The organism is Hymenobacter daeguensis, from assembly GCF_054780555.1.
On the sequence record NZ_BAAGWC010000006.1, the window covers coordinates 57672 to 115342 of the forward strand.

At 62.9% G+C, this 57671-nt stretch carries 38 protein-coding genes (1 of these 38 only partly in view); 20 read left to right on the forward strand and 18 right to left on the reverse strand.

What is annotated here, in order from left to right; genetic code table 11:
* Positions 1–258 precede the first annotated feature (258 nt).
* The 6 genes from clpB to ACYVHT_RS09305 form a co-directional block, all read right to left on the reverse strand.
* Positions 259–2868 (reverse strand): ATP-dependent Clp protease ATP-binding subunit, encoded by a 2610-nt coding sequence (clpB, locus tag ACYVHT_RS09280; protein ID WP_460550321.1) that lies wholly within the window; start codon positions 2866–2868, stop codon positions 259–261.
* A gap of 186 nt (positions 2869–3054) precedes the next feature.
* Positions 3055–3699, reverse strand: coding sequence for a hypothetical protein (locus tag ACYVHT_RS09285; RefSeq protein ID WP_460550323.1), 645 nt, complete (start codon positions 3697–3699; stop codon positions 3055–3057).
* A gap of 52 nt (positions 3700–3751) precedes the next feature.
* Positions 3752–4069, reverse strand: coding sequence for a hypothetical protein (locus ACYVHT_RS09290; RefSeq protein WP_460550325.1), 318 nt, complete (start codon positions 4067–4069; stop codon positions 3752–3754).
* A gap of 187 nt (positions 4070–4256) precedes the next feature.
* The gene (locus ACYVHT_RS09295) at positions 4257–4520 is read right to left on the reverse strand and encodes a type II toxin-antitoxin system YoeB family toxin (protein ID WP_460550327.1); all 264 of its coding nucleotides are present in this window, start codon (positions 4518–4520) and stop codon (positions 4257–4259) included.
* Positions 4517–4738 carry a type II toxin-antitoxin system Phd/YefM family antitoxin gene (locus ACYVHT_RS09300; RefSeq protein ID WP_460550329.1) on the reverse strand — a complete coding sequence of 74 codons (222 nt, stop codon included), beginning with the start codon at positions 4736–4738 and terminating at the stop codon, positions 4517–4519. Before ACYVHT_RS09300 ends, ACYVHT_RS09295 begins: the two co-directional genes overlap by 4 nt.
* Before the next feature lie 175 nt (positions 4739–4913).
* Entirely contained in the window at positions 4914–5489 is a 576-nt protein-coding gene (locus ACYVHT_RS09305; protein ID WP_460550331.1) for a hypothetical protein, read from the reverse strand.
* 235 nt (positions 5490–5724) lie between these two features.
* On the opposite strand from ACYVHT_RS09305, the gene ACYVHT_RS09310 reads away from it, so the two are divergent.
* From ACYVHT_RS09310 to ACYVHT_RS09325, 4 genes are all read left to right on the forward strand, one after another.
* Positions 5725–7716 (forward strand): gliding motility-associated C-terminal domain-containing protein, encoded by a 1992-nt coding sequence (locus ACYVHT_RS09310; protein ID WP_460550333.1) that lies wholly within the window; start codon positions 5725–5727, stop codon positions 7714–7716.
* A gap of 285 nt (positions 7717–8001) precedes the next feature.
* A complete protein-coding gene (locus tag ACYVHT_RS09315; RefSeq protein WP_460550335.1) occupies positions 8002–9951 on the forward strand; it encodes a T9SS type B sorting domain-containing protein in 1950 nt (649 codons plus the stop codon).
* 205 nt (positions 9952–10156) lie between these two features.
* Positions 10157–12118 carry a gliding motility-associated C-terminal domain-containing protein gene (locus tag ACYVHT_RS09320; protein WP_460550337.1) on the forward strand — a complete coding sequence of 654 codons (1962 nt, stop codon included), beginning with the start codon at positions 10157–10159 and terminating at the stop codon, positions 12116–12118.
* A 46-nt stretch (positions 12119–12164) separates the two neighbouring features.
* The gene (locus ACYVHT_RS09325) at positions 12165–13085 is read left to right on the forward strand and encodes a pirin family protein (protein WP_460550339.1); all 921 of its coding nucleotides are present in this window, start codon (positions 12165–12167) and stop codon (positions 13083–13085) included.
* Positions 13086–13158: 73 nt separating this feature from the next.
* Here ACYVHT_RS09325 and ACYVHT_RS09330 read toward each other — a convergent pair whose 3' ends face one another.
* Entirely contained in the window at positions 13159–14532 is a 1374-nt protein-coding gene (locus ACYVHT_RS09330) for a PQQ-dependent sugar dehydrogenase (RefSeq protein WP_460550341.1), read from the reverse strand.
* 445 nt (positions 14533–14977) lie between these two features.
* Here ACYVHT_RS09330 and ACYVHT_RS09335 point away from each other — a divergent pair, with 445 nt between their 5' ends.
* From ACYVHT_RS09335 to ACYVHT_RS09355, 5 genes are all read left to right on the forward strand, one after another.
* Positions 14978–20128: a M36 family metallopeptidase gene (locus ACYVHT_RS09335; RefSeq protein ID WP_460550343.1), complete on the forward strand. Its 5151-nt coding sequence runs from the start codon at positions 14978–14980 to the stop codon at positions 20126–20128.
* 213 nt (positions 20129–20341) lie between these two features.
* The gene (locus tag ACYVHT_RS09340) at positions 20342–21001 is read left to right on the forward strand and encodes a porin family protein (protein ID WP_460550345.1); all 660 of its coding nucleotides are present in this window, start codon (positions 20342–20344) and stop codon (positions 20999–21001) included.
* A 51-nt stretch (positions 21002–21052) separates the two neighbouring features.
* Positions 21053–21415 carry a winged helix-turn-helix domain-containing protein gene (locus ACYVHT_RS09345; protein ID WP_460550347.1) on the forward strand — a complete coding sequence of 121 codons (363 nt, stop codon included), beginning with the start codon at positions 21053–21055 and terminating at the stop codon, positions 21413–21415.
* Between the two features lie 58 nt (positions 21416–21473).
* Positions 21474–22013 carry a molybdopterin-binding protein gene (locus ACYVHT_RS09350; RefSeq protein ID WP_460550543.1) on the forward strand — a complete coding sequence of 180 codons (540 nt, stop codon included), beginning with the start codon at positions 21474–21476 and terminating at the stop codon, positions 22011–22013.
* Positions 22014–22108: 95 nt separating this feature from the next.
* Entirely contained in the window at positions 22109–24772 is a 2664-nt protein-coding gene (locus tag ACYVHT_RS09355; RefSeq protein ID WP_460550349.1) for a TonB-dependent receptor, read from the forward strand.
* A 110-nt stretch (positions 24773–24882) separates the two neighbouring features.
* Here the strand turns inward: ACYVHT_RS09355 and ACYVHT_RS09360 are convergent, their stop codons facing one another.
* The 3 genes from ACYVHT_RS09360 to nuoK all read right to left on the reverse strand — a co-directional run bounded on the left by ACYVHT_RS09360 (position 24883) and on the right by nuoK (position 29296).
* Positions 24883–26355 carry an OmpA family protein gene (locus ACYVHT_RS09360; RefSeq protein WP_460550351.1) on the reverse strand — a complete coding sequence of 491 codons (1473 nt, stop codon included), beginning with the start codon at positions 26353–26355 and terminating at the stop codon, positions 24883–24885.
* Positions 26356–26869: 514 nt separating this feature from the next.
* Positions 26870–28822 (reverse strand): NADH-quinone oxidoreductase subunit L, encoded by a 1953-nt coding sequence (nuoL, locus tag ACYVHT_RS09365; protein ID WP_460550353.1) that lies wholly within the window; start codon positions 28820–28822, stop codon positions 26870–26872.
* A 129-nt stretch (positions 28823–28951) separates the two neighbouring features.
* A complete protein-coding gene (gene nuoK / locus ACYVHT_RS09370) occupies positions 28952–29296 on the reverse strand; it encodes an NADH-quinone oxidoreductase subunit NuoK (protein ID WP_210521494.1) in 345 nt (114 codons plus the stop codon).
* A gap of 357 nt (positions 29297–29653) precedes the next feature.
* On the opposite strand from nuoK, the gene ACYVHT_RS09375 reads away from it, so the two are divergent.
* The 6 genes from ACYVHT_RS09375 to ACYVHT_RS09400 all read left to right on the forward strand — a co-directional run bounded on the left by ACYVHT_RS09375 (position 29654) and on the right by ACYVHT_RS09400 (position 40425).
* Positions 29654–37492, forward strand: a complete 7839-nt coding sequence (locus ACYVHT_RS09375; RefSeq protein WP_460550356.1) for a T9SS type A sorting domain-containing protein — start codon at positions 29654–29656, stop codon at positions 37490–37492.
* 230 nt (positions 37493–37722) lie between these two features.
* On the forward strand, positions 37723–38292 hold the full coding sequence (locus ACYVHT_RS09380) for an RNA polymerase sigma factor (protein WP_460550358.1): 570 nt from the start codon (positions 37723–37725) through the stop codon (positions 38290–38292).
* Positions 38293–38322: 30 nt separating this feature from the next.
* Positions 38323–38703, forward strand: a complete 381-nt coding sequence (locus ACYVHT_RS09385; protein ID WP_460550360.1) for a hypothetical protein — start codon at positions 38323–38325, stop codon at positions 38701–38703.
* A 119-nt stretch (positions 38704–38822) separates the two neighbouring features.
* Positions 38823–39077 (forward strand): autorepressor SdpR family transcription factor, encoded by a 255-nt coding sequence (locus tag ACYVHT_RS09390; RefSeq protein WP_460550362.1) that lies wholly within the window; start codon positions 38823–38825, stop codon positions 39075–39077.
* A 33-nt stretch (positions 39078–39110) separates the two neighbouring features.
* Entirely contained in the window at positions 39111–39776 is a 666-nt protein-coding gene (locus ACYVHT_RS09395) for an SdpI family protein (protein WP_460550364.1), read from the forward strand.
* A 223-nt stretch (positions 39777–39999) separates the two neighbouring features.
* The gene (locus tag ACYVHT_RS09400; protein WP_460550366.1) at positions 40000–40425 is read left to right on the forward strand and encodes a carboxypeptidase-like regulatory domain-containing protein; all 426 of its coding nucleotides are present in this window, start codon (positions 40000–40002) and stop codon (positions 40423–40425) included.
* Between the two features lie 255 nt (positions 40426–40680).
* Here ACYVHT_RS09400 and ACYVHT_RS09405 read toward each other — a convergent pair whose 3' ends face one another.
* From ACYVHT_RS09405 to ACYVHT_RS09425, 5 genes are all read right to left on the reverse strand, one after another.
* On the reverse strand, positions 40681–44352 hold the full coding sequence (locus tag ACYVHT_RS09405) for an ABC transporter permease/M1 family aminopeptidase (RefSeq protein WP_460550368.1): 3672 nt from the start codon (positions 44350–44352) through the stop codon (positions 40681–40683).
* A gap of 47 nt (positions 44353–44399) precedes the next feature.
* Complete coding sequence (locus tag ACYVHT_RS09410; protein WP_460550370.1) at positions 44400–44753, reverse strand: four helix bundle protein; 354 nt, start codon at positions 44751–44753, stop codon at positions 44400–44402.
* Positions 44754–44855: 102 nt separating this feature from the next.
* Positions 44856–45722, reverse strand: coding sequence for an ABC transporter ATP-binding protein (locus ACYVHT_RS09415; protein ID WP_460550371.1), 867 nt, complete (start codon positions 45720–45722; stop codon positions 44856–44858).
* 317 nt (positions 45723–46039) lie between these two features.
* Complete coding sequence (locus ACYVHT_RS09420; protein WP_460550373.1) at positions 46040–48523, reverse strand: TonB-dependent receptor domain-containing protein; 2484 nt, start codon at positions 48521–48523, stop codon at positions 46040–46042.
* A gap of 317 nt (positions 48524–48840) precedes the next feature.
* A complete protein-coding gene (locus ACYVHT_RS09425) occupies positions 48841–50121 on the reverse strand; it encodes a helix-turn-helix domain-containing protein (RefSeq protein WP_460550375.1) in 1281 nt (426 codons plus the stop codon).
* A gap of 166 nt (positions 50122–50287) precedes the next feature.
* On the opposite strand from ACYVHT_RS09425, the gene ACYVHT_RS09430 reads away from it, so the two are divergent.
* The 3 genes from ACYVHT_RS09430 (at position 50288) to ACYVHT_RS09440 (ending at position 53469) form a co-directional block, all read left to right on the forward strand.
* Positions 50288–51085 (forward strand): 3'-5' exonuclease, encoded by a 798-nt coding sequence (locus ACYVHT_RS09430; RefSeq protein ID WP_460550377.1) that lies wholly within the window; start codon positions 50288–50290, stop codon positions 51083–51085.
* A gap of 213 nt (positions 51086–51298) precedes the next feature.
* Positions 51299–51805 (forward strand): hypothetical protein, encoded by a 507-nt coding sequence (locus tag ACYVHT_RS09435; RefSeq protein WP_460550379.1) that lies wholly within the window; start codon positions 51299–51301, stop codon positions 51803–51805.
* Positions 51806–51930: 125 nt separating this feature from the next.
* Entirely contained in the window at positions 51931–53469 is a 1539-nt protein-coding gene (locus tag ACYVHT_RS09440; protein ID WP_460550381.1) for a serine hydrolase, read from the forward strand.
* A gap of 105 nt (positions 53470–53574) precedes the next feature.
* Here the strand turns inward: ACYVHT_RS09440 and ACYVHT_RS09445 are convergent, their stop codons facing one another.
* The 3 genes from ACYVHT_RS09445 to ACYVHT_RS09455 form a co-directional block, all read right to left on the reverse strand.
* Positions 53575–54627, reverse strand: a complete 1053-nt coding sequence (locus ACYVHT_RS09445) for an NAD(P)-dependent alcohol dehydrogenase (protein ID WP_460550383.1) — start codon at positions 54625–54627, stop codon at positions 53575–53577.
* A gap of 167 nt (positions 54628–54794) precedes the next feature.
* The gene (locus ACYVHT_RS09450; protein ID WP_460550385.1) at positions 54795–55478 is read right to left on the reverse strand and encodes a DUF1990 domain-containing protein; all 684 of its coding nucleotides are present in this window, start codon (positions 55476–55478) and stop codon (positions 54795–54797) included.
* Positions 55471–56061 (reverse strand): DUF1990 domain-containing protein, encoded by a 591-nt coding sequence (locus ACYVHT_RS09455; protein WP_460550387.1) that lies wholly within the window; start codon positions 56059–56061, stop codon positions 55471–55473. Before ACYVHT_RS09455 ends, ACYVHT_RS09450 begins: the two co-directional genes overlap by 8 nt.
* 134 nt (positions 56062–56195) lie before the next feature.
* Between ACYVHT_RS09455 and nfi the strand changes: the two genes are divergently transcribed.
* Entirely contained in the window at positions 56196–56882 is a 687-nt protein-coding gene (gene nfi / locus ACYVHT_RS09460) for an endonuclease V (protein ID WP_460550388.1), read from the forward strand.
* Positions 56883–57066: 184 nt separating this feature from the next.
* Positions 57067–57671 carry the 5' portion of a T9SS type A sorting domain-containing protein gene (locus ACYVHT_RS09465; RefSeq protein WP_460550390.1) on the forward strand. 451 nt of this gene lie beyond the right edge of the window, so only the first 605 of its 1056 coding nucleotides appear in the window; the start codon lies at positions 57067–57069; its stop codon lies off the right edge, out of view.

A 57671-nucleotide genomic window follows, 5' to 3' on the forward strand; every position in this document is an offset into this window, starting at 1 on the left:
CCTGGCGGAGTCGTAATGTCTAGCTCGGGAAGTTTAGAAACATGTGATAAACGACACCGGGGCAGAGAGGTAAAACCCTCTGCTCCGCCTCAATAACAAAAGCCCCCGCTTTAACCAGCGGGGGCTTTTGTCTTTATTAGCATTAACGGATGCTTATTTCAGTTCTTCTAAAGCCTAAGTGTGTCCATCTTCTAAACACAAGAAAGCCCCGCCAGCACAACGCCAGCGGGGCTTTCCCATTCAAATCCGACGCAATAACTACACCGCTGGCATTTCCACGTTCTCAAACTTCACCGCGCCGTCTTCCAGCACGGCTTCTACCACGGCATCTTTCGAAACGCGGCCCGAGAGAATGTCTTTCGACAGCTCATTCAGAATCACGCGCTGCAACACGCGCTTCAAAGGGCGGGCGCCGAACTGCGGGTCGAAGCCGGATTCGCCCAGGTAGTCGAGCACTTCGTTCGTGGCCTCCAGTTGGATGCCGGCTTCGGCCAGGCGCTGCTGGATTTGCTTGAACTGGATGTCGACGATGCGGCGGATTTCCTTGCGCTTGAGGGGCTGGAACATCACGATTTCGTCGATGCGGTTTAGGAACTCGGGGCGCATGTGCTGCTTGAGGCGCTCCACCACTTCGTCGCGGGTGCGGTCGACGACCTCCTCGTGGTTGAACTCGTTGAGGTCCTTGAAGTTCTTCTGGATGATGTCGGCCCCGGTGTTCGAGGTCATGATGATGATGGTGTTCTTGAAGTTCGCCACCCGGCCTTTGTTGTCGGTGAGGCGGCCGTCGTCCAGCACTTGCAGCAGGATGTTGAACACGTCGGGGTGCGCTTTCTCGATTTCATCGAGCAGCACCACCGAGTAGGGCTTGCGGCGCACGGCCTCCGTGAGCTGGCCGCCTTCGTCGTAGCCCACGTAGCCGGGAGGCGCGCCGATGAGGCGCGAGGTGGCGTGGCGCTCCTGGTACTCGCTCATGTCGATGCGGACCATGGCGTTTTCGTCGTTGAACAGGTACTCGGCTAAGGCCTTGGCCAGCTCGGTTTTGCCCACGCCGGTGGTGCCCAGGAAAATGAACGAGCCGATGGGCCGCTTGGGGTCTTGCAGGCCGGCGCGGGAGCGGCGCACGGCATCGGAAATGGCCGCGATGGCTTCGGCTTGGCCGGCCACGCGCTTGCCCAGCTCGGCTTCGAGGTTGAGCAGCTTCTCGCGGTCCGATTGCAGCATTTTGCTCACCGGGATGCCCGTCCACTTGGCCACCACTTCGGCGATGGACTCGCTGGTCACTACTTCCTGGAGCATGGCGCCGCCGTCTTTGTTGGCGTTGGCTTCGTCCTGCAGGGCTTTCAGCTTGGCTTCGGCTTCCTGAATCTTGCCGTAGCGCAGCTCGGCCACGCGGGCGTAGTCGCCCTGGCGTTCGGCCTGCTCGGCTTCCAGCTTGAACTGCTCGATGGCTTCCTTCTGGGTTTGAATGCCGGTGAGGACGCCTTTTTCGCTTTCCCAGCGGGCTTTCAGGGTGTCGCGGCGGTCGTTCAGCTCGGCCAGTTCTTTGCTGAGGATGGCTTCGCGGTCGCGGTTGTCTTCGCGGCGGATGGCTTCGCGCTCGATTTCGAACTGCATGATGCGGCGCTGAATCTCATCCAGCTCCACGGGCATGGAATTCAGCTCGATGCGGAGCTTGGCGGCGGCCTCGTCCATGAGGTCGATGGCCTTGTCGGGCAGGAACCGGTCGGTGATGTAGCGGGCACTCAGCTCCACGGCCGCAATCACGGCGTCGTCGGTGATGCGCACGCCGTGGTGCAACTCGTACTTTTCCTTGATGCCACGCATGATGCTGATGGCGTCCTCAATGGTCGGCTCGTCCACCATCACGGCCTGGAAACGGCGTTCGAGGGCCTTGTCCTTCTCGATGTATTTCTGGTATTCCTTGAGCGTGGTGGCGCCGATGGCGTGCAGCTCGCCGCGCGCCAGGGCGGGCTTGAGCAGGTTGGCGGCGTCCATGGCGCCCTCGCCCCCGCCGCCGGCCCCGATGAGAGTGTGCATCTCGTCAATGAAGAGCACAATCTGGCCGTCGGAATCGGTCACTTCCTTGATGACGGCCTTGAGGCGCTCCTCAAACTCGCCCTTGTACTTGGCCCCGGCCACGAGCAGGCCCATGTCGAGGCTCATGATGACTTTGTCGCGCAGGTTTTCGGGCACGTCGCCGGCCACGATGCGCTGGGCCAGCCCCTCCACGATGGCGGTTTTGCCCACGCCGGGCTCGCCGAGCAGCACGGGGTTGTTTTTGGTGCGGCGCGAGAGGATTTGCAGCACGCGGCGGATTTCCTCGTCGCGGCCAATCACGGGGTCCATCTTGCCGGCGCGCACCTGCTCGTTGAGGTTGCGGGCGTAGCGGTTCAGGCTCTGGTACTGGTCTTCGGCGCTCTGGCTGGTGACTTTGCGCCCGCCGCGCAGCTCCTTAATGGCGGCCTTCAAGTCCTTGTCGTTGAAGCCGGTGTCTTTGAGCAGCGTGGCCACGGCGTCCTTGCCGCCGAGGATGCCCAGCAGCAGGTGCTCGACGGACACGAACTCGTCGCCCATGTCCTTCATGGCCGTGTTGGCGCGCTGCACGGCGGCGGCCGCGTCGTTGGCGAAGTAGGGCGAGCCGCCGCTCACCTTGGGGTAGGCGGCCACCAGGGCATCGAGGCGCGGCGTGAGGATGTTGAGGTTGGCGCCCAGCTTGTTGGCCAGAAACGAGAAGACGCTTTCGTCGCTCTGGAAGAGGCCCTTCAGCAAATGGCCCGTTTCGACGGCCTGCTGCTGGTTGCCCCCGGCTATTTCGGTGGCCTTCTGCACGGCCTCCTGTGCCTTGATGGTGAAGTTTTTAAAGTCCATGTTGGTTAGTTTCTGGGTAGGAACTTCGGGTTAGGAAGTTTGTACGAAGGGACTAGCAAACGGGGTGCGAGAGTGGTTTTTCGGACTTTTTGGCGGGGATTCTATTTTCTAAACCCTAGAAACAAGACAACATTACAGTCACTTCTGTCTTATCTAACCTCCTTTCTCATTCAACACTTGTTGAAGTCAATTGAAAGATATGTTGACTTTATATTTTGAACTTAGGTATTTGAAAAAAGCATTACTTATCCTCTTACCTAACTCAGCAAATTCATTGGTATCCATATTAAATGGAGCAGAAGAAAACGTTGTTCCAACTATTTTACCCCATCTCTCATAAAATGGAAGCATCGTACTATCATACACATTTTTTGTGTAATGATAGTATGTCATTGACAGAAAGTATGTTTCAACTAGCAAGTAATTATTTATGCCATCCTCCAACTTCAAAGGCTCAAATTGTCCTTCCTTAAACATTTGAACCAGAGTTCGTTTCACCTCGCGCCCACCTCTCTGCATCATAGCCAGAACTACTGCCCTAAGATGTTCACAGTCATCTCCTCTACCACCTCTTAAGCCTTCCGCCGCAATCGCAAGCCTAATTCCAAATTCTGTAAGCAATTGCATATCGACATAATTACTGAGTTCGATTTGCATTATATTCATTGTATTAGACAATAAATATGCCTCTCTACTTGTAAAAGCAGGCGTTGAATTATTTGCGTTAGAAATAAACGCATCGTAGATACTCTTGAACTCATCTAATGCTTCGGTTCTAAAACCAGAGTCAAGATTATCCAGAGCATTATTGATTGATACATTTAAGTTCATGAGAAAATTAATTAAGTTTGAGAAGCAAATCAAAAAAAACAGCAAGAAATAATTAATTATTTCTTGCTTTGATATTATCTAAAATCTTTTCAACCTGCTTCTGCAATGACCAGTAGTACTCCTGTGTATCGTCATTAGTAACATCGTCTTTCCATGAACCGTTGATGCCTTCTTCTATAAATTTCAAATCTTTCCGAAAGTCTTGCAACGCCGCCGTCTCATTATTAAATGTATCTAACCTGAATCCTTTAGCCAAAATAGCTTCGTCATTTTCTTTTTTCATATTCAACACCGCATCTAACAAATTGTCAATGCCCTTTTGCGATTGCAAATGTTTGATAAATTCCTTGGTTAGAATTCTCAGTTCCATGTCTTTTTCAAAAATTCAGTAAGCTGGTGCTCACTGGTGGGAGGTTATTTTCTCTGGTTCAGTTCAGCAAGCTACACAGAAGCTCCCGTTTCTTTAGCGGCGGGGGCGGCGGGCGGGGGGTGGTTGGGGCGGCCGTGGGGTAGAAGCTGGGGTATCGTGCCAGCGGCGGGGACAGTGGGCGGGGGCGTTATTTATCCCCGTAGTGGAAGCGGCAGGCAGCAATGCACAATCCGTCCTCGGAGGCTTTGTAAACCAAACGGTGCTCATGATTTATACGCCGCGACCAGTAGCCGCGCAGGTCGCCATTCAGCGCTTCGGGTTTGCCCGTGCCCGCAAAAGGGGTGCGCTGGCATTCCTTTGGTAGCGTGTTGATTTTGCGGAGAATGGCGCGGTCAGTTTCCTGCCAATACAGGTATTGCTCCCAAGCGGCCTCATCCCAAATCAGCTTCATGCGTCGATGAGGTCGTGTTGCACGCCTTTACCACTCTCCAAGCGCTCAATGGCATCCCGCAAGGCTTTCGCGTTGGCGGGGTTGCTCAACAGGTACTCCGTTTCGTCCTGCGGCTTGGCTTTCGTGCGGGCCGGGGTGGCTTTCACAAACGGCAGGCTTTGCAGCAACTCCATCATGAAGGCCGCTTTGCTATCAGGAATTTCCAGCGTGATTTTCATACTATTCAAAACTACAAAGATTCCGCTTAGTTCCTGATGCCTGCTTGCCGCTACATAGAAGCTGCCGTTTCTTCAGCGGCGGGCGGCGGATAGCAACGACAAGGGCAGCGGTACACGCGAAGCAGCAGCAGCTCCTCGGCGCGAGCCGCAGCCTTGCCTCAGGCGCGGCTGCTTTCTACGCCCGCCGATGGCCCGTAGCTGCGCTGGTGGCGCTGGCACGGCGGAACAGCAGCCCCGCAACGGCCCATAGCGCGGCAAAAAAACCATTGGCGACCAGCACATTCAGCATAGGTACCTGGGGTTCGGCGGCAGGGCCCGTGGGCTTCCACACAAACAGCGCCACCGCCGTGACCAGCACGTAGGTAAGCGCCGCCGCGAACATGGCGTTGGACATGCCCAGCGGCCGGAAGCGCGCCACGAACGCCCCCAGCAGAGCAACGGCCGGTACCCCGCCGTACAGCAGGTTGGCGGGGTTGTGCTCGCTGCCGATGAGCCCAACGGCCAGATTGCCCCAGATGAGCAGGAGCCCGGCCGCCACTGCCACACCGGCCGCCACGCGACAGGTACCATTGCCCCCCATGCGCGCTACCAACGTGTAGATAAGCCCCGAGCCAAATAGCAGAATGCCCGCAGCAATAAAGTCGTTTAAATTCCAGATTACTTCTTTGGTAAACTGCATCGCGACCAGAGGTATCAACAGGAGAAGCGCCGTGGCCAGGGCAATGCGGGCAATGCTTTGAGGGAGCGTCATGAGGATGGGGGGCTAGGATGCGTAGGATGAGTAGTAACGACACAAATAAAACAAAAGAACTTTGCATCTCAAAGCATAGTGTGACAAAACTCATTCATCCCGCTTCTGTGCGCGCCCGCTGTCAGGCGGCCCCGGGCCAACCAACGGCAGGCTTGCACCGAGTCGTATCTACAACGAAGGCATTACCGGCCAAATCGTTATCTTGGAACCCTTCACCCCAACCCCCTTCCCACCCATGCCAACACGCTTACTTTGGGCCTGTGCCGTGCTGCTGCTCTGGCTGCTGGGCGGGCGGCGGCCCGCTGCCGCCACGCACCTGGTGGGCGGCGAGCTCACCTACCAATACCTCGATGCCAACGGCGGCCCGGCCACGCCGTTTCGCTACCGCATTACGGCCCGGGTGTACTTCAATAAAGAGTCTGATTCGCGGTTCCCGGATGGGGTGACGGAGATTACCATCGGGGTATTTAGCCAGGCGGTGGGTGGCGGCCGGCTGCTGCAGCAAACGGTGCCGCGCGCATCATTTACGGAGATTACACCGGCGGCCGTGCCGGGCTGCCCGGTGCTGGTGCCCCGCGTGACGCTGGCCATCTACACAACGACCGTGAGCCTGCCGGCCGTAGCCGAAGGCTACCGAACCGAGTTTAGCCTGGGCAACCGCAATTTTGGCATTGCCAATCTGGTGAATTCCGGCAGTGAGTCCATGACGCTGGCGGTGAGCATGCCGCCGGGCACGCTGGCCAACACGTCGCCGGTTTTTTCGGATGATGCCGTGGCCGTTATCTGCCTCGGCGACACCATCTCGGTGCTCAACAACGCTTATGATGCCGATGGCGACCGGCTCAGCTACCGCTTCGGCACCCCCAATGGCTCGTCCGTAAGCACTGCGGTGAACTATGTGAACGGCTACAGCGCGCAGCGGCCCTTCGGCCCCACCGGCTACGCGGCCATTGATGCCCGCACGGGCCTGGCCCGCTACCTGAGCCGCAGCCAGGGCACGTTTTTGCTGGCCATCGACGTGGATGAGTTTCGCACCGTCAATGGCCGGGAAACCTTGCTGGGCACCACGCGGCGCGACATTCAACTAGTGGTGCGGGCGTGTTCCGGCGGGCCCAACAACCCACCGGCTTTCACGGCTGCCACGCTGGCCCGCCGCGATTTCCAACTGGAAGAAGGACAAACCCTGGCCTTCAACATCACCGCCACCGACCCCGATGCGCAGCTGCTGACCATGACCGTAGGCAGCGCCCTGCTCGACGGGCCCGGCCCGATAGATGCGACCGTGAACGGGCAGCAGGGCTCTGCCGGCACGGCCTCGGTGGGCAATGTGCAAACGACGGGCACAGGCTCGGTGACCGGGGCCTTCCGCCTGCTGGCCGGCTGCGGCCTGGCGCGCCCTTCGCCCTACGACGTGGTGGTGACCGTGACCGACCAGGCCTGCAATCAAAAGAGCATTGCCGGCGTGTTTCGCATCACCGTGACCAAACCGGCTGCGCCGGTGAGCATTCGGGGCGACTCGGTGCTCTGCCTTCAGCGCACCGCCACGTACACCACGCCCCCCAACCCGCTTTATACCGGCTACCGCTGGACGGTGCGCGGCGGCCAGCTGCTGGGCGCTGCCACCGGCCCATCGGTGCAGGTGCTGTGGACCAGCGCCGGAGCCCGCACGGTGGCCGTGCGGGGCCTGTTTGCTACCGGCTGCCCCACCGATTCGGTGGTGCGGGCCGTGCAGGTGCAGCCGGGCCCCGTGGTGAGTGGCCCGCTGGCCTACTGCCGCAAAGCCAGCACCGGCCTGCGCTACACCGTAGCCGGCCCCGCCGCCCCTTACCAGTGGACCGTGACCGATGGCACGCTGGTGGAGGGCCAGGGCACCAACGCAGCCGTGATTAACATTCCGGAGGGCAGCACGGCCACGCTGCTCGTCACCAACCCGGCCCTGCCCTGCCCTACCACACTGCGCGTGGGGCCCGATAACCGCTGCCTGTATTTCTACAACGTCATCACGCCCAACGGCGACGGCCAGAACGACGTGTTTGCCATCGAAAACGTGGAGCGCTACCCCGGCACGGCCCTGACCATTTACAACCGCTGGGGCCGCCACATCTACCATTCCGACGACTACCACAACACCTACGACGGCGCCGGCATGGGGCCGGGCGTCTTCTACTACCTCTGCCAGCTGGCCGATGGCACCCGCTACAAGGGCTGGTTCGAGGTGGTGCGCTAATGCGACAGCACTGCCCGGCACGCAGGCCGGCAACCCGAATTGAGCAATGGGCCTGGCCCAGCTGGCAAGCTGGTTTACATAGTGCCAGCGCACCGCTTCGCAGCAATAAGCAAGGGCACAATCGTTTTATCTGTTGAATACAGGCCATATGGCCTAATCCTTGCTGAGTTTTGCCGCAGCATTGTTCAAGATGCTGACCTGCTTTTACCCAGTAGGTCAGCATTATCCCGGCCCGACCACCCTCCTTCCTTTCCACTTATGCTCAATATTTTACGATGCGCAGCCATGTTCCTGCTATTATGGCTTGGCCAGGGCATTGCCCCGGCCGAGGCCAACCATGTAATGGGCGGCGAGATGACTTACCAGTTTCTTTACACCAGTGGTAACTACTCCGCGTATCAGCTCACGGCCAGGATATATTTCAACAGCGCCACCTCTTACATCGGAGAGGGAGCGGTTGTTTTTGTCGTGAACTCGAAAGCCCCTGGTAACCCGGAGGTGTTTCGGCAGTTGGTGCCGCGCAGCACGTCCAGCAATGTGCAGCAGCCGGCCCAGGGCTGTGTGCCACTGCTGAATGGCGTAACGCTCGCAACTTATGTCTCTACCGTCACGGTGGCCAATGTGCCCGAAGGATTGGTTGCGTCGTTCAACCTTCGGGCGCGCAATGCCGAAGTCATCAACCTGGCCGCGCCGTTGAACGAGGACGTGTTGGTATCAACAGACCTGGCCCCGGCTTCCATCCCGAATACGTCGCCCACTTTTTCCAGTAGCCCGGTGTCGCTGGCCTGCATGGGCGACACCACGTATGTACTCAACAACCGCGCCTTCGACGCCGATGGCGACCGATTGAGCTACAGCTTTGGCACCCCGGCAAATAATGGGCCGGGCCGGGCCGCTATTTATGCGCCGGGCTATAGCGTTACCCAGCCTTTCGGGGCTGGTGGGTATGCATCGGTTAACCCTGCCACTGGCCTGATGCGCTGCCTCAGCACCCGGCAGGGGTCGTTTGAGCTGGCCGTTGATGTAAAGGAGTACCGCATGATAAACGGCCAGGAGGTACTGCTGGGCACCACCCGGCGCGACATCCAGATAGTTACCCGGACTTGCATGGGCAGCAATCAGCCTCCGGTTTTTACACCGGCTACTCTGGCCGCCCGCTCCTTTCAGGTTGACGAAGGCCAGACGCTGAATTTTTCCTTTGCGGCGACCGACCCCGAAAGACAGCTTTTGAGCATGAACGTGAGCAGCGTATTGCTCGATGGGCCTGGCCGGATTGAGGCAACCGTCAACGGCAATGAAGGCAACGGCAGCCCCACGGTGCCGGTCGGAAGCGTCGGATTCACATTTGCAGCCACCGCTACCGGCACCTTTCACCTGCGCACCACCTGCGGAATGGCCCGCGCTACGCCCTACGATGTGGTGGTGACGATGATAGACCAGGGCTGCATCAGCACTACGGCGGTTGCTGTTTTTCAAATCATGGTGAACCGACCAGTGGGCCCTGCCCGCATCAGCGGCGACTCGGTGGTGTGCGTGGGCAGCACGGGCACATATACCGCAGTGGGCGCGGCTGCTGGCCAGTACCAATGGGCCGTGCGGGGCGGACGTGTGCTTGGCCCCACCACAGGGCGCACGGTGCAGGTGCAGTGGAACAGCGAAGGCACTGCCGGTGACCTGGCCGTGAACGGTGCACTGCCCGGCAACTGCGCGACATCGGCGGCATTTAAAGCCGTGGCCGTAGTGCCGGTGCCGGTGGTATCGGGCGCATCCACCTATTGCCGGGCAGCCAGCAAGGGGCTTACCTACACGGTAGCCGGGCCGCCGGCAGCCTACCGCTGGACCATTGCCGATGGCACCATTCTGAGCGGCCAGGGCACCAACAGCGTGCAGATAGACATTCCGCAGGGCCGCACGGCTACCCTCACCGTCGGGCTTCCGTCGTTGGCTGCCTGCGCCTCAACCATACGCATCAGCTTAGATGACAGGTGTCTGGCTTTCTACAACATTGTCACGCCCAACGATGATGGCCAGAACGACCGGTTCATCATCGAAAACGTGGAGCGCTATCCCAACACGGCGCTCACGGTTTATAACCGCTGGGGCCGCCAGGTTTACAAAACCGCTGACTACCACAATACCTACGACGGCCAGAATGACAGCCCCGGCGTGTATTACTACCTCTGCCAGCTGGCCGATGGCACCACTTACAGAGGCTGGTTTGAAATAGTGCGCTAGCCCGGGCAGCGCCCACTACCGCAGCCGTCTGAAGCCACTCGGGCAACACATTTTGCACAGCATCTGGCGCGACGATTAGCCGGCACCCTCGAACTTGCGGCTGCATCCACACCAAATACAACGCTTTTACTCGGCAGTCTATTTGGCATTTTTTCCTTTCACCTATTTTCCTTTCCGATTGATGCCTGGTTTTTTACGTGCAATATTGCTGTTCTTACTACTGTGGCTTGGCCAGGGAGCTCTGCCGGCTTCGGCCGTGCATTTGCTGGGTGGCGAGATGAGCTACAAGTTCCTTGATGGCAACGGCCCTGCCGACAAGCCGTGGCGCTACGAGGTGACCATGCGGTTCTACTTCAACCCCCTCACCGACCCGCCCGAGCAGCCGCTGCTCATGCAGGTGTACACCGGCAGTACCAGTCTGTATGGCCTGCCGCTGCAACGCATAAGAGTTTCCCGGGCCAGCGTCACGGAAATTACGGCCCCTACGCTGCCGGGCTGTGGGCAGGCAACGCCGCGGATAGCTTTGGGACTATACGTCGCGACGCTGGAACTGCCGGCCAACACCGATGGCTATCTGGTGGTCTGTGGCACCAGCAATCGGATAGCGGGAATCACCAATTTGGCCAGCTCCGTTGACCAGGGCATTGGGCTGGAAATAAGACTCCAGCCGGGCAATATTGCGAACTCTTCGCCGGTTTTTTCCGACATTCCGGTGGCACTCATTTGCGCCGGCACCAACAGCTTCGTATCCAACAACGCTTACGACCCCGACGGCGATGAACTGGTGTACTCCTTAAGCGTGCCTTCCAGCACTTTTTCGCCGGTGAGGTATGCTACCGGGTATAGTGCTGCCCAGCCCTTTGGAACGGTGGGCGCGGCCAGCGTCAACCCCGTTACAGGCATTTCAACCTACCTGAGCCCGGCGCAAGGCATTTTTCAGATACTGATTGACGTGAAGGAGTATCGAACTATCAACGGTGTGCGCCTGCTGCTCAGCACGTCCCATCGCGACGTGCAGGTGATAGCGCGCACTTGCATGGCATCGACCAGCCAGCCCCCCGTGTTTACGCCGGCCACCTTGGCGGCTCCGCAAAACATTCAGATTCGGGAAGGCCAGACCGTTCAATTCAACGTAGCCGCCACCGACCCCGACGGCGACCCGCTGACCCTGACGGCCACCAGTGCGCTGCTCGATGGGGCCGGGGGCCTTGATGCAACTTTCAATGGCCTGCCCGGCGAGACAATAGCGGCCAATCCGGCGGGCAGCGTTTCGGTGCGGGGCGTGGGCGCGGTAGCGGGCACCTTCCGGCTGGCGGGTTGCGGCATGGGCCGCCTGCTGCCCTACGATGTAGTGATAACGGCCACCGACGAAGCCTGCAACCGCCAAACAGTAGCCGCTACCTACCGCATTACGGTGGTCAGGCCGCCATTTTCTGCCACCATACGGGGCAACACCCAGGTATGTGCCCAAAGCACAGCCACGTATACCGCCACTAGCAATTCCGGCGCGCAGCCCTTGCAATGGACGGTGGTGGGCGGCGAGATACTGGGCCCCACTACCGGCCCAACCGTGCAGGTGCTCTGGGGCAAAGGCGTAGGCGCACAAGTGCGTGTAAGCGGCACCACCGACTTGGGCTGTCCTACGCAGTTCGTGGCATTGCCCGTAGGCATTGGGCCGGGCCTGGCCGTGCAGGGACCGATGACGTACTGCCGAACGGCAGCCAACAAGCTGCGCTACACGGCGCTGGGGCCGTCGGGCACCTACCAATGGACGATAACCGATGGCGCCATCGTCAGTGGGCAGGGCACCAATACAGTGGAAGTAGACATTCAGCCGGGGGCTATGCCGCTGCTGGAAGTATCTAATTCGTATTACAGCCAATGTGTTACCACACTGCACATTACTCCCGGCAACAGCTGCCTGTATTTCTACAACGTCATTACCCCAAATGGCGACCGGCAAAACGACTTCTTTGTCATCGAAAACATCGAGCGTCATCCCAAAACGGCTCTAACTATCTTCAACCGCTGGGGCCAGAAGCTGTACCATTCCGACGACTACCGGAACACCTACGACGGCGAAGCCGCCGGTGCCGGCACGTATTATTACCTCTGCCGGCTAGACGATGGCACCATATACCGGGGATGGTTTGAGGTGGTGAAATAGGGCAGTGTGTTCTGCACTTACCACACCGCGGTGCTAACTTCCCGCCATGCTCGACCTGATTATTGACGCCCGTCCCGCTGCCATCATGCCCGGCTTTGCGGTGAAGCGCATTCTCCCCTACCGCCTGCGGCGCATGCTGGGGCCGTTCATTTTTATGGACCACGCCGGGCCGGTGGAAGTGGCTCCGGCCCAGATGCACCGCCTCGACGTGCTGCCGCACCCGCACATCGGGCTGAGCACGGTGAGCTACCTGTTTGGCGGGCAGGTGACGCACCGCGACAGCCTGGGCGTGGAGCAAATCATCCGGCCCGGCGAGGTGAACTGGATGACGGCCGGCTCCGGCATTGCCCACTCGGAGCGGTTTGAAGACCCGGCCGCGCTGGCCGGCGGGGCGCTGGAGATGATACAAACCTGGGTGGCCCTGCCCGAAGCCGACGAGGAAAACGCGCCCACCTTTGCCAACTACCAGCCCCAGGAGCTGCCCATCTTCACCGATACCGGCGTGTGGATGCGGCTGATTGCGGGCGATGCCTTCGGGCTGAAAAACGACGTTAAAACGCATTCGCCGCTGTTTTACCTGCACGTAGTGCTGCAGGCGGGTGCCCGCTTTGGCCTGCCGCGCGGCTACCCCGAGCGCGGGGCCTACGTGGCCAAGGGCCGCGTGGAAGTGAACGGCCGCGCGTACACGCCGGGCCAGCTGCTGGTTTTCACGCCCGGCCTCGACCCGGTGCTGGTGGCGCTGGAGCCCAGCACGCTGATGCTGCTGGGCGGCGAGCCGCTGGGCGAGCGGTTCATCTGGTGGAATTTTGTGTCGTCGCGCCGCGAACGCATTGAGCAGGCCAAAGCCGACTGGAAAGCCGGCCGCATTGTGCTGCCCCCGAATGACAATGCCGAATTCGTGCCCCTGCCCGATGACCGGACCCGGCCGGCCGGCACGGGTTCGCCGGCACCGCAGGCGTTGTCCTGACGAACTGTTTTGGAGAAGCAAAAAAGGCCGTCATACTTAGTACGACGGCCTTTTTACCAATAGTGCGGTCTGGTTAGCGGCCGGTTTTGCCGCCGCCGCCGCCGCTAGCTCCGGCCACGCTCACGCGCCAGAGGGTGTCGCCGGCATCGTCGGCTACCAACAGGGAGCCGTCGGGCAGGGTGGTTACGCCCACAGGGCGGCCAAAGGCATCTTTGGAGTCGCCGCCGGCCAGGAAACCGGTGAGGAAATCTTCGGGAGGGCCGCTGGGCTTGCCGTTGGCAAAGGGCACGAACACAACTTTATAGCCCGAGAACTGCGAGCGGTTCCAGGAGCCGTGCTCGCCGATGAAGGCGCCGTTGCGGTACTTGGCCGGGAAGGCGTCCTTATCATAAAACGAGAGGCCCAGGGCCGCGACGTGGGCGCCCAGCGGCACATCGGGCACGATGGATTTCTTGACCAGGTCGGGCCGCTCGTTTTTGCGGCGCGGCTCTTCGTTCTGGCCGTAGTAGGCGTAGGGCCAGCCGTAGAAGCCGCCTTCCTGCACGCTGGTGAGGTAGTCGGGCACCAGCTCATCGCCCAGCTCGTCGCGCTCGTTCACCACGGCCCAGAGGGTTTTGGTGCCGGGCTGCCATTGCAGGCCAATGGGATTGCGCAGGCCGCTGGCGTACACTTTCTCGCCGGTGCCATCGGGATTGATTTCGAGCACATTGGCCCGGCGCACTTCGTTTTCGGCCCCGTGCTCCTGCACGTTGGAGCCCGAGCCCACGGTGACGTAGATTTTGGAGCCGTCGGCGTTGGCCAGCAGGTTGCGGGTCCAGTGGTTGTTGTAGCCGCCCTTGGGCAGGTCGAGGATGCGCTGCCCGCTGACCGTGATTTTGGTAGCGCCCGGCTGGTAGGGGAAGCGCAGCACGCCATCGGTATTGGCCACGTAGAAGCTATTGCCCAGCAGCAGCATGCCGAAGGGCTGGCTGAGGTTGGCCAGGAAGGTGGTGCGCAGGTCGGGATGGCCGTCGTGGTTGGTATCGCGCAGCAGCGTGATGCGGTTGGCGCTGTGGTCGCGCAACGACCGGGACTTGTCCAGCTTCAGCTCGGCCACCACTTTTTTGCTCATGGTCATCGGGATGGTGCTGGCTTCGGCCACCAGCACGTCGCCGTTGGGCAGCACATAGGTCCAGCGCGGGCTATCGAACTTATCGGCGTATTTGCTCACGGTGAAGCCGGCGGGCGCGGTGGGCGTTTTGCCGGCCGGCCAGGGCTGAATATCAACGCGCTTGCTGACGGACTTGGTGGCGTAGGGCGCGGGCAGATGCACGGAATCGGCCACGGGCGTGGTCACGGTCTGGGCCGGGGTTTCGGCCTGGGCTTCCTGCTTTTCCTGTTTGCTGGGGCCGCTGCAGGCGGCCAGCAGGCCGAGGCTGGCCAGCAGCAAGGGAGATTTAGTCGTCATAAATGGCAGTGAATAGACAGACCGGCGAGGGAATGTTAACGGCCGGCCCGCTTCCGTTTTTACTTCCCGGTGCGGAAATGGTTGCGGTTCAGCTTTGGCCGGGCCGGGTATTCAGCGGGTAGCCGCAGCGGCGGCCGCCCGTCAAAAAGCAGTTGGCCGACAACCAACTGCGGCGCTGCCTGAAGATGCGCCGACACCAAAGCACCGCCCCCGGAGGGAAGGCCACCGACGAGAAACAGCCAATGAAACCAAGCCGACAAGCATATAACGACTTGCCGATAAATTATTATTTTAAAAATATATTACATATAATATATTTACTGTACTATTGTTCCGAAATTCCATTCCTGCCAGCAGTGCTGGCGCCGGGCAGCGTCGGCAAAACCTCCTGCACAGGCAACGGGCTTGGTTTTCATCGTCCTGACACCTTTAATCCCCACATCGTATGAAACACGTCTCTGCTTTTCGCTTCTGGCTGGGCGGCACTTTGGCAATGCTGCTGCTCCTGACGGCCGGCCTGCCGGCGCGGGCCCAAACCGAAGCCACCCGGCAGGCCGCCGAGCTGGCCACCCAAACCCGCCAGCAGTGGGCCGGGGCCGCCATCGCGACCGCCGATTTTCGCATTTCCAGCGCTTATACCGAGCCCTCGGGGCTGCTGTATGCCTACCCGCAGCAGCTGCACGCGGGCATTCCGGTGTATAATCAGGTGACGACCCTGGTTTTCAAGGCCAACGCGCTGCGCCACCACACGGGAAGCTTCCTGACCGATAAGGCCTTTGCCGGGCAGCCGGCCACGCCCGCCCTCACAGCGGCGGCGGCCGTGGCCCGGGCGCTGGCCAGCACCAAGGCCAAAGCCGTGGAACAGCCGGCGGCCATGAGCGCGGCAGTGGGCGTTGAGCAGCTGCAAACCTTCGCCCCGGCCGGGGTGGCCCGCCGCCCCATTGAGGTGCGCCTGGTGTGGGCCACCGACAAGGGCGCGCCGCGCCTGGCCTGGAACGTGAACGTGGAGCTGCTGGCCACGCCCGACTGGCTGAACATCAGGGTGGACGCGGCCACGGGCCAGGTGCTGGGCCAGGACAACTGGACGGCCAACGAGGCCTTCAGCCGCAAAGCCGCCGCGCCCCGCGCCGGGGCGCGCCCGCAAGGCCAGGCCCTGCGCCGCCCCGTGGCGCCGGGCAGCATCCTGACCGTGACGCCGGCCCGCTACGTGGTGGTGCCCTTTCCCGGCGAGCGGCCCGACGTGACGCTGCCGGCCCTCGACATCAACCCCTGGCTGCGGGCCGGCGCCGGCAACGCCGCCGCCACCCACGGCTGGCATTTCGATGGCACCACCAACTACACCGACACCCGTGGCAACAACGTGTGGGCCTACGACGACAGCCTGAAGCTGAACGCGCCCGGCCGCTTTGCCACTTCCACGGGCACGACCAGCAACCTGATTTTCAACTACGTGCCCGACTTCACCAAAGTGCCCACGCTGGGCAAAAACCGGCGGGCGGCCACGGTGAACCTGTTTTACTGGAACAACCTGATGCACGACGTGCTGTATCAGTACGGCTTCACGGAAGCGGCCGGCAACTTCCAGACCGACAACATTGGCCGGGGCGGCGCCGGCAACGACTACGTGAAGGCCGAAGCCCAGGACGGGGGCGGAACCAACAACGCCAACTTCTCTACCCCGCCCGATGGCACCAGCGGCCGCATGCAGATGTACCTGTTTACGCTGACGAGCCCCGGGCGCGACGGCGACTTCGACAGCGGCGTCATCACCCACGAGTATGGCCACGGCGTCAGCAACCGCCTCACCGGCGGCCCGGCCAACGCCAGCTGCCTCGGCAACGCCGAAGAAGGCGGCGAAGGCTGGAGCGACTACTTCTCCCTGATGATGACCACCAACTGGACCACCGCAACCACGGCCGACGGCACCGCGGCGCGGCCCATCGGCACTTATGTGCTGGGCCAGAGCCCCACGGCGGCCGGCATCCGGCGCTACCCCTACAGCACCAATATGAGCATCGACCCGCTCACGTATGCCAACGTGGCCACCAGCCCGGAGGTGCACAACATTGGCGAGGTGTGGTGCTCGGCGCTCTGGGACATGACCTGGGCCATTATTCAGCAGCAAAACGCCATTGCGCCCGACCTGTACAACAGCGCCAGCACGGGCGGCAACAACGTGGCCCTGCAGCTGGTGATGCAGGGCCTGAAGCTGCAGCCCTGCCAGCCGGGCTTCCTGGATGCGCGCGATGCCATTCTGGCCGCCGACTCGCTCCTGTATAACGGCCGCTACCACTGCGCCATCTGGAACGCGTTTGCCCGGCGCGGCATGGGCGTGAGCGCCCGCCAGGGCCTCTCGACCAACGCCACCGACCAGACGCCGGCGTTTGACACGCCGACCATTCAGCTGACCAAAAACACCACGCCGCTGGTGGGCAACCAGTTCAACCTGAGCATTACGGCCACCTGCGGCTGCGCTACGCCGCCCGTCAACATCACCGACCAGCTGCCCGCCGACCTACAATACCTCAGCAGCACGGGCGGCACCCTGGCGGGCAGCACCGTCACGTTTGCCAATCAGGTCTTCGCCGTGGGGCAGACGCGCACCTACCAGATTCAGGCCCGCACGGCGCCCGGCAAGGGCTGCGCCGTGACCAACCCCATCAACGACGACCGCGACGCCAACACGGCGGGCGGCCTGACGGCGGCCGTGGTGACCGGGGCCAACAGCTGGGCCTCCAGCACCACGCGGGCCTTCAGCGCCACCCACTCCTGGAAAGCCGGCGACCCGGCCTCCACCTCCGACGTCACGCTGACCTCGGCCCCATTCACGGTGTCGGGCTTCACCAATCTGTCGTTTTACCATTACTACAACACCGAATCCCGCTACGATGGCGGCATGGTGGCCATTTCGGCCAATGGCGGGCCCTGGGTAGATGCGGCGCCGTATTTCACCCAGAATGGGTACAACACGACATTTAACAGCTCGACTGCTTCGGCTGGGAAGCCGTGTTTCTCGGGCCTTTCCTCGACGGCTACCGGGGCCGCCGCCTTCCAGCGCAGCGTGCTGAACCTGTCTTCGTTCACCGGGCAGTCGATTCAGGTGCGGTTTCAGCTGCAGTCGGACGTGAGCGTGGCCGGCGAAGGCTGGTACCTCGACGATATTGTGGTGCAGAACGGCTGCGGCGACTACCAGCTGGTGAAAGCGCTAAACGGCGCAACGGTGCTGGACAGCTACAGCCAGGCCATTTTCCTGCTGCCCCCGCCGCCCATTCCCACCATCACCAGCTTCACGCCCGGCAGCGGGCCGGTGGGCACCAGCGTGATTATCACGGGCACCAACTTTATTGCGCCGGCCACGGTGAGCTTCAACGGCACGGCCGCGACGGGTGTGGTTATCAATTCGGCTACGCAAATCACGGTGCCGGTGCCCGTGGGCGCCACCACCGGGCCCATCGTCATCAACACGGCCGCTGGCACGGCCACTTCAACCACCAGCTTCCATGTGCTGCCGACGGTGGCCATCACCAGTCCGGCAGGCGCTTCGGGCGGCAGCACGAGCACCTCTCCCTTTGCCGTGACGGTGACTTTCTCGCAGGCCGTGACGGGCTTTGGGGCCAGCGACGTGGTGCTGACCAATGGCGCGCTCAGCAGCTTTGCCGGCAGCGGCACCACCTACACCTTTAATGTGACGCCGGCCGGCAACGGGCTGGTGACGGTGAACATTCCCGCCAACGCCGCCCAGAACAGCACCGCCGACGGCAACGTGGCGGCCCTGCCCTTCAGCCTGACCTATACGCAGGGCATTACGGCCGCCCCGGTGCTCACGGCGCCGGCCAATGGCAGCCTGCTCAACACGGCCACGCCCAGCTACCTGGGCACGGCCCCGGCCGGCAGCACCGTGACGGTGTACGTGGACAATGTGAGCATCGGGACCACAACGGCGGCGGGCGGCACCTTCGGCCTGACGCAGCCTGCGGCCCTCGGCCAGGGTCCGCACACGGTGCGGGCCACGGCCCAAAGCAGCGGCCTGGCCGTGAGCGCCAGCAGCAACACCAACAGCTTCACGGTGGACACGGTGGCCCCGACGGTGACCATCAGCAGCGCGGCCCCCAACCCGACCAGCACCTCGCCCATCCCGGTTACGGTGCTCTTCTCCGAAGCCGTGACGGGCTTTGTGGCCGGTGATGTGACCGTGACCAACGGCACGGTGGCCAACTTTGGCGGCAGCGGTGGCAGCTACTCCTTCCAGGTGGTGCCGGCCGCCGCCGGGCCGGTTGTCGTCCTCATTGTGGCCAACATGGCCACGGATGCGGCCGGCAACGGCAACGCGGCATCGTTACCCTACACCCATGTTTACGCTCCGGTGGCCTCGGCCAATATCCGGGTGCTCTACCAGAACGGCAACCCCGCGCTGCCCACCGACAACAGCGGGCAGCCCAACCTGCAGCTCATCAACGACGGCACGGCGGCCGTGCCGCTGGCCGAGCTCACGGTGCGCTACTGGCTCACGGTGGAGAACTTTGCGCCCGTCGATGCCTCGGTGAACTGGGCGCAGCTGGGCACCTCGCTGGTGCAGGCGCACTACGTGCCGCTGGCCACGCCGCTGCAGGGTGCGTTCGGCTACCTAGAATATGCCTTCCTGCCCGGGGCCGGCTCGCTGGCGGCCGGGGCCAACTCGGGGGTCATTCTGAGCAGCTTCAACAAGCAGAACTGGACCAGCTTCGACGAAGCCGACGACTATTCTTTCGGCCTGAACAGCACCTACCAGCCCACCACGCGCATCACCGTGTACCGCAACGGTGCGCTGGTGGGAGGCCAGGAGCCGGCCCCGGCGCCCGTGGTGACGACCCTGAAGGTTTATGCGCAGAACCTGGAAAACGCGGCCATCACGCAAAGCATTGCCACGCTGGCCCAGGTGGGCAACGAGGGCAACCTGCCCGTGGCCTACTCGGCCCTGAGCGTGCGCTACTGGTTTACGCCGGATGGCAGCTCGCCCATCGTCAGCAACGTGAACTATGCCGCGATGAACCGCACCAACCTGAGCATCAGCCTCGGCCAGCAGGGCACCGAGAAGTACGCGGAGCTGAGCTTCAGCCCGGGCCTGGGCCTGCTGGCCCCGCACAGCAGCACCGGCGACATCATCTTCCGGCTGAATGAGCTCAACTGGTCGTTCTTCGACCAATCCAAGGACTACTCCTTCCGGCCCGCCGCCCCGCTGGCCGAGCATCCGCAGATGACGGCCTACCTCAACGGCCAGCTGGTGTACGGCACCGAGCCGGCGGGCGCGCAAAGCCTGGCCGGCGACCAGGGCCCGACCAAAGGCGCGGGCGCTGAGGCCACGCTGTTTCTGCAGGGCTACCCCTCGCCCTTCACCACCGACGTGCGCCTGGATTTCACACTGCCGCAGGATGGCACGTATACCCTCGATGCCTACGACGCGCTGGGCCGGGTGGTCGAGCACCTGGCCTCGGGCAGCGCGGGGGCGGGCCTGCTCCAGCACGTGCAGTGGGAAGCCAGGGACCGCGCCACCGGCCTCTACCTGATACGCCTGACCACCGCCACCGGCGTGAAGCAGCTCAGGCTGCTGAAACAGTAGCCAACGCTCCTGTGGCCTAGCCCGCTAGGCGAATGAAGACACTGGCTGTTTTTCGGCGCAACCGTCTGGTTGCATCCGAAAGACAGCCAGTGTTTTTATGTGGGAGGTGCAGGCGCTGTTTTGAAATGACCGGCGCCGGATTCGGCAGCGATGCAACCCCGGGCGCGGGCGGCCGGTCCGGGCACTATTCATCGCAAACTTTTTCCTTTCCCCATGAAGCATTTTCTTTCTGTAGCTGCCGCACTGCTGGCCACTGGCATTGCCCAGGCCCAACCCGGCGTGCTGGCGGGCGCCAATTTTATGACCATTGCCACCGGTGCCGATGACGGCCTGCACCGGGCCACCGCGCACGCACGGGCAGGCTATCAGGTCGGCGTTTTCTATCAGCACCGGCTCAATGACCGATGGGCGGTGGTGCCGGCGCTGCAGCTAAGCCACCAGCGCCTCGACCTAGTGGCCGAAACCTACGGCATTGCCGATGGCGGCTCCCAGGCCAGCTACCGGCTCGGGCTGACTTACCTGACGCTGCCCGTGCGGCTGCGCGCCACGCTGGGGAAATTTTACCTCGAAGCCGGGCCGCAGCTGGGCATCTTGTTCAGCGCCCGCGAAACGGGCACGGAATACATCGGCACCATTGCGGGCAGCTACCAGCGCGACTTCGACCGGCGCACCACCGACAGCTACCGCCGCTTCGACGCGGGCGCCAGCGCCGGGGCCGGCCTGCGGCTGCCGGCCGGGTTTGGCCTGGCCGTGCACGCCTACGCCGGGCTGCTGTCCATCACGCACGTTCCGCAGTCCACCACGTATGCGGGCGCGCTCTACAACCGGGGCGTGCAGGCGGCCCTCAGCTACCAGCTGCCCGCCCGGCGCTGAAACCGGCGGCATCGGGGCGCTACACATTGTGCGGCGCCCCATCTTTGCCGCATGAAAAAGCTGCTCCAGCCCACCAAAACCTACCGCCTCAACGGCCGCCTGTGGCTCGAAACCGAGGAGGGCCGCTTCCTCGGCATCGGCCGGCTGGAGCTGCTGGAACAGATTGCCGCGCTGGGCTCCATCTCGAAGGCGGCGCAGGCCATGGGCATGTCCTACAAGCGGGCCTGGGACCTGGTGAGCTCCATGAATGCGCAGGCCGCCAGCCCGCTCGTGGCCACCCAAACCGGCGGCACCAAAGGCGGTGGAGCCATTGTCACCGAAGCCGGCCAGGAAGCTATTGTGGCGTTTAAAACGCTGCAGGCGCGTTTTCAGGAGTTTATGGCGCTCGAAACAAAGCGGCTGCAAGGCAGTTAGGTTGCCAGAACACGTTATATCTTCGCCGATATAACGCCACTGTAACCCCGCCGCTTTGATGCCAACCGCTACTTCCACTGCTGCCTGCTTCTTCTCTTTCCGGCTGATTTTCCTGCTCGCGCTGCTGGGCCTGGCCCCGGCTGCCCGCGCCCAAACCGCCGCGCCGGCCGGGGTGCAGGTGAGCGGGGCCAGCCTAACCAGGCCCACCCGGCTCAGCCCGGCCGAGCTGGCCCGGCTGCCGCGCCTGGAAGTCAGCCGCCCCGACCACGACGGGAAATCCCGCACCTACTCCGGCGTGGCGCTCTACGCCGTGCTCACCGCCGCCGGGGCCGACCTCAGCCCCGCCAGGCTGCCCGGCAAAGGCATGGCCCACTACGTGCAGGTAAGCGCCGCCGATGGCTACCAGGCCGTGTTCGCCCTTGCCGAGCTGAGCCCGGACTTCGCCCCGCGCACCGTGCTCCTGGCCGACCGCTGCGACGGCCAGCCCCTGCCCGCCAAGGCCGGCCCCTACCAAATCATCGTGCCCGACGAGAAGAAAATGGGCCGCTGCGTGCGCCAGGTGCAAAGCCTGCGCATCGTGGAAGCCAAACCGATGTAGAAACGCGACCCTTCGCATCTCGGCGCCTGCGCAGTCCGGGCATCGTTCAACGAGGAGACGCGAAGGGTCGCGTCTCTACATTCCTAATTCCCTTTATGCTACCACGCCTACTCAAAGGCGCGCGGTTTGCGCTGCTGCCCGCCGCCGGGCTCGTTCCTGCTTTCACCGTTCAAGCCCAGACCGTGGCCCCGGCCGATACTGCCCGCAAAAGCCTCAATCTGGAGGAAGTCGTCGTGTCGGCCTCGCGGGTGGAGGAGAGCTTTCTGCAGTCGCCGGTGACGGTGGAAAAGCTCAATCCGCGCGCCCTGCGGCTCACGCCGGCGCCGTCGTTTTTCGATGCCATCGAGCACCTGAAAGGCGTGCAGGTGATTACGCCCAGCCTGGGATTTAAGGTGATAAATGCGCGGGGCTTCACCAATACCACCAACGTGCGCTTCGCCCAGCTGGTGGATGGCGTGGACAACCAGGCCCCGCACATCGGCGGGCCGATTGGCAATGTACTCGGGCCGAGTGATTTGGACATCAGCTCGGTGGAGATTGTGCCCGGTACGGCCTCGGCGCTGTACGGGCTGAATGCCATCAACGGGCTGGCGAATTTCCAGACGAAGAATCCCTTCAACTCCGAGGGGCTGAGCGTACGGCAGCAAACGGGCGTCAACCACCTCAACGACCCGAATGTGAAGACGTTCGGGGCGGGCAGCTCGCCGGAGAAAATCTACTCCGAAACCAGCGTGCGCTACGCCAAAGTGCTGGTGGCCGATAAGCTGGCGGTCAAATTCAACGCCACCTACCTGCGAGCCTACGACTGGATTGCCAACGACCAGACCGACCTCAACCCCAACGGCAATGCCACCACCGGCCTGCTCGGGGCCGACAACCCGGCGCCGGACCAGGTAAACCGCTACGGCAACGAGTCGTCGGACCGGAGCACGCTCACGCTGGGCGGCAAGCAGTATTCGGTGGCCCGCACCGGCTACGACGAGCGGGATTTGGTGGATTACAACATCAAGACGCTGAAGGCTGACGCGGCGCTGCACTACCGCTTCCGGCCCGGCACGGAGCTGGCCTACACCTACCGCGTGGCCGGCTTCGACAACGTGTACCAGCGCTCGAACCGCTTCCGGCTGCAGGACTACCGCCTGCAGCAGCACGCCCTCATCCTCACCACGCCCGTGGTGCAGGCCCGCGCCTACCTCACCCGCGAAAACACCGGCCAGAGCTACAACCTGCGCTCGATGGGCGAAAACATTGACCGCAGCTTCAAGCCCGATGCGCAGTGGAATACCGACTACACCACCGCCTGGAACGCCGCCACGGCCGCCGGCCAGCCCGTGGCCACGGCCCACGCCACCGCCCGCACCGCCGCCGACGCCGGCCGCCTGCAACCCGGCACCGATGCCTTCAACCAGCGCCTGAGCGACTTGCAGGGCATCAACAACTGGGACCAGGGCGCGGCCCTGCGCGTGCGCGCCGACCTGCTGCACGGCGAGGCCCAGCTGAACCTGGCCGAAGCCCTGCGGCGCAACGGCCACGCCCTGCCCGCCACCCTCGACTTGCTGGCTGGCGCCGACCACCGCACCTACATCGTGGTGCCCGACGGCAATTATTTCATCAACCCGAACCCCGGCAAAGACCCACTCACCGACAACCTTACCTACTCGAAAACGGGCGGTTTCGTGCAGGCCGGCGGCCGGCTGCTGGCCGACAAGCTGCGCCTCACCGCCACGCTGCGGGCCGATAAAAACGACTACTTCAGCACGAAATTCAACCCGCGCTTCACGGCCGTTTTCTCGCCCACGCCGCGGCAGAACTTCCGCCTGAGCTACCAGAGCGGCTACCGCTTCCCGAGCCTGTTTGAGGGGTTTTCGAACGTGAACAGCGGGCAGGTGAAACGCATCGGCGGGCTGCGGGTGATGTCGGACGGGGTGTTTGAGAATAGCTATTTGCGCACCAGCATCGATGCCTTCAATACGGCCGTGACGGCGGCCATTAACGCCAATACCACCACGGCCACGGCGGCCCAGAAGCGCCAGCAGGCCATTGCCCAAAACCAGAATATGCTGGTCAAAAACCCCTACACCTACCTCAAGCCGGAGTACATCCGCTCGTTTGAGGTGGGCTATAAGGCGGCTTTCGGCAGCGCCGGCCGGCTGGTGCTCGACGTGGATTTCTACTACAACTCCTACCGCGACTTCATTGCCCAGGTGGAAGCCTACGTGCCCCAGACCAGCGCCGGCCAGCCCCTCAACACCGGCACCGACCTCAACACCATTGCCATGGCCCTGAATGCCCGCGCCGGCCAGGCCCGCTACCGCCTCTGGACCAACTCCCAGAGCCAGGTGTACAACTACGGCGGCTCGGCCGGCCTGCGCTACGAGGCCGGCCGCGGCTACCTCCTGGGGGCCAACACCACCTACACCCGCCTCGACCGCACCGAAAACGGCGACGGCCTCGAAGACGGCTTCAACACCCCGCGCTGGGCCTACAACCTGAGCCTGGGCAACGAAAACGCCTTCCGCAACTTCGGCTTCGGCCTTAACTACCGCTGGCAACAGGGCTACTACTCCCAGACTTTCCTGGTGAATGGCGACGTGCCCGGCTACCATACGCTCGACGCGCAGCTGAGCTATGCCGTGCCCGCCGCGCAGGTCCGCTTCAAGCTCGGCGCCAGCAACGTGCTCAACAGCTACTACGTGTCTTACCTCGGCGGCCCCAGCGTGGGCGGGCAGTATTACCTGGCCGTCACGTACTCGCTGTAGCGACCGGTCGAGCCGCCTGCCGGGTTCTAAACCAGCCCTGGCCAACAGGCAAACGCAAAAAAGGCCCGCTCTCATCGAGCGGGCCTTTTTTGCTTCGGCAGCCGGGTGGCTTACTTCCGCTTGGCGGGCGCCTTGCGAGCCGGGGCCTTTTTGGCGGGGGCCTTCTTCACCGGAGCCTTACCGGCGGTGGGGCGGCCTTCGGGCGTCTTCTGCAGCTCCGTGATGGTGGGAGCCGGGCCGTACTTCACTTCGGCCGAGTTGGGCTCGCCGGTGAGGTAGAGGTCGAAGTCGACGCGACGGTTCAGGGCCTGGCCGGCTTTGGTCGCGTTGTCGGCAATGGGCTTGGTTTCGCCGTAGCCGCGCGATTCGATGCGGTCGGCCGGGACGCCCTGGCTCAGCATGTAGGTGCGGGCCGAGGCAGCACGGTCATACGAGAGGCGCAGGTTGTAGTCGTCGGCACCTTTGCTATCGGTGTGGCCGGCAATGCTCATGGTGTAGTCCGGGTATTCGGCCATGAGGGCGGCGAGGTCTTTCAGGGTCGGGTACGAGCTGGGGAGCAGCACGGCCTTGTTGAACTCGAAGTTGATGAACTTCGTGGCTTCCTGCAGGCGCTTCTTGGCCTCAGCCTTAATCTCGGGGCAGCCTTTGTTCGAGGCCGGGCCGGGGCGGTTGGGGCAGCGGTCCTGATAGTCGGGCACGCCGTCGCCGTCGCGGTCAAGCGGGCAGCCGTTGGCATCCACGCTCACGCCAGCCGGGGTGCCGGGGCACTTGTCGTTCTGGTCAATCACGCCGTCGTTGTCGGCATCGGGGCAGCCTTTCAGCTCGGGCTTGCCGGGGGTGTCGGGGCAGGCATCGTCGGCATCGGTCACACCGTCGCCGTCGCGGTCGGGGCAGCCCTGCAGGGCGGCCACGCCTTTCACGTCGGGGCACTTGTCCTGGTAATCCGGAACGCCATCGCCGTCCTTATCGAGCGGGCAGCCGTTGGGGTCCACGGCCACGCCGGCCGGGGTGCCGGGGCATTTATCCTTCTTGTCCGATACGCCGTCCTTATCCTCGTCCTTCATTTTGCCCAGCGCCACCGTGATGCCGGCCTGGTGCAACAGGAACCGGTCGTAGAGCTTATCGGCCGGGGTTACGGGACCGTACAGGTTATCTACCCGCTCCGTGAAGGGGTAGTGGTAGCTGGTGGTCAGGTCGAGCGAAACCACTTCGCTGAGGCGGAAGCGCAGGCCAGCCTGGCCAAACAACTCAGGCCGGCGAATCTGGTTGATGCCAAAGTTCTGGCCATTGGCGCGGCCCGAGCTATTGGACAGGAAGAAGCCGCCGCCGCCCATCAGGTAAGGCTGAATGAAGGACTCTTCTTTCAGAATCTTACCGTTGTTCAGCTTCAGCTTAATCCCCAAATCCACCATGCCGATGCGGGCGTCGAAGTTCTCGCCCGCCCGCAGCTCGCTGCTGAACTTGTAGGTTTCATAGTACCCGAGCAGGGCCACGTCGAACGAAGGCGACAGGTAGCGCGTGATGGCGCCGCCGCCGCCCACCATCAGGTCGTTGCCGGAGCGGTTCCAGAAGTCGGAACCCATGTTGCCACGGTACTGCAATAGGCCAACGTTGCCGCTGAGGGCCGTTTTTCTATCGGGAGTCTGAGCCTGCGCATTAGGCGCCGCCATGCCAAGCATGAGTGCCGTCGCCGCAAGTCCATTTAGGAGTTGAGGTTTTAGAAACATAGGTGTTGGTGGGAATAGTTAGGTAAAGTCGCTTGTTCGTTGAAAAACTTGCAATTATGTGGGGCTATACTTTTTTTATTCAGAAAAGTTGTTATGGAAACATTACCCCTACCCCACCGCTGAGCTAACTGTCTGATTAGACACGCTGCTAAGAGATTTTAAAATATTGGCTTCATAATTTGCTCATTCAATAATTCTGACCGAATTCATAAGCAATTATTTATATAATTTTATTCCATTAGTATAAACCATCGGGCAGCAGCTCTTCGCCTGAGCTACCTGCCAAGCGGATACAGCAAAAAAGCCGTCCGCACAGTGTGCGGACGGCTTTTCTATCGGTGCCTTTGCCGGGCTGGGCGGAAAAAGCTGCTTAGAAACGGCCGAAATTCAGCCCCAGAATCAGCACAATGCCCACCACCATCAGAATTAGGTAGGTTTCCACGGCACCGGTCTGCACGTAGCGCAGCAGCTGGCCGCCGCCGTTCACGACCCGACCAAACACCCCTACCACGGGATTGATAACGCCGTTTTCCACAAACTTGTAGAGGCCGGTCGACAGGGCCATTACCGGCTTCACAAACACCGCGTTGTATAGCTCATCGATGTAGTATTTGTGGTACACCAGGCTTTCGGGAGCCGAGCGCTGGGCTTCGTCCTCGGCCGGGCGCGTGGCGCGGGCCACGTACATCACATAGGCCAGCACAATGCCCAGCACGCCCACGCCCACCGACAGGCCCATGAGCATGTATTCGGTGCTGGCGGGCAGTTCGGCCGCGAAAGCCTCGGGCATCAGGCGCTGCGAGTAAGTAAAAATCGGGGCCAGGTACTCGGCCAGGTAGTGGTGATGGCCGGTGAACATGGGCGCACCCATGAAGCCGCCCACGGCCGCCAGCACAGCCAGCACGATGAGCGGAAACGTCATCGAAGCGGGCGACTCGTGCAGGTGGTGCTTCTGCTCCTCGGTGCCCCGGAACTCGCCGAAGAAGGCCAGGAACAACAAGCGGAACATGTAGAACGCCGTCAGGAACGCCGTGAGCAGGCCCATGGCCCACAGCACTTTGTTGTGCTCAAAGGCATGCGCCAGGATTTCATCTTTCGAGAAGAAGCCCGAGAACGGCGGGATGCCCGAAATGGCCAGGCAGCCGATGAGGAAGGTGACAAACGTGATGGGCAGCGCCTTGCGCAGGCCGCCCATGCGGCGCAGGTCCTGCTCGTTGCTCATGGCATGAATCACGGAGCCAGCCCCGAGGAACATCAGCGCCTTGAAGAAGGCATGCGTCAGCACATGGAACAGGGCCGTGGAGTAGCCCATCACGCCCAGCGCCAGGAACATATAGCCCAGCTGCGACACCGTGGAGTAAGCCAGCACTTTCTTGATGTCGTTCTGCGCCAGGCCAATGGTGGCCGCAAACAGCGCCGTGGCCGCGCCCACAATGGCCACCACCTCCAGCGTGTGCGGCGCGAGGGTGAACAGCACGTTGGCCCGCAGCACCATGTAGATGCCCGCCGTGACCATGGTGGCGGCGTGGATGAGGGCCGATACCGGCGTGGGGCCGGCCATGGCGTCGGGCAGCCAAGTATAGAGCGGCAGCTGCGCCGACTTGCCCATGGCGCCCACAAACAGCAGCAGCGTAATGAACGTGCAGACGCCCACGCCATACGGCCCGAACTGGCCCAGCGAGGCTTTCTGGAACACCTCGGCGTACTGCACCGAGTTGAAGGTGAGGTAAATCAGGAAGATGCCGAGCAGGAAGCCCAGGTCGCCCACGCGGTTGATGATGAAGGCTTTTTTGGCGGCGTTGTTGTAGCTGGTATTCTTGTTCCAGAAGCCGATGAGCAGGTAGGAGCACAAGCCCACGCCTTCCCAGCCAATGAACAGGATGACGAAGTTGCTGCCCATCACCAGCAGCAGCATGCTGAAAATGAACAGGTTCAGAAAGCTAAAAAACTTACCCACGTTCTCGTCGTGGTGCATGTAGCCGATGCTGTAGACGTGAATCAGGAAGCCCACGCCCGTCACCAGCAGCAGCATAATCAGGCTGAGCTGGTCAATCTGGTACTGGAAAGGAATCTGGAGCGAGCCCACCGAAATCCAGTCGAACAGCTGCACCGTGTACTGGTACTGGAAGTTCATAAACAGCATCACCGAAATCAGGAACGAGCCCAGCACGGTGGCGCTGCCGATGATGCCGGCCACGGTGCCGGAGAGCTTCTTGTTCAGCAGGCCGTTGATGAGGAAGCCCAGGAAGGGCAGCAGCGGAATCAGGACGTAGAGAAACGTGGAATACGGGGCGTTGGCGCCGGGGAGAACGGTTTCTTGCATTGGTATTAGGCTATGCTCGCGATGCTGAAAAGGCAGTCATCCTGAGCGCAGCGCAGGGCCATATCCGGTAGGAACGACTTGTTCGGTAGTGATAAGGTCCGGCGCTTCGCTCAGGATGACCAAAGAGGATTACCACTTCAACCGGCTGAGCAGGTTGACGTCAGTGGTCTGGAAGTTGCGGTAAATCATAACGATGATGCCCAGTCCTACCGAGACTTCGGCCGCGGCCACGGCCATGATGAAGAACACGAAAACCTGCCCGTTGGGGTCGGAGCGGTAAGCCGAAAAGGCCGTCAGCAGAATATTCACCGCGTTGAGCATCAGCTCGACGCACATGAAGATGATGATGGCATTGCGCCGCACCAGCACGCCCGTAACGCCGATGGCAAACAGGGCCGAGGCGAAGAAAACGTAATACTGAAGCGGAACGGTCCGAATGACTTCGGGGATGGTCTGGGAAACGGTTGGGTCCATACGAGGCGGCAACGGAAAAGCGGACAACACGGCCCGATTGCTTTTAAGTAGGCAAAGGTATCCTGAAAAACCATAATTCGGGCCATTAATCGGGCACTTTACTGCGGGAATCGCCACGGCTTGCGCCGAAGCATTGCGAACAAGCCAGATTCTATAAATTATACAAATTTCATTTTTTGCATAACTATTGCCTGCAATGGTAATTTTTGTTTTTATCCAATACAGGCATGATTATATCTTTGGGAGAAATTAGCATAAATATGCTCGTCAACACTTAAAAAAAGGTCATTCACAAATAATCCGGGAATAATTTACCAAAAAGTCATATTGCATTTTATTTACCCAATTCCTTTCCACATGAAAAAAATACTTCTACTTTTCCTGCTAACCATGGCTGGTTTTGCCGCTACGGCACAGGTTAGCTATTATACGTTTAATGGCGGGGGCACCAGTGGTAACTGGAACAACCCGGCCACCTGGACCACCGACCCCACCGGCTCTACCAGCCTGAACGGGCGGGTGCCGGGCAACGGCGACATTGCAGTGATTACCAACAGCTTCGTGCTGAACCTGACGGCCGACGTGAGCACGACGAGCCTCACGGTTATCATTCAGCGGGGCGGCTCGCTGGACCTGGGCGCCACGGCGGGCTTCACCAGCACCCTCACGCGACTGGCGGGCCAGGGCACGCTGCGCGTGGGCCGGGCTTACTTCCCCGGCGTGGCCGCCAACGACTTCGACGACCCCAATACCGGCACCGTGGAGTTTTACAACTGGGCGGGCCCGACGGGCACCCTGCCGCAGCCAGGCTCCGGGCAATACAACAACCTGCGCCTGCTCAATACTTCGGGCACGGCCTTCGCCGCGCAGTTTAATGCAAACGCGCTGAGCCTGATGGGCAGCCTGACGCTGGCCCGCAGCACCGGCAGCGCCGCCGTGGCCCTGACCATGGGCCAGACCGCCACCACCAACCGCACCCTCAGCGTGCTTGGCGACATTACGGTGGGCGCGGGTACGACGCTGGGCGTGACCGCCGTGGATGGCGCGCACACCCTGAACGTGAGCGGCAGCCTCATCAACAACGGCACCGTGGCGCTGCGCAATGGCACTGACAGCCAGCGCTGCCTGCTTAAGTTCATTGGCAATGCCGATGCCACGCTGGCCTGCAACGGCCCCACCGACCTCAGCCAGCTGCAGGTTGACAAAGGCACGGGCAGCACCGCCACGCTAAGCGTGACTTCGACGGCCACGACGCCGGCGGGCGGCAACCTGCGCCTGAACATGGCGGCGGCCAATAACCTTTTGATAATCAACAACGGCACGGCTAAGCTGGGCGCAAATATTGACCTGCCGCGTTTGAGCAATGCCAGCGCCAACTACGACTTGGGCACGGTGAGCAACAGTCCCTGCCTGTGGATTGCGGGCGCTACCGTGCGCAACAACAACACCGGCGCGCTGGTGGCCTATGGCACGTTCCGCATCAGCGCGGGGCGCTTCGAGAGCTTGGGGGCCGAGGGCACGGTGATTCGGGAAGACGGGCAACTGCTGATTGAGGGCGGCACGACGGTGGTGGAGAAATTCCGCCCGTCGAACACATCGGCCAGCCACCGGGGCTCGTTTACGATTACGGGCGGCGTGTTTGAATGCAGCGGCACGGGCTCGGACGGCAGCTACGCCCGGTTCTCACACCCGTATAAAACCCAGTCGTTTCGCATGACGGGCGGCACCATTCGGGTGCAGAACCCGCAGAACAGCAGCGGCTTGTTCCACATTGGGGTGAACCCCGACAACGCGACCGTGACCGGCGGCACCATTGAGCTGCTGCTGCCCAATACGAACACGAACTGCAAAATCCTCAGCACGGCCCCGCTCTGGAACCTGAGCGTGAGCAAGCCCACGGCCGGCGGCACCAGCAAAGCAGTGCTCGATGCCGTGGGCGTGACGCCTGCCTACAGCAGCGGCGCCACTACCACGGCCCAGCCGCTCACGGTGCTCAACAACTTCACCATCAACGGCGCCAACCCGGCCACGCTCGATGCCAACTCGCAGGATGTGAACGTGCAGGGTACGCTCACCATTGGCACGGGCTGCACCTACCTGCCCACCACGAATACCACGCGCTTCAGCGGCGGCCAGGACCAGCTGCTGACCAACAACGGCAGCATCGGCTCGACGCTGAACACGTTTTATAACCTGACGGTGGACAAGTCGGCGGGTACGCTGTCGCTCGACGGCACGGCCACGACCTTCACCGTAACCAATACCCTGAGCCTGCTGAATGGGGTGCTGAACGATGGCAGCAAAACCGTGAACGTGCTGGGCAACGTGGTGAACTCGGCCTCGCACACCAGCGGCGGCGGCACGGGCGCCATTGTGCTGGCCGGCCCGGGCGGGCAGGTCATCAGCGGCAACGGCAACGGCGTATTCGGCAACCTGACCATCAACAGCACGGCGGCGGCGGGCGCGGTGGCGGCTACCCTCACGGCCAACCAGGGCGTGGCCAGCGTGCTCACGCTGCAAAGCAACCACGTGCTGAACATCGGCTCCAACCGCCTGTCGCTCACCAGCATCAGCCCCAACGCGGTGGTGGCGGGCACCGGCGGATTCTCGAGCCAGCGCATGATTCGGACGGCCGGCAACCAGAGCGACCTGGGCCTCCGCAAAACCTACGGCGGGGCCGACTCCTTCACCTTCCCGGTGGGCACGGGGGCCAAATACACCCCGGCCACCATCGCCCTCAACGCCGCGCTGCCCCTGTACGGCAAGGTGAGCGTGAGCCCGACCAATACGCGCAACCCCTTCGTGACCAGCACCAACTCGCTGGCCTACTACTGGAAAGTGCGCAGCATCGACTTTGGCCCCATTCCGGGCGGCAGCATCAGCGCCAGCTTCACCATGCTGAACAGCGATGCCGCCGGCACGCTGGCCAGCTACGTGCCCGGCCGCTACCTGCCCGTGACCTGGACCAGCAGCAGCAACGTGAGCCAGGTGGTGAAAAGCGCCTCGACTTCGGTCATTCAGTTTCCCGGCCTGAGCCAGACCGATGGCGAGTTTACGGCCGGCGAACCGGCCGCTTTCGGCGCGGTGACGGCTTATTACTCGACCCGCAACGGCAGCTGGGAAGATGCCAACCCCGCCACCACGCCCTGGAGCACGGCGGGCTTCACGGGCGCGGCGGCTTCGTCGGTGCCCGGGCCGGGCAACCCGGTTTTCATTGGCTCGGCCAGCGCTGGCCTGTTTCATACCGTGACCGTGACGGCCAACAACGCCCGCTCGGGCTCGCTGGTGATTGACCGGGGCGCGACGCTGGACGTGCAGACCCTGACCGGCCACAACTTCGGCGCGCTGCCCGATGCCACGGCCAGCGGCGCGGGCCGCCTGCGCATCAGCTCGGCGGCGGCCACGGCCCAGTTTCCGGGCGGCGACTTCGGCGCGTTTCTGCAGCCCAACGGCGGCACGGTGGAGTATTACACCACGGGCAGCCAGAGCTTCACGCTGCCCACCGCGTCGTTTACCAGCCTGCCCCTCGCTTCTTATAAAAGCCTGTGGCTGAATGCCGGGGCCGGCACCCAGGTGAGCCTGCCCAACCAGGACCTGCGCGTATATGCGCAGCTGAAAACCGGCACCGCGGCTGCCTACGGCGGCGAAGTGCTGCTCAGCGGCGGCGCGGCCGGCAACCTGACCATCGACTCGCTGCTGGCGGTGCAAACCGGCGCGCTGCGCTACGCCAACGGCACCAGCCGCACCCTGACCGTGGGCGGCAACGTGGCCGTGAGCGCGGGGGCTACGTTCGATGTGAACGGCGCAGGCGCAGCCACTACCCTGCCCAACGCTCTGCTGGTGGGCGGCTCGCTCACGAACGACGGCACGCTGGACTTTGGCGCGGCCGGAGCGCAGCGGGCCAGCCTCGCCTTCACCGGCCCGCAGAATGCCAGCCTGACCGGCACCGCCGCGGGCGCTGCCACCCGCCTTTTCACGCTGGCCGTGGACAAGGGCACCAGCCAGGCGCCCACCCTTACGGTGGACGTGGCCGGCACGCTCACCACGCCCGGCAGCAGCTGGCTCACCCTTGCCAATGGCACCCTGCGCTACGCCCGGCCCGGCAGCACCCTCACGGTGCACGACGCGGCCAGCGCCTACGTCATCAACGAAAAAGCCGGCCTGACGGTGGACGCCGCCGGCGCCAGCGTGACCGTGGCCACGGCCAGCGACGACGCGGCCGACCTGCAGCTGGCCGGCCAGCTGCGCGTGCTGCAGGGCACGCTGAGCGTGGGCACGGCCACCACCGGCGCGGGCAACGACCTGGAATACGCCAGCGCCGGCGCGCCCACGGTGCGCGTGAGCGGCAGCGGCATGCTCTACGTGAACGGCCAGGTGCGCCGCCCCACGGCGAACACCAACGGGGCGCTGCGCTTCGACCAGAGCGGCGGCACGGTGGAAATTGGCGGCTTCGGAGCCGGCGCGACGGGCAACAGGGAGCGCGGCGTGTTTGAGGTGCAGGGCGCGGGCAGCATTTTCCGCCTCACGGGCGGCACGCTGGCGCTGCGGCGCTCGAACCAGAACCCGGCGCTGATTGCCGACCTGTTTCTGCGGCCCGACTCGACGGTGGTGACGGCCGGCACGGTGGTGCTCGGCAACCTGGCCGCCGGCGCGGGCAACGTGACGGTGACCGTCGATTCGTCGGTGCCGCTCTACGACCTGCGCGTGGAAGCCGGTGCCAATGGCACCAGCCAGAACACCGGCCAGCTGGCCGGCACCAGCGCCCTCGCCCTGAAAGGCTCGCTGACCATTGGCAACGACAATGCTTTCTTCAACGCCAACGGCCTCGGACTGAACATTGGCCAGAGCCTGATTAACAACAACGCCTCGACCAGCACCAGCCTGACGGCCGGCGGCTTCCGCCCCGGCACGGCGGCTCAGACCACGACCTTCACCGGCGGCCTGGCGGCGCAGGAGCTCACGGGCACGGGCGCGGCCAACCTCACGGTGTTTGGTAACCTTGTGCTGAACAACGCCCAGCCCAACGGCGCCCTGACGCTGCAGCCCGGGCGCAATGCCCGCGTAGCCGGCACCCTCACGCTCAGCAAGGGCACCCTGGCCGACAACGGCCAGACCATCACGGCCCTCGGCGACGTGCTGAACTCGGCGACCCACACCAGCGCCACCGGCGGCAGCCTGACGCTGGGCGGCAGCACCACCCAGAGCGTGGGCGGCAGCGGCGCCGGCCGCTTCGGCAACGTGGTGCTGAACAACGCAACGGGCGCCACCACCACCGCCAACCAGGAAATTGCCGGCGTGCTCACCCTCAGCAGCGGCGCGCTCAGCATTGGCTCGAACCTGCTGTGGCTGAGCAACCCGGCCGCTGCGGCCGTGGCCGGCACGTTTGGCGCCGGGCGCTGCATCCGGACCAACGGCATCGTGGCCGATTTGGGCGTGCGCAAGTCGTACCCCAGCGGCCAGTCGGACTTCACTTTCCCCATTGGCGTGGCCGGCAAATACACGCCGGTGCGCCTCAACGTGACGGCCAACGCCGCGGCGGGCACGCTCACGGCGCGGCCCATCAACACGGCGCATCCTTCGACCACCAACCCGCTGCCCCGCGAGCTGGGCTACTACTGGAAGCTGAGCAGCACCGGGTTCAGCGCCCCCACCGTGACGCAGGTATTTACCTACGTGGACGCTTCGGCGGGCAACGACGTGAACGGGACCGAGGCCAGCTACGTGCTGGGCCGCTTCCTGAATGGTTCCTGGACACCTGTTAATGGCATTTCCGGCGCGGTGAACCCAACGGCCAACACCCTGACCCTGGCCGATGTGAACTACTTCGACGGCGACTACACGGGCGGCGAAAGCAGCGAGTTCGGCACCGTGCCCACTTTCTACAGCCGCAACACTACGGCCGGCCTGGCCGGTGGCGCCGACTGGGACGACGCCAACGCCTGGACGTTCAATGCCGACGGCACCGACTCTTCGGTCTTGCCCACCACCTTCCCTACCCTAGCCAACCCGGTGGTGATTCTGCCCGGCCACCTGATTAAGTCGAACGGTCCCGGCCGGGGCGCGGCCAACCTGAGCCTGCAGGGCGCGCTGGACCTGGGCACCAACGGTGCCAACAACTTCAACACCGTGGCCGGCACGGGCACGCTGCGCATTGGCTCGTCGCTGTTTCCGGCCGGCAACTACGCCGACTTCATGGCCGGCGGCACGGGCGGCACCGTGAACTACACGGGCGCGGTGCAACTGCCGGCGCGCGACACCTACAACAACCTGCAGTTCACGGGCGGCAACACCAAGCAGCTCAGCAACCTCGACCTCACCATCAACGGCGCCCTGACGGTGGCGGCCGGCACCACCGTGCTCAACCCCACCAGCCAGAACCTGACCCTGACCTCGACCACCGGCGGGGCCACCCTCGGCGGCACGCTCGACCTGAGCGAAGGCAGCCTGAGCACGCAGGCCTTCGTGCTGAACTCGGGCCAGCTGGCCATTGGCAGCGGCACGGTGAGCACCGGCACGGCATTCACCAACACCAGCACCGGCACCGTGCGCAACGGCAGCGGCGCGGTGAGCGTGGGCACGGCTTTCGGCAACGCCGGAACTTACAACGCCAACGCGGGGCCGGGTCCGCTCGCGGTGGGCACGACGTTCGTCAACAGCGGCACGTTCCGGGCCGGCGACGGCAGCCTGACCGTCAATGACACCTTCACCAACGCCGCCGGGGCCAATTTCCAGGCGGCCGTGGGCGACGTGACGGTAGCCAGCGACTTCACCAACCTGGGCAGCTTCGCCGTGAACAATGCCAATACCCTGCGCATTGGCGGCAACTTTGCCAACACCAGCGGTGGCACGTTTGCGGCCGGCGCCAGCACCGTGCAGCTGCAGGGCAATTTCTCGAACGCGGGCGGCACGTTCAATGGCGGCACCAGCACGGTGCGCTTCCTGGCGGCGGCCAGCCGCACCGTGACCGGCGACCCCGTTTTCTATAACCTCCAGAAAAGCGGCACGGGCACCCTCACCCTCAGCGGCAGCACCGACGTGACGGTGGCCAACCTCCTCACCCTCAGCAATGGCCTGGTGGTGACGGGCACCAGCAACACGCTGCGCCTCACCAACACCGCCACGCAGCCCATCGTGGGCACCGGCCTGTCGGCCTACGTGAGCGGCCGCCTGGCCATGAGCCTGCCCGATGCGGCAGCCGCCAGCCGCGAGTTTCCGGTGGGCCTGGGCGGGCGCTTCCGCCCCGTCACCATTCAGCCGCAGGCCGCCTCCACGAGCCCGGTGGTGCTGGTGGAGATTTTCAACGGTGCCCCCGGCGGCACCACCGACAACTCGCTGTCGAACCTCTCGGCCAACCGCTACTACCGCATTCAGCTGCTGTCAGGCACCATCAACCAGCCCACGGTGCAGCTCAGCTTCAACACCGAAGGTATTGTGGACGAGGAAGTGAACGTGCCCGGCAACCTGCGCGTGGCCCGCTCTACCGGCAATGCCGGCCCCTGGAGCAACGCCGGCGGCGCCGGGGTGTACTCGCCGGCCGCGCCGCGCGGCTACACCATCTCGGCGCCCACGGCTATCAACGGCAACTCGTTCTTCGCCCTGGCCTCGACCAACGCCGTGGACAACCCGCTGTCGGGCCTCGCGCCGCTGCCCGTCGAGCTCACCACCTTCACGGCCACCGCCATCGGCCGCGCCGTGCAGGTAGCCTGGACGACGGCCTCGGAAAAAAACAGCGCTTATTTTGAGGTGCAGCGCTCGGCCAACGGCCTGCGCTTCGAAACCCTGACCCAGGTGGCCGCCCAGGGCACCACGTCCGTCCGCCACAGCTACGAAAGCCGCGACACGCAGCCGCTGGCCGGCCAGAGCTACTACCGCCTGCGCATGGTGGACCGCGACGGCACCTTCAGCTACAGCCCGGTGGCCACGGTGCGCTTCGGCAGCGGCCCGGCTGCGCTCACGCTCTATCCCAACCCCGGCACGGGCCACAGCTTCCACCTGGCGGCTCAAAACGTGCCCGCCGGCCCGGCCTCGGTGCGCGTGTTCGACCTGCAGGGCCGCCTCGTGAGCCAGCACGCGGTTGACTTTGCCCAGCCGGACATCACCATCCGGCCCAGCCGGGCGCTGGCCGCCGGCACCTACGTGGTGACGGTGCTAACCAGCAGCGGCAGCTTCACCCAGCGGCTGGTGGTGCAGGACTAGGGTTTCCCGGCAGCCAATGCACCCAAAAGAGCGGCTCCTTCGGGGCCGCTCTTTTGCGTTTGAGTCCGGCGAACGCGCCCCGTTGGCAACTTGTGGGCGGCCCCGGCTGTTGGCCAATTTCTGCAGAATTTGCGGCCGGTTCGCCGGCCGTAAAGTATTGCCGCACGCTATTCGTCTGCCTGTTTACAATGGAACCCTTGGCACTGTCCCTCCCCTCCCCCCTCCTGCCGATGTCGGCTTCGCAGCAAGACCGCCAGATTGCCGAAGCCGTGCGCCAGCAGCGCCCGCGCCTGCTGCAGTTCATCCGGCGCCGCATTCCCGACGAAGCTGAGGCCGAAGACCTCCTGCAGGATGTTTTCGCCGAGCTTGTGGAAAGCTACCGGCTGCTCAAACCCGTGGAGCAGGCGGCGGCCTGGCTTTTTCGCGTGGCCCGCAACCGCATCACCGACCTCTACCGCCGCAAGCGCCCGGTGAGCCTGGAAGAAGCCTTTGGCGCGGCCGAAGCCAGCGACGACGGCGAAGGACTGCTCCTGGCCGACCTGCTGCCCGCCCCCGACGACTCGCCCGAAAACCGCCTCCTGCGCGAAACGCTCATGGAAGCCCTGAGCGACGCCCTGGCCGAGCTGCCGGTGGCCCAGCGCGAGGTATTCATCTGGCACGAGCTGGAGGATAAAACCTTCCGCGAGATGGAGGAAGAAACCGGCGTACCGCTCAAAACGCTGATTTCGCGCAAGCACTACGCCGTGCTGCACCTGCGCAAGCGCCTGCAAACCCTCTACACCGAGCTCTTTACCGACTAGTTTTCCCGCCCCGCTATTTTCGCCTTTATCATGGACCGTAAATTCTGGCTGCTCCGCGGCCTCCGATTTTTTCTTTTTGCTGCGCTTTTCGTCGTCGTCATTGGCTTCGTCACGCAAGCCCTCTGGAACTGGCTGATGCCCGAGCTGTTCCACCTGCCCGTCATCAGCCTGCCCCAGACCTATGGCCTGCTGCTGCTGAGCCGCATTCTGTTCGGCTTCAAGCCGGGCGGTAACAAGTCGGCCGCCTGGGCCCGCAAGCGCCGCGAATGGCAGCAGCGCATGGCCGGCCGCATGGAAAACCTCAGCCCCGACGCCCGCGAAAACTTCCGCCAGCAAATGCGCAGCCGCTGCGCCGCCTGGGGCCGCCACGCCGACAAGCCGGCCGAAAGCCCGGCCCAGCAACCTGCCTGACAGCAGCTTATCTAGCTTATTTTATCCGAATATATTTGTCTGCGCAGCTCCTTTTTCGGGGGCTGCGCTTTTTTATTTCAATTTTATTTAGATATTTGTCTAAACATTGAACCGCCGGAATGAATGCGCTTTTTAAAGCCCTGAACGACCCCACGCGGCGCGCCATCCTGGAGCGGCTGCGCCACGGCCCGGCCACGGCCGGGGCCATTGCCGAGCAATTCCAGTTCTCCGCGCCCACCATCAGCCACCACCTCGACCTGCTGCGCCAGGCCGACCTCGTCACCAGCCAGAAACAAGGCCAGTTTGTGGTCTATACCCTGAACATGACCGTGTTTGACGAGCTGCTGGGCTGGCTTTACCAGTTCAAGTCCTGATTTTTCCTTTTCCGCTTTTATCCGCTTTCTGTCATGAAAAAGAACCTGTTGCCCTGGCAATTACTCACGCTGGCAGCCGTGCTGCTGCCAACGCTCTACCTGGCTTACGTGTGGCCGCAGCTGCCCGCCCAGATACCCACGCATTTTGGCACCGATGGCCAGCCCAACGGCTACACCGACCGGGCCAATATGTGGCTGCTCACGCTGGGCCTGCCGCTGGGCACGGCCTTGTTTTTCAGCATCCTGCCGCGCCTCGACCCCAAGCGCCGCCTCGATGCCGACAGCGTCAACTTCCAGAAGCTGCGCCTGGCCATGGTGGCCCTGCTCGGTGCGCTGGCCAGCTACAGCCTGCGCGCCGCCGTGCACCCTGCCAGCACCAGCGGCCCCGGCCTGATGGTGATTGCAGGCTTGTTTTTCGCATTGCTGGGCAACTACCTCACCACGGTGCAGCCCAACTATTTTGTGGGCATTCGCACCCCCTGGACGTTGGAAAACCCCGTGGTGTGGGCCCGCACGCACCGCGTGGGCGGAATCGTTTTCTGCGTGTCGGGGCTGCTCATTGCCGGCCTGGCCTTTGTGGTGCCCGCTGCTTCTATGCACCTGGCTTTCATCACCTTGGTCCTGCTGACGGCAGCGTTTTGCTACGCCTACTCCTACGTGGTTTTCCGGCAGGAGGAGCACCTGCGGAAAACAACCTGAAGTCCCGCCGTTTTGCGTAGTTGCACCAGTCCTGGTAGCGCGCCGCGTCGTTTTCCCTTTTTCTCTTCCAAAAAGCCCTCATACGATTCGTATGAGGGCTTTTTTATTGAATTTGGATTAAAAAATGAAATTGCATTTTTGCGTTTTTCATAGAAAAAACGTGAATTTTTTTTGAAAAAACTTGCAAAACATCGCAATATGCGAGTACGTTTGTATCGTCCAAATGAAAATCGCCTCAGTGCAAACCGCCATGACTGCTTCCCGCCTCACCTCTGCAATTGCGGCTCTTGGGCTGCTCTGCGCCGCACTGCCCTGCCGCGCCCAATACGCTTACACCACCGTAGCGCCCAAGCCTGAGACGACCGAAAGCGCCGACCCCGAAGAAGGGCTCAAACCCGTTGGGACCAAGGTGTTGCATGGCGTGGTGCAGGGCAAAGATGGCGCGCTGCCCGGGGCCACGGTGTGGCTGCACGGCACCAAAACCGTGGTAGTGACCAACTCCGAGGGCGAATTTGAGCTGCGCGTACCCGCCGACACCAAGATGGTGGAGCTGACCTGCGGCTTCGGCGGCCTGCAGGAAGAAACCGTGCGCCTGGCTCCGGCCCAGGCCCTGGGCTCGGTGTACCTGCTGCGCAGCGCCGCCAACTAATTATCTATCCGCATCTACCCTTCCTCCTCCACTTTGCCAGCTCTGTAACAAACACCTTTCGCTCTGCTATTTCTTTCACTGAGAAAACCCTGGCCTTTGAGGCCAGGGTTTTTTCGTGCCCTGAATTCACCGGCCGGCACCAGCACGAATCCTGCCGGCCTGCTGCCCGGCGAGTAGCTGGCCTCATTGGCACCAGACAAAAGCCCCGACCAGGTTTGGTCGGGGCTTTTGCTTGATGAACCCTGCGGCTGATGGCTACAAGTCCTTGCGGTTGTCGTCGAGCTGCCGGTCGATGACCATGTTGAAGGGGTCGACGGCGACGGCGGCGGGCTTTTTAGCCACCACAAAGCGGAGCTGGTTGTCGCCGGCGTGCAGGTGGCGCTTCACGAGCAGCAGGGGCGGCTGGGGCTTGTCGTTGGGGCCGGGGGCGGCCAGCACGGCCACGGGCAGCACGTCGCGGCGCTGGTCGGCGGGGCGCTGGTTGCCCAGGCTGTCGGCGTAGAACTTGGCCGACTTCACCGTGAAATCGACCTGATAGCGGCCGTTGGGCAGCTTCTTGCTGCTGGCGGCCGTCACGCGGTTGTCGAATAAAGTGATGCGCTCGAACTGGTCGGTAATGTAGGGCTGGAGCGAGTCGGGCGCGGCGCGGCGCAGGTTGGCGATGAACTCCGTGGAGTTGGTGTAGGGCGGCTGCTGGTAGGCCACGGCGGCCACGTACTGCTTCAGGGCGGCATTCAGCGGCACCTCGCCCATGGCATCCTGCAGGCCATACATCACCACCGAGCCCTTGGCGTAGTGGATGTACTGCTGGTTTTCGACCAGCGCCAGCGGCACTTCTTTCTTCTGCTCGAAGGCGCGGCCGGTGAGGTAGCGGTTCATGTCCACCTTCAGGAAGCGCTGCATGGCGGTGGGGCCGTTGTGGTGTAGCAGTACCATCAGGGCCGAATACTCGGCCATGGCTTCCACCATCAGGGTGCTGCCCTGCACGTTGCCGCCAATAACCTGGTGGGCCCACCACTGGTGCCCGGTTTCGTGGGCCGTCACGTAGTAGGGCATGTTGAGGTCTTCGGGGTCTTCGTCCTTCACATGCGCAATGAAGCCGATGGCCTCGGAGAAAGGCACTGTGTTGGCAAAGCTCTGGGCGAAGCTCTGGTAGCGCGGGAATTCCAGAATGCGCAGCTGCCGGTGCTGGTAGGGCGAGAAGTTGCGGGAGCAGTAGGCCAGCGCGTCGCGGGCGCCCTCGGCCATGCGCTTGAGGTTGTACTCGTGGCCCGGCTGGTAGTAGATGGTGATGGGAATGGTGCGGTGGCCGGCCGTGTCAACCCACTGGCTCTTATACTCCTTGTAGCGGGCCGAGAGGAAGGTGTAGAAGTTGAGCATGGGCCGGTCCATCACGTAGGTGAAGTAGCGGCGGCCGTCTTTCACCCATTCCTTTTGCAGGTAGCCGGGCGCAATGGCGGTCTGGTCGGCCTCGGTGCTGACGGTGGTGCGGAAGCGAATCCAGTCGGCATCCTGGCTGATGTAGGTGTTCTGGCGGGCCTTCAGGTCGTTCACGTTGGCCATGCGGGGCTTGGGTTTCAGGCCGTAATTTTTGCGGTCCTGGTCGCCGCTCAGCTCGGCTTCTTCGCGGTAGCCGAGGCCGGGCAGGTAGCTGCTGCTGATGAAGGTGCCGTTGTACACAATGTCCGTATTCGAGCCCGTGCTCGGGAAGCCAAGCTCCCGGTACACGATGTCCAGGCCGAGCAGGAGCGAGTCGCCGGGCGCCAGCGGCCGGGCCAGGCGGTAGAGGCGCATGCCGTAGGTGGTGTCGTTCAGGGCCAGGGTGGCCTGGCCGGGCTGGCCCAGCGTGAGGGCGCGCACGCGCGGGTTTTGCTCGGCGGGAATGTTAACGATGACGGTATCGAGGGCGCGGGCGTGCTTGTTCACCAGCGTGAACCGGCCCGTGAAATGCACGCCGCGGGTGCTCGGAAAAATCTCCGTGTTCATGTCGACGGCCGTGATGCGGGGCTGGGCAACGTCCTTCAGGCGGCGGTACAGCTTTTCGTAGGCTACCTGCCGCTTCTCGCCTTCCTTGGGCGTCAGGTATTTATTCAACACATTGGTGTTGTAGAAGATATACCAGCCCGCGCCCAGGCTCACGAGCAGGCCCAGCGCCAGGGCGGCGCTGCTGGCGGGGCTCCAGCGGCGGCGCGCTTCGGCTAGGCGGCCGCTGGTATCGGTGCCGCGCACCCAGAGCAGGTTGGCCAGCAGCACCAGCAGCAGGGCCACGCCAAACCACAGCAGCTTGCTCCACCAGAAGGCCGGCAGGAAGTGCCCGTAGCCGTTCATGTCCGAATACTGGCCCGGCGTGGGGCCGCCGCCGTAGCCCAGCAGCCGGTGCCCCAACCCAATCTGGCTCCGGAAAATGTTGGCCAGGTAGTACACCACCATCACCGCGAAGCCCAGGTACTTGTTGTTCACCACCACCTGCGTCACCATCCCCAGCACGCAGAGCAGCAGCAGAAACGGCAGCTCGTACAGGAACAGCGCCTGCAGGTAGAGGCCGATTTCGTAGTGGAAATACCCGCGGAAGGTCTGAATCAGCAGCCCGCACACCATTACCACGGCCAGCAGCACCACCTGCACCAGGCCCAGCGCGGCCAGCTTGCTCAGGAACGGCACCCAACTGGGCACCGGCACGGCGTCGGTAATCTGGGCCACGCCGGCTTCGCGCTCGCGCCACACCAGCTCACCGCTGTAGAAGATGATGATGGCCAGGAAGAACAGGAAAAACGAGCCGGTTATGGCCTCAATCACCTCATAGGTAACCGGATAGGTCTGGGTATCGAACGTCTTGCCGACCTGCGCCGACGTGGCCAGCAGCAGGATAACGCCTGCCCCCGCAATGGCCGCGAAGTAGCGGCTGCGCACGATGCCCCGAAACTCCAGCTTCGTCAGGCTCCACCACTGGCGCAGGCTCATGCCGCCGGAGAAAACCTGCGTCACGCGCGGCAGGCGCAGGCCGGCGGGGCCGGAAGCAGTCAGGCCCGCCTCGGGGCCGGCTTCGGCGGCCAGGGCGGCGGGGGTGGCGCGGCGGGCTTTCTTGTCGGGCTTGTCGGAGGCGAAGGCGGAGAACCGGAAGCGGGCATAGCACACGCCCAGCAGGCCCAGGCCCACGGCCAGCCACACGGCGCGGTTCAGCACCACGTAGCTGGACAGCGGCAGCAGCAAACGGTTTTTCTCGGCCGAAGTCCAGTAGCGGGTCGTGAATTCGATGGCCGACAGTCCGAAGGCATCGAGCGCGGCTATCAGGTGCTCGTTTTTGAGGTCGCTGAGGTAGGAAGTGGCAATGAGGTACACCACCAGCAGCCCCACCGAGCCGATGTAGGTGCTCAGAATATTGCGCGTGAGCGTGGCCGCCGTGAAGAAAACCGCCCCCGAAAACAGCAGATTGGGCAGCACGAGCACCACGTAGGGCCACACGTAGGTGCCCAGCGGCGCACTGGCCAGAAACCGGTCGGCCTGCACCCAGGGCATCACGCCGGCCACCGCCGCCCCGATGCCAATGCCGCTGAAAACCAGCACGGCAATGAGATACGAGCCGAAAAAGCGCCCGCCCAGGTAGCCGAATTTGCTGATGGGCGTGGTGTAGAACAGCGAGTGCGTGCGGTACTCGAAGTCGCGGTACACGGGGTTGCCCATGAGCGAGGAGGCGATGATGATGCCGAACACGCTGAGCACTGCCGTGATGATGTTGAGCGAGAACGGGGCGTTGATTTTCACCGTCTGGCCGTCGCCGCCGAGGGAAATTTTAACCCCCGTGCCGAAGCCGCCGCCGGCCGCCGTCACCAGCAGGAAAGCCATCAGGAACAGCAGGAGGAAATAAATCCAGGTAGCGGGCCGGCGCAGGCGGTATTTGAGTTCGAAAAAAAGTATAGGGAGGAACATGAGGCTTATTAGTAAGATGTTAGTAGTAAGTAGCAGGACTACTCACATCAGTCGCGCAGACTATTGCGAAGACCATACAGCATTTTTTGCAGCTCACTCATTTGTATCAGCAAAGGGCCCGTTTGGACATCGGTGCAGTAGCCGAAACGGCTTGATAGAAGCAACTGTGTCTCGAGTTCGTAAGCCGACCCAATGGCGATGCTCAGGAAGCGTCGAAAATCCGCATTGAAACCGCGCCCCGAGCCTTCGGCAATGTTAGACGGGATGGAGACTGCCGCCCTTCGCATCTGCGAAATCAGCCCGTAACGCTCTGTATCGGGCAGTTGCTGGCAAAGCACATGCACAGCTTGCGCCATGCTCATCGCTCTTTCCCACACAGTCAATTGCTTGAAATTGTGCATGATTTGTTAGTAGTAAGATGTTAGTAGTAAGCAGCAAGACTTCAAGAGTGCGCTGCAGACAAGGATGCACCCAGGCAGTAAACCCGTCTTATTACTTGCTACTTAGCTCTTGATACTAGCAAAATACACGTCCTCCAAATCCGGATTCACCGCTTCAAACCCGCTGTCCGGCGCGGCATCGGCCAGGACGTGCACCACGGTTTTGCCCGCGAACAGGCGCGAGCTGATGACCTGCTGGCTGGCCTGCAGCGCGGGCAGCTCCTGCTTCTCAATCAGCTTCTTCCAGATTTTCCCGCTCAGATTATTCATCACCGACACCGGGTCGCCGGTGAGCAGCACTTCGCCCTTGTTGATGATGGCCATGTAGCGGCACAGGTCGGCCACGTCGCTCACGATGTGCGTGCTGAGAATAACCACCAGGTTTTCGCCAATCTCGGAGAGCAGGTTGTGGAAGCGGTTGCGCTCGGCGGGGTCGAGGCCGGCGGTGGGCTCGTCCACGATGATGAGGCGAGGGTTGCCGAGCAGGGCCTGGGCAATGCCGAAGCGCTGCTTCATGCCGCCGGAGTAGCCGCCGACGTGCTTTTTGCGCACGTCGTAGAGGTTGGTCTGGTGCAGCAGGGCGGCCACCATCTCCTTGCGCTCGCGGCCGTTGGCAATGCCCTTGAGGGTGGCGAAGTGGTGGAGCAGGTCCTCGGCGCTCACGCTGGGGTACACGCCGAATTCCTGCGGCAGGTAGCCCAGCACGCGGCGCACGGCCTCTTTGTCACGCAGCACGTCGATGTCATCGAGCATGATGGCGCCGGTGTCGGCATCCTGCAGGGTGGCAATGGTGCGCATCAGGCTCGACTTGCCCGCCCCGTTGGGCCCCAGCAGGCCAAACATGCCGTTCGGAATATCAAGCGTGACGTTTTTGAGGGCCTGCGTCCCGTTGGGGTACGTCTTGGAAAGGTTGGTGATGGTGAGGGCCATGCGTTTTTGCAGAAGGTGAATGGGTTGAGCCGGAAGGTACTGTGCAGCAAAGGAATCGTCCAAAGGCAGCGCGGCATTACAGGCAGCCTGGCTGAGAGATGCGCGGTATGGCAGCGGGGTTGCCTGAGGCTGCAGGCGATATTGCGCTGGTCCAACGGCGCAGCCGGCCGACCGATTTCTGCTGAACGGTTTCGTTCGTTGCATTTCGTGCTGGCAGCAACCGGTCGGATGGCTGCGCCATCGGACCGGAGCGCATAAGCAAAAAGGTCCGGCGGAACTGCCGGACCTTTTTGCTTATGCGCTGAAACGCCGTGCCCCTACTGCCCGCCCTGCTTGCCGCCGCCGCCCTTCACGTCGTCGTTCGAGATGGATTTGCGCTGCTTGGTTTGCTGCTCGGTGCCAAAGCGGTAGGCGAAGCTGATGCGGAAGCTGCGCTGGTAGGCGCGGTAGGTGCTGTTTTCGTCGAACGAAGGCGTGCTGGTGGTGCTGCGGTAGGCCCAGGAGTTGTTGAACGGCGAGCCGAAATTCACCACCAGGTCGGCCTTTTCCTTGAAGAAGGTTTTTTTAGCTCCCATCTGGTAGTAGAGGTTGGCCGGGCCGGTGCCCTGCAAGTCGGGCTGGCGCAATGAGCCGAACATAAATCCCTGAAGCGTAAAGCCCTTGGGCAGCTTGTATGAAGTATTGAAGTTCATGCTGGCCGTGAAGCCGCGCCGCTCGATGCCCAGCGTGGGGCTGCGGCGCACGATGTACTGCACATCGGGCCCGCCGCTGAGGTCCCAGCCTTTGGCCGGCTTGGCCGAGCCGTAGAAATTGAGCTGATAATAAGCATTAGAGGCCACGTTGGCATAGGTTTGCTGCGTCACGCCGGTTTCAGAAGTGGGCAGGCGAATGGACTCAATGGCGTTGTTGGTGCGGCGCGCCGAGGCAGCGATGTTGAGCGAGCCGGCCTTGCCATTGGTATTGAAGCTCAGTTCGTAAGAGTCAGTTAGCTCAGGGGCGAGGTCGGGGTTGCCGTAGGAAATGTTCTGCGGGTCGCTCCGGTTCACGAAGGGGTTGAGGTAGTCGATGTAGGGCCGGGTGATGCGGCGGCTGTAGGCGGCGCGCACGCTGTTGTTGTCGCTGAAGGAATACTGGGCGTTGCCGTTGGGCAGAAACGTGTAGTAGTCGCGGCTGAAGCCGGTACCCTGCTGCCGGAAATCGGCGGTGAGGGCGGTGCGCTCCATGCGGCCACCACCGCTGAGCCGGATTTTCTTGCTGGCCGTGAGCGAGTACGTGGCGTAGGCGGCCTGCACGTTCTGGTCGTAGCTGAAATTGGTGGCGCGGCGGGCAGCGCGCATGAAATCAGCGTCGCGCAACGGGTTCAACGTGTCCACGTCGGCCACCGAGCCGGTGCGCCGGAAAATGGCTTTGAGGCCGGTTTCGAGGGTTTGCTTCTCGCCGAAAGGCTGCGTAAAATCGGTCTGGAGCGTGTATTCGTGGCCCGGCGTGCGGCCCCGGCTGCGCTCGCGGTAGCTGGCCTGGCCGTGCTCCAGGGTGTTATAGGAGTTCGCAAACTGGTCATAATCATAGCCAAACGTGCCGCTATTGTTAGCGTACTGGCCAATGATGCTCCACTCGCGGCGGGCCTGGGCAAAGGTCCTGGTGTAGGTACCCGTCAGTTCGCCGTTCACGCCGCTAAAAATGCTCTTCGTGTCGCGGCTGAACAGCGAATTATTCGCTACCACGGGCCCCACAAACGTGCTGAACAAGTTGCTGGTATCGTCGCCATTGTAGCCGTTGATGGAGCCGGCCAGCGACAGGCTCTGCTTGTCGGTCAGGTCGTAGTCCATGCCCAGCGTGCCGTAGTACCAGCGGCCGTTGCTGCGGCCGTAGCTGTTCTGGTTCAGCTCGGTAAGGTTCACTTTGTCAAACCGCACCCGCTCAAACTCGTTCCGGTTAAACCACGTCCCCGTATTGGCCGAGGAAGTGAAATTGAGCTTGCGCTTCTTGAAGTTGAGCGACGCGCCCACGCTGGTGTTGCGGTTGCCGCCCGAGGCGCTCACGCGGCCGTTCAGGCCCTGCTCCGAGCCTTTTTTCAGGGTGATGTTGATGATGCCGGCGGTGCCTTCGCCATCGTACTTGGCCGGCGGCGTGGTGATGACTTCCACGCTCTTAATCTGGTCGGCGGGGATGCTTTTCAGGGCTTCGGCCAGGTTGCTGGCCATGGTGGGCGAGGGCTTGTTGTTCACCAGCACCTTGAAGTTGCTGGAGCCGCGCATCGTCACCTTGCCTTCGCCGTCCACGGCCAGCAGCGGGGCTTTGCGCAGCACGTCGGCGGCACTGCCCCCGGCGTTGGTCACGTCCTGGTCGGCGTTGTACACGAGGCGGTCGGGGCGCACCTCCACCACCGGCTTGCTGCCGATGATGACGGCCTCGGCCAGCGCCGTGCCCGCCACCGGCAAGTGAAACGCCGGCAGCGCCGTGGCGCCGGCCGTCACGGTCACGTTGCGCGTCTGGGTGCCGTAGCCCACGTAGCTCACGCGCAGCCGGAAGCTGCCGGCCGTCAGCTTATTGAGCGCGAATCTGCCGGCATCGTCGGCCGCCACGCCCGTGATGGGCGACTCGCCGGTGGCTGGCAGCAGCACCACGGTGGCGTAGGGCACGGGCTCCTTCTTCAGCGAATCGAGCACGGTGCCGGTGAGCGAGCCGGTGCCCGCAGCGGCGGGGGCGGGAGCCTGGGCGGCGGCGGGCAGCGCGGCCAGCCACAGCAGCAACGGGCACAGCAAGCAGCCCAGCGCACGGCGGGTAAAATGACGTTTCATAAGCGAAAAAGGAAAGGAAGCTTTGGCGGTATAGATGTTGGCAGCAGGCCCGACGTTGCTTGCGGGCCAGGTTATTTTATTGAGACGCTCCCCGACTACCTCGCCCACAGGCCAAACGTTACCGCCGGCCAAAATATTGGCAGCGCGCCCCCGGCCCTGGCACAAAGCCGGGCCCCAACCCAGCGGAGGGGCAGCAGGGGAAGTAGTAGCTACCGAAGAATTTTTCATGGCCGGCGCAGGCATTGGTGAAGACTGACACAAAAGTCCTCCCCGCCTCCACGGCCGGCGCTCCAAGCCATAATCTGGCCCGTCCCAACTTATGATTTGGGCCGCATTACCTCGCTGGGGGCCTGGCCCAGCAGCTTCTTAAACACGCGGTTAAACGTTGATTTTGAATTGAATCCGCTTTCCATCGCCACGCCCACCAGCGAGTAGTGTGCAAAGCGGGCATCGGCCAGCTTGCGGCGGGCTTCCTGCACGCGGTAGGTGTTCACGAAGTCGTTGAAGTTCTGCCCGCAGCCCGCGTTGATGACTTTGGAGAGCAGCGCCGGGTTGGTGCGCAGGCGGTGGGCCAGCTCGGTGAGGGTGAGCTCGGGCTCCAGCCAGGGCTGCTCGTCGGCCATCAGGCGCAGCAGCTTGTCGCGCCAGGGGTGCAGCTCGGGGGCCAGCTCGGGCGCCGTTTCGGACGGCTGCGGCGGTTCAGCAGTCGCTGCCGTTTCGGCCGCGGGCTCCTGCTTCGGGGGCAGCACGGGCGCAGGCGCGGCGGCGGGCGGCGGGGCTTTCGCGGCAGCGCCAGGCACCGCGGCCCCGAAGCGCAGCGAGCTGGTGGCGGCGGCATAGTTGGCCTGAATGCCCACCACAATCAGCCCGTAGATGAGCACCCCGCGCAGGGCGAAGAAATACCAGGCCGCGTCGTAGCTGAAGTCGTAAATCTGGTTGAGCGTCGTGAACACCAGGCTCAGCACCAGCACCAGGGCCTGCAAAGCCAGCAGCTGCCGCAGCCCCGCGAAGCGCAGCCGCTCGGGGTCCGAAAAGTTGTCGTTGAGGTAGCGGGCGTAGCGGCGGTAGTCGGCCAGGATGCGCAGGCCGTAGCCCAGCAGCAGCGCCGAGCTGAGCAGGGCCTCAACCAATGCCAGCTCATCCAGCGCCGTGGCGGCGCGGCCTTTGGTGCCGAAGAAGTCGGGCAGCGGCCGGCCCCGCAGGCCGTGCCACCACAGCAGGTCGTAGGCGGCCACGGCGGCAAATGCGCCCCATTCCACCAAGCCCGGCAGCAGGTGCTTCAGGGCCGGCCGCCAGCGAAAATCCTGGTTGGTGAGGCTGCGGAAATACAGGTAGTACGCTCCGCCCAGCACCATATTGGCCCGCCACGGCACGTAGAACATGACGGTGGAATGGCCGTCGTGGCTGTCGAACCAGCCGGCGTAGCCCAGCATCCACTGGCTCACGCTGAGGGTGGGCACCAGCACCAGCAGCGCCAGCAGGGCATCGGCGGCGCTGCCGCGGCGCCACGCCCGGCCCAGCAGCCAGAGCACGGCCACCGCCCCCGGCACCACAAAGGGCAGCAGCAGCGAGCTATGAGGACCGAAGGCGAACAGCATGGCAGCGAAAATACGGCAGCCCCTGCCCCCGACAGCCGCAACCTGCCAGCCGCAAGCCGCGAAATCTCTTTTGCGCGGGCGCGGTTATTCCTTAGCTTGCCCCAACGCACGCCGGCTTCCCTGGCCGCCGCAGTATCTTAGGGCACGTTAATTCTTCGTTTCTGCCATGCAGCACCTTCACCGCACCCCGCTCGACCAGCTTTTCGTCATCGACATCGAAACCGTGCCCTGCGTGGACTGCCACGACAGCCTCGACGACATGCTGCGCCAGCTCTGGGAGCACAAGAGCGAAAGCCTGCGCCGCCAGCAGGGCTACACCGGCCGCGCCCAGACGGCGGAGCCCATGCCCGACCATCTCTCGGCCGCCAGCCTGTTTGAGCAGGCCGGCATCTACGCCGAGTTTGGCAAGGTGGTGTGCGTGTCGGTGGGCTATTTCGTCTTTGATAAAGAGGAGGAATTGTGGCGCTTCCGGGTGAAAAGCTTTGCCGACCACGACGAGAAGCAGCTGCTGCGCGACTTCTCGGCCCTGCTCGGGCACAAGCCCAAATTCACCCTCTGCGCCCACAACGGCAAGGAGTTCGACTTTCCCTACCTCGGCCGCCGCATCCTGATAAATGGCCTGCAGCTGCCCGCCCAGCTCGATTTGGCCGGCAAGAAGCCCTGGGAGGTGCCTCACCTCGACACCATGGAGCTGTGGAAGTTCGGCGACTACAAGTCCTACACCTCGCTCAGCCTGCTGGCCGCCATCTTCGGCATTCCCACGCCCAAAGACGACATTACCGGGGCCGATGTGGCGCGCGTGTACTGGGAAGAAAACGACCTGCCGCGCATTGCCCACTACTGCCAGAAGGACATCATCACCACGGCCCGCATCATTCAGAAATTCCGGGGCGAGGAGCCCTTTCACGACGAGCACGTGGTGTACGCCGATGCCGCGCCGGTGCCCATGCGGCGGGCGGTGTAGTCCGGCGGCGGCTTCATTTTCGCTGCTTCGCTGCTTTTTCAGGCATCGGCTGCTGCGCATCGGCATGGTACTGCCGATGCTACTGCCCGCACGGCCCATGCCACGCCGGCCGTTTCCGGCGAACAGGGCAGTAAACCGGCGGGCCGGGCAGCCGGAACAACCTTATATTTGGAGGGGTGGCGCGCCGCCGCTTTTTCCTTTCCAATCCCTTATATGCGTTTCCCTGCTTATCTCGGGGCGAGTGCCTTCGTGGCGCTGGCTGCCTGCTCCTGCCCGCCCGCCGGGCCGCCCCCTCCCACCTTCATGGTGGCGTTCAGCGCCGATACCCTCAGCAGCACCGGCGTTGGCTTCCGGCAGGCCGAAGTCCGGTCGGCCTACATTGTGCGCTACGGCTCAACCGACTTCCAGCCGCTAATCGATACGCTGCGGCAGAAAAACGCACCTTCGGCCCCGGCTACCCAGCCGATTTTTGTCGTTCTCCACGGCAAAAACTATCCCACCCAGTTTTCCCTGCCCGAATACGTGCGGCAAAACGTGTCGGCGCGCAGCTACCGGCTGGTGGTGCCGGCCGCCGGCCGCACCTACGACATCACCAACGTGGTGCTGGAGCAGGCGAACGGCAGCGGCCGTTGTGCCTCGCCCTACGTCTCGCGCCGGGAAGCCACCATCAACGGCCAGCTGCGCGACGGGCTGAAAACCCCACCTGAGCTGACCAAATAGCGCACAGCCAGCAGCGGCGTGGGGTGGCCCGAAGGGCGTCCGTCCGTGCGCCTGCTTAGCTTTGAGCCGGCCGACATGCCCCAAGGGGTGGTCAGCCGGCTCTTTTTTGGTTTATTTTTTCCTGTATGCGTCCTGTTCTCACCCTGGCGGCCCTGGCGGCGGCCGCGTCCTTTTCCCTCCAGACCCACGCCCAGACGGCCGCTGCCGGTAATGCCTTCGTGCGCGACAGCCTGGCCAGCTACGTGCAGCGCGGCCTCCGGCTCTGGAACATTCCCGGCCTGGCCGTGGTGGTGGTGAAGGACGGAAAAGTGGTGACCTCGCAGGGCTTTGGCGTGCGGGCCGTGGGCAAGCCCGAGCCGGTGGACGGCAACACGCTGTTTCTCATTGCGTCCAACTCCAAGCTCTTCACCGGCACGGCCATCTCGCAGCTGGTGGAGGAGAAAAAGCTGAAGCTCGACGACCCGGCGCGGCAGTACCTGCCCGACTTCCGGCTCTACGACTCCACCAGCACGCGCCTGCTCACGGTGCGCGACCTGCTGAGCCACCACTTCGGCACCAAGACGTTTCAGGGCGACTTCACCTTCTGGAACTCCAACCTGAGCCGGGCCGAGATTCTGCAAAAAGTGCGCTACCTGAAGCCTACCGGCCCGTTCCGGCAGCAGTACGGCTACAGCAACTACGGCTTTCTGGCGGCGGGGGAAGTCATTCCGGCGGCCACCGGCGGCACCTCCTGGCAGGACTTCGTGCAGCAGCGCCTGCTCACGCCGCTGGGCATGACCAATACCTACCCCAACACCACCGGGGCCAGCCAGCGGCCCAACATTGCGCAGCCCTACACCACGGCTTTCGGCCCGCTCACGGCTGTGCCGTTCGATGTGGTGGATAACTTCGGCCCCGCCGCCAGCCTGGTTTCCTGCACCAACGACCTCGCCCACTGGCTGCGCTTCCAGCTCGATAGCGGCAAGTACGAGGGCCAGCGCGTGCTGCCCTGGGCCACGCTGCGCCGCACCCGCGAGGGCAACACGCTGGTAGGCAGCAGCAAGTCGCCGGTTTTTCCCATGCACTTCCGCACCTACGGCCTGGGCGTGCTCTCGGCCGACTACAACGCCCGCCAGATTTACTGGCACACCGGCGGGGCCAACGGCTTCGTGACCAATGTGTGCTTTGTGCCCGAGGAAAACCTGGGCATCGCCGTGCTCACCAACCAGGACAACCAGAGCTTTTTCGAAGCCCTGCGCTACCAGCTGCTCGATGCCTACCTCGGCGTGCCCTACGTGGACCGCAGCCGCCAGCTCTACAGCTTTGCCAAGCCCGGCAATGCCGAAACCGCCAAAACCGTAGCCGAGCTGGCCGCCCGCGTGGCCAGGAAAAACAAGCCCGCCCGCAGCCTCAAAGCCTACGCCGGCACCTACACGCACCCCGTCTACGGCACCATCACGGTAGAGCCGAAGGGCAAGCAGCTGCTCGTGCGCTTCTCGCACCACCCCGCCCTCACCACCACGCTGGACTACATGGACGGCGACATCTTCCGCAGCACCTTTTCCAACGCCGCTTACGGCATTTTCCCGGCCCCTTTCACCGTGGAGAACGGGCAGGTGAAGACGCTGGAAATCCGGGTGAATGACGGGTTGGAAATGGACCCGTATGTGTTCAGCAAGCAGTAAGGGAGCTGCATCGTTTAATAAAAAAGAGGCGCCTGCATCAGCAGGCGCCTCTTTTTTATTAAACGATGCAGAGACGCATAGTTGCGTCTCTGCATCATCGGCTACCTAATTTTTCAGCGTGGCCAAGTCAATCACGAAGCGGTATTTCACGTCGCCTTTCAGCATCCGCTCGTACGACTCGTTGATGTCCTTGATGTCGATGACTTCGATGTCGGACATGATGTTGTGCTCGGCGCAGAAGTCCAGCATTTCCTGGGTTTCGGCGATGCCGCCGATGAGCGAGCCGGCGATGCGGCGGCGGTTGGCAATCAGGTTGAAGGCGTGGATGTGCGGGGCCTCGGTGGGCACGCCCAGCAGAATCATGGTGCCGTCGCGGCGTAGCAGGTTCACGTAGGTGGCCAGGTCGAGCTGGGCCGATACGGTGTTGATAATGAAATCGAAGTAGTTGCGCACCGATTTCAGCTGGGCCTCGTCCTTGGTCACCACAAACTTGTGGGCGCCCAGCTCTTTGGCGTCGGCTTCTTTGTTGGGCGAGGTGCTGAGCACGGTCACTTCGGCGCCCATGGCCACGGCCAGCTTCACGGCCATGTGGCCCAGGCCGCCGAGGCCCATCACGCCCACGCGGTGGCCGGGGCCCACTTTCCACTGCCGCAGGGGCGAGTAGGTGGTGATGCCGGCGCAGAGCAGCGGGGCCACGCGGGCCAAATCCAGCTTCTCCGAAACCTTGAGGGTGTACTTCTCATCCACCACAATCTGCGAGGAATAGCCGCCGTAGGTGGGCGCGCCGCTGCCGATTTCGCGGCTGTTGTAGGTGCCCACCATGCCGGTGGTTTCGCAGTACTGCTCCAGGCCCTCCTGGCAGCTGGGGCAGGTGCGGCACGAGTCGACCATGCAGCCGACGCCGGCCAGGTCGCCTACTTTGAAGTTCTTGACGTGGGCCCCCACCTGCGTGATGCGGCCCACAATCTCGTGGCCCGGCACCATGGGGAAGATGGAGCCGCCCCACTCGTCGCGGATTTGGTGCAGGTCGGAGTGGCACACGCCACAGAACTGAATGTCAATGAGTACGTCGTGCGGGCCAACTTCGCGGCGCTCGAAATTGAAGGGTTCGAGCGGGATATTGACGGCGGGGGCGGCGTAGGCTTTCGTTGGAAGCATTTAGGAGGTTATTGTGGGTTGAGTAAAAATCAGAACGTCATGCGGAGCGCAGTCGAAGCATCTCGCGTGGCGCCGTAACTCAATCGGTGAAGAAGAGCACTGCCATAGCACGCGAGATGCTTCGACTGCGCGCAGCATGACGTTCTACCTGGGTTTGTGATGATGTCCTAACCGACCGCGCCGGTCAAAGTTTTCGGCAGCGGCTTTCCGGCCCGCTGCGCGGCCACCAGCGCCTGCATGCGCCGCAACGACTCGCGGGCGAACTTGCGCTGCAGCCGGCGGCCAAACAGCTTGAACCCCACCCAATAAAACGGGTTGCGGATGCGCCCTGGCTGCGACACGGCGTGGATGCGGAACTGCACCGCGCCGGAGGTCAGGTTTTTGTGAATGGTGAAGTCAATCTGGCCCTTTTCGAAGTGGCCTTCGAGGGTGCGGTAGCCGTAGCCCCACACCCGCTCGGGGCCGGTGGGCGTGGCGCGGGCCTGCTCGTCGGTCACCTCGCTCACCCGCACGCCGAAGTAGAAGGTGAAAAACAAAAACTGCGCCCGCAGCACCATAATGCGGTTTTCGAGCGGGCCGTCGGGGTTGAAGATGCCGGTGATGAGGTCGGGCGGCGGGAAGGCGTAGCGGCGCAGCACGTCCTGGGCGGCGGCAAAGGAGCCGGCTGCTTCGGGCGGGCCGGGGGCCTCGGCGGGCAGGTCGGCTTCGTAGTCGTCGAGGCGCCAGCCGGTTTCGCCGGTGTATTCGTTCTGGCGCGAGAAGTCGTAGTTGACTTTGGCGTGGGCGTAGGCATCGAGGCGGGCGCGGTTTTGCTCCCAGAGTGGCGGCTTGCCGTCCGAATAATTACTCATGGCGGGTGTGCTGGGTGTGGCCGGCCTCGTCGTGCCGGTAGGTTTCGACGGTGACGTCGCCGAGGGCCTGGCCGCCGCTGGCCGCGGCCACGCGCCGGCAAAACTCCGTCCAGGTGGCTTCCTGCATCAGCTTGCCGCCGCCCAGGGTGTCGTACACGAAGGCCACCAGCCCATCGCGCGAGCGGGCCCAGGACCGGATTTCGAAGCGAATGGTATCGGGCTGGTCGTTGAGGTAATGGGTTTCGAAGCGGATGCGGCCGGCTTCGGGGTGGCCTTCGAGCGTCACGAACTCAAAAAAAGTGCTGCCCACCGCCGTCACGCGCACGCAGCCGTTCCAGGGCCCCAGAATTTTGATGTGAAATTCGTCGCCTGCCTGCAATGGGCCCTCCCGGTTGTCTTTGCGCTCAAAATCGGCCAGTGCCTCGGGCGAAAAACGCGGCAGGTCGGTCTGCACCTCGTGCATCAGCTGAGCCGGCGTGCGGCGGGGCCGGGCCACGTCGATGAAATACCGGCGCTCCAGCAGCGGGCCGGAACCGGTGGCGGCCGGCTGTTCGGCGTGAGAATCGGGGGAGGAATCAGACATGGCGGGCGAAGAATCGTATTGCCCGTTGTACGCCCGCTGCCGCCGGAAGATGCTACGGTTGGGCTTTATCAGCGCCAGAAAAAGCCATTTCAGAAAATTTATAATTCATAATTCAAAACTCATAATTTCCTCAAATGGCCTACTACCGCCCGCCCGGCCCGCCGCCCGACCCCGCCCTCGTGCGCAGCCTCACCCAGCAGCAGCAGGAAATGCACCAGCGGGTGCGCCACGAGCCGCTGCCGCAGGAGCCGCGCCTCATTGCCGGCTGCGACTCGTCGTTTCCCACGCCCGACACCATCCTGTCGGTGTTTGTGGTGCTGAAATTTCCCTCGCTGGAGCTGGTGGAAAAAGTGTATAACTACGGCCCCGTGGACATGCCGTACGTGCCCGGCTTCCTCTCCTTCCGCGAAGCGCCGAATGTGATTCACGCCTTCGCCAAGGTTCAAAACAAGCCCGATGTCATCATGGTGGATGGCCACGGCATTGCGCACCCGCGCCGCATGGGCATTGCCGCGCACCTAGGCGTGCTGCTCGATATGCCCACTTTCGGCGTGGCGAAAAACAAGCTGACGGGCGTTTTCCAGGAGCCTGGCCTGGAGCGCGGCAGCATCACTCCCCTCACCGATGCCAGAACCGGCGAGCTGATTGGCGAGGTCATCCGCAGCAAAGACAAGGTGCTGCCGCTGTTCGTGAGCCCCGGCCACCGCTGCGACCAGGCCACCGCCACGCGCCTCACACTGGCCTGCCTGAAAGGCTACAAGCTGCCGGAACCCACGCGGCTGGCCGACCACTGGGCCGAGCAATTCAAAAAAGAATTGTAAGCCAGCTATTTAAGCACAGGCCTGCCAGCCTACCTGTTAATAGAAAGCAGGGTTCTGCTTAAGAACGGCTATTTTTATATTTCATAAAAAACAGCAAAAAATTATATTAATATCTCTACAAAAGCACCTATGTTTATAATAATAATAATTTTTCTTCTATTATACTTACTACACGTTGCTTTCCATGAGGAAATCATCTACCTGTACCGCCCTGCTTTTTGCGGTTGCGCTGAGCAGCCGTGCCCAGCAGCTTTATTCCAATGGCGCCATCGCAACGGGAAGCGCCAGCCAGAGCGGGACTGCGGCCCCTGCCGGCACGCAGTGGAGTGAAGTACAGAACGATGCAGGCAACCCGGCCGTTTCGAACGCCTATGCCGGATTTGGGTCTAATGGCTTAGTAGTCAGCGAAGCGGCCGACGACTTTGTGATACCCGTCGGTCAAACCTGGACGATAACCACCTTCCGTTTTATGGGCTATCAGCCCGGTGCGGCCGGTGCTTTTTCGCCGTTCAGCACGCTGACTCTTCGTGTGTGGCGCGGGCAGCCGGGGGCCTACCGCAGCAGAATTTTTTTTGGCGACTCTACCACCAACCGCCTGACGGGTGCTGCCGATGCCTTCACCTATCGCATTCCCAACAGCCTCAATCCCATGGGCAGCGCCGTGCCTGCCAGCACCGCCCGCAAAATATGGGAAGTAGAAGCCGCCGTTGCGCCGGGGCTGGTGCTGCCCGCCGGCACTTACTGGGTGAGCTGGTCGGCCACGGCCACGGGCACGCAGGCGTATTACTT

Bases quoted from the DNA above. Each gene is read 5' to 3' on its own strand.
- ACYVHT_RS09450 (WP_460550385.1), bottom strand. From the start codon at position 55,478: ATGAGTAATTATTCGGACGGCAAGCCGCCACTCTGGGAGCAAAACCGC.
- clpB (WP_460550321.1), bottom strand. From the start codon at position 2,868: ATGGACTTTAAAAACTTCACCATCAAGGCACAGGAGGCCGTGCAGAAG.
- ACYVHT_RS09375 (WP_460550356.1), top strand. From the start codon at position 29,654: ATGAAAAAAATACTTCTACTTTTCCTGCTAACCATGGCTGGTTTTGCC.
- ACYVHT_RS09290 (WP_460550325.1), bottom strand. From the start codon at position 4,069: ATGGAACTGAGAATTCTAACCAAGGAATTTATCAAACATTTGCAATCG.
- ACYVHT_RS09420 (WP_460550373.1), bottom strand. From the start codon at position 48,523: ATGAAACGTCATTTTACCCGCCGTGCGCTGGGCTGCTTGCTGTGCCCG.
- ACYVHT_RS09415 (WP_460550371.1), bottom strand. From the start codon at position 45,722: ATGGCCCTCACCATCACCAACCTTTCCAAGACGTACCCCAACGGGACG.
- nuoL (WP_460550353.1), bottom strand. From the start codon at position 28,822: ATGCAAGAAACCGTTCTCCCCGGCGCCAACGCCCCGTATTCCACGTTT.
- ACYVHT_RS09400 (WP_460550366.1), top strand. From the start codon at position 40,000: ATGAAAATCGCCTCAGTGCAAACCGCCATGACTGCTTCCCGCCTCACC.
- ACYVHT_RS09440 (WP_460550381.1), top strand. From the start codon at position 51,931: ATGCGTCCTGTTCTCACCCTGGCGGCCCTGGCGGCGGCCGCGTCCTTT.
- ACYVHT_RS09385 (WP_460550360.1), top strand. From the start codon at position 38,323: ATGGACCGTAAATTCTGGCTGCTCCGCGGCCTCCGATTTTTTCTTTTT.
- ACYVHT_RS09340 (WP_460550345.1), top strand. From the start codon at position 20,342: ATGAAGCATTTTCTTTCTGTAGCTGCCGCACTGCTGGCCACTGGCATT.
- nuoK (WP_210521494.1), bottom strand. From the start codon at position 29,296: ATGGACCCAACCGTTTCCCAGACCATCCCCGAAGTCATTCGGACCGTT.
- ACYVHT_RS09285 (WP_460550323.1), bottom strand. From the start codon at position 3,699: ATGAACTTAAATGTATCAATCAATAATGCTCTGGATAATCTTGACTCT.
- ACYVHT_RS09350 (WP_460550543.1), top strand. From the start codon at position 21,474: ATGCCAACCGCTACTTCCACTGCTGCCTGCTTCTTCTCTTTCCGGCTG.
- ACYVHT_RS09295 (WP_460550327.1), bottom strand. From the start codon at position 4,520: ATGAAGCTGATTTGGGATGAGGCCGCTTGGGAGCAATACCTGTATTGG.
- ACYVHT_RS09315 (WP_460550335.1), top strand. From the start codon at position 8,002: ATGTTCCTGCTATTATGGCTTGGCCAGGGCATTGCCCCGGCCGAGGCC.
- ACYVHT_RS09335 (WP_460550343.1), top strand. From the start codon at position 14,978: ATGAAACACGTCTCTGCTTTTCGCTTCTGGCTGGGCGGCACTTTGGCA.
- ACYVHT_RS09435 (WP_460550379.1), top strand. From the start codon at position 51,299: ATGCGTTTCCCTGCTTATCTCGGGGCGAGTGCCTTCGTGGCGCTGGCT.
- ACYVHT_RS09390 (WP_460550362.1), top strand. From the start codon at position 38,823: ATGAATGCGCTTTTTAAAGCCCTGAACGACCCCACGCGGCGCGCCATC.
- ACYVHT_RS09305 (WP_460550331.1), bottom strand. From the start codon at position 5,489: ATGACGCTCCCTCAAAGCATTGCCCGCATTGCCCTGGCCACGGCGCTT.
- ACYVHT_RS09380 (WP_460550358.1), top strand. From the start codon at position 37,723: ATGTCGGCTTCGCAGCAAGACCGCCAGATTGCCGAAGCCGTGCGCCAG.
- ACYVHT_RS09330 (WP_460550341.1), bottom strand. From the start codon at position 14,532: ATGACGACTAAATCTCCCTTGCTGCTGGCCAGCCTCGGCCTGCTGGCC.
- ACYVHT_RS09455 (WP_460550387.1), bottom strand. From the start codon at position 56,061: ATGTCTGATTCCTCCCCCGATTCTCACGCCGAACAGCCGGCCGCCACC.
- nfi (WP_460550388.1), top strand. From the start codon at position 56,196: ATGGCCTACTACCGCCCGCCCGGCCCGCCGCCCGACCCCGCCCTCGTG.
- ACYVHT_RS09345 (WP_460550347.1), top strand. From the start codon at position 21,053: ATGAAAAAGCTGCTCCAGCCCACCAAAACCTACCGCCTCAACGGCCGC.
- ACYVHT_RS09445 (WP_460550383.1), bottom strand. From the start codon at position 54,627: ATGCTTCCAACGAAAGCCTACGCCGCCCCCGCCGTCAATATCCCGCTC.
- ACYVHT_RS09395 (WP_460550364.1), top strand. From the start codon at position 39,111: ATGAAAAAGAACCTGTTGCCCTGGCAATTACTCACGCTGGCAGCCGTG.
- ACYVHT_RS09300 (WP_460550329.1), bottom strand. From the start codon at position 4,738: ATGAAAATCACGCTGGAAATTCCTGATAGCAAAGCGGCCTTCATGATG.
- ACYVHT_RS09325 (WP_460550339.1), top strand. From the start codon at position 12,165: ATGCTCGACCTGATTATTGACGCCCGTCCCGCTGCCATCATGCCCGGC.
- ACYVHT_RS09355 (WP_460550349.1), top strand. From the start codon at position 22,109: ATGCTACCACGCCTACTCAAAGGCGCGCGGTTTGCGCTGCTGCCCGCC.
- ACYVHT_RS09310 (WP_460550333.1), top strand. From the start codon at position 5,725: ATGCCAACACGCTTACTTTGGGCCTGTGCCGTGCTGCTGCTCTGGCTG.
- ACYVHT_RS09405 (WP_460550368.1), bottom strand. From the start codon at position 44,352: ATGTTCCTCCCTATACTTTTTTTCGAACTCAAATACCGCCTGCGCCGG.
- ACYVHT_RS09360 (WP_460550351.1), bottom strand. From the start codon at position 26,355: ATGGGTTCCGACTTCTGGAACCGCTCCGGCAACGACCTGATGGTGGGC.
- ACYVHT_RS09430 (WP_460550377.1), top strand. From the start codon at position 50,288: ATGCAGCACCTTCACCGCACCCCGCTCGACCAGCTTTTCGTCATCGAC.
- ACYVHT_RS09410 (WP_460550370.1), bottom strand. From the start codon at position 44,753: ATGCACAATTTCAAGCAATTGACTGTGTGGGAAAGAGCGATGAGCATG.
- ACYVHT_RS09425 (WP_460550375.1), bottom strand. From the start codon at position 50,121: ATGCTGTTCGCCTTCGGTCCTCATAGCTCGCTGCTGCTGCCCTTTGTG.